This is a genomic window from Exobacillus caeni (assembly GCF_005747095.1).
GTDB classification, from domain to species: domain Bacteria; phylum Bacillota; class Bacilli; order Bacillales; family Guptibacillaceae; genus Exobacillus; species Exobacillus caeni.
Genome location: NZ_SWLG01000002.1, coordinates 57,672 through 115,342 on the forward strand (window position 1 = coordinate 57,672; position 57,671 = coordinate 115,342).

Here is a 57,671-nt window from a genome sequence, read left to right on the forward strand (position 1 = left end):
TTAAAAGACGATGAGGTACGCGATTTGCGGAAGGATTTCCAAATGGTCTTCCAGGATCCGTACGCTTCGTTGAACCCCCGGATGAAAGTAAAGGATATCGTTGCAGAACCGCTCATCATCCATGGGGAAAAGGACAAGGGCGTTATACAAAATCGAGTGGATGAACTGATGAAGACCGTGGGATTGAACGCCTTTCAAGCCGACAGGTACCCCCATGAGTTTAGCGGTGGGCAGAGGCAAAGGATAGGGATCGCCCGTGCACTGGCTGTGAAGCCGAAGCTGATCATCGCCGATGAACCTGTTTCGGCACTGGATGTATCGATCCAGTCCCAGATCCTTAACCTGCTGCAAGACCTTCAGGAAGAAATGGGTTTGACCTACCTGTTTATCGCCCATGATTTGAGTGTGGTGGAACATATTAGCGACAGAATCGGTGTCATGTATCTCGGCCGCCTTGTTGAGGTAGCGGATAAAGACTCCTTATACGATGAGCCACTCCATCCTTATACACAGGCCCTAATCTCAGCTGTGCCTGTTCCAAATCCACGCTTAAAGCGGGAGAGAATCATTTTAAAAGGAGACATTCCGAGCCCTGCGAACCCTCCGACGGGTTGCCCGTTCCATACACGGTGTCCAAAAGCGATGGACATTTGCAAAACGAAAGTCCCTGTCATGAGAGAGGCAAGAGAAGGGCACTATACTGCTTGTCATTTATATGAAAGCTAAGAGGCTGATGGTGATGGAAAGAAAACTAGTAGTAATCGCGATCCAGGAAGAATACTTAGCTATTATCTCCAAGCAGATCAAAGAAATAGTCGGAGACATGATAAAAGTAAAATCCATTACAGTAAAAGACATAACAAAGGAATCTGTCAGCCCAAACGATGTCGTATTGTTGTCTGGTATCTTTATAAAAGAACTGATACTGCCTTTTATACCTGTTGATGCAAGATGCGTGATAGCAAAAAGAGCAATTAATATCGTTAACTTGAGAGACTTGATCGACTTGCCAAAGGGACAGAACATCCTGATTGTGAACGACAACCGGATCAACACGAAGGAAACCCTTGAAATGCTGACTCAAATTTTATTTGAGCATCACTATCTGGCATATGATCCGGAGCATCCTTTTCCGGAGAAGATCGATTATGTCGTAACACCAGGGGAGAAGCACCTTGTCCCAAAAGCATTTGCGAAGGTGATCGACATTGGACCGAGGGTGCTGGACCTTGAGACGCTGCTTGAATTGTTCGAAGCGTTCGGTCTGCAAGAACAAAGTTCTGTTTTTGTAAAAAGGTATATCAAATCACTCGTATCGGTCACGAAGGTTTCCTATGGAAACGATCCGAAAGCTTTTTTAACAGAGTCAGTAAAGACAGCGGCATCAAGGAGTTTTGAAGATATTGTAGCATCCAGCTTGAAAATGAAAGAGCTCGTACATATCGCACAAAAAGTTGCTAAAACCCACTATCCGGTCTTGATAACGGGAGAAAAAGGAACAGGCAAAACGATGCTGGCAGAGGCGATCCATAATCATTCTGCTGTCTCCGATCATCCTTTTGTAACCGTGAACTGTTCGATGAAAAACAATGAACTGCTGGAGGAAGAGTTATTCGGGGTAGATGATAATCCTGGTTTAGTAGAGTTGGCCCACGGCGGGACACTATTTATCAAGGAAATAGACCATCTCCCACACTCTATCCAGAAACGTGTCGTTCAGTACCTGGAGAACAACCATCTTTTCCGGATTGGCAAAAAAAACGCCATCCCGATCAATGTAAGGCTGATTGCAACAAGCAATAGCGATTTAAATTCCCTGGTCCAGAGCGAAGCCGTGGTGACAGATCTTTATTATTACCTGGCTCCTTTTAGTATGAACGTTCCATCATTCAATAGTCGGAAGGAAGACCTGGAACCTCTGATCGATGCCTTCTTGAAGCAGTTCTCACAAAGCGATGTGCATTTTTCAATAGAGGTATTGGAAGCGTTCCATCACTATCACTGGCCGGGAAACGTCCGGGAACTGTATAACGTCATCTCTTATTGCGTTTGCCTGGAAGAGAAAACAATCACAAAGGCAAACCTGCCATTATTCTTCAACGGGGAAGTAAAGGAGAAAGAACAGGACATAGGGCTGGAAACCAAATCCATTATCGAAAGTATCGAAAAACATGGATTTTTAGACGAAAGCATCGCGATATTGACTGTTTTTGAAAATGGCAAGAAAATGCAAAAGTCCTTCGGAAGAATAAAAGTCCGCAAGCAACTAGAAGAGAAGGGCATCACCCTGACAGACCAACAGCTGCGCAGCAGAATGGAAGTACTCGGCGACCTTGGACTGCTGCTCGTCAGACAGGGAAGAGCTGGATCGACCATCTCCAGGGAAGGCAGCTTCTTCCTGCATGCGATGTCTGCTACGAATAAAAAGTAAGCGAACATACCCCTTAATCAAATGTTTGATTAAGGGGTATGTTCACTTAAAATTTGATTCAATTCAAGTGTCATAAAACTAAAAACAACTATGGTCACGATCATTACAGTCTCTTCTTAAAAAAGAAAAAACCTCTTTTTCTTTTTTCCCTTTGTCTGCAGTTCCTTCTTGACCATTTCCGCTTCTTGCAGCGTCATGTCTTTTATGGGACATAGGGACGTTTTCCCAGCCACAGTTATTAGTATAGTTGTTGTTACAGAACTTTTAACATTCCATACATTATTATAAATAAGGTGAAAAATAGGACGAAAATATGAACACCCCCTTTAATCAAGCGTTTGATTAAAGGGGGTGTTCGAAGTGGGTGCAAAAGAGATAAGGACCGTGTTCTCTTTAATACTATAGAACAAACTGAGAGCGCTTATTTTTTAATTAGAAAATAGTTACGCTAAAAATCGCATTTAGCAATAGGACTTATCTATTCCCTATCCAAATTCCTTCGCTACTTTTGGCCCAATATCGTCAATTCTAAGCAGTTCTTTCGTAGACCAGGATTATATTCAAAATAATTCAAATTAACTGTCGAAAATTGGAAGGTATGGTGTTAGTATATGGAAAAGAGCTTTTAGTAGGTGGGAAATTTGAGTTATAAAACAATCTTAATCATAGCTTATGAAAAAAACGCTTTAAACTCCATGGTATCTCAATTATTAGATATTGGAATAAGAGATTATTTTAACATTGAAGCCCGAATAGTTGAAGATATAGATCATTCCAGTATTGAAAATGACACCATGGTACTTCTATCAAGCCACATAGTTTACAAAATGGTAAAGCCGTTTTTAAATGATGATATTCCATATATAATTTCTAAGCGCATGATAAATTTTTCCAAAATAAGACACATTCTTGAAATTCCGAAAGGAGAACGTGTGCTTCTTGTTTCGAACTTAAAAGGAACAGCGAAAGAGACGATAGATATCTTTCAGGAAATTGGGGTTCAGCTTGAATTGGAACCTTACTATCCTGGTGCAAGTTTCTCAACAGATATAAGTACAGCCATAACCCCGGGTGAGGTTCAACTTGTTCCCGGTTCGATTAAGAAGACAATTGATATAGGATCTCGAATAATCGACATTTCTACCATTTTTGAAATTTTTAATAGATCAAACATCACTTCGTTTTCATATAATCATCTTTCTGCTCGATATATGCAGTCTCTCCTACAAATTACAGATGAGTTAAGCGATGAAATATTAAAATCAAAAGTATTGCAGACAAGTCTGGAGAGCATAATTAACAATATAGACGATGCGGTTATCGTATATTCTCAACATGAACGGATTAGAGCTGTTAATCAGAGGGCTTTAAATTTATTGAACCTGAATCATATAACAGTGATCAACAGAAAAATGAAAGAAATAGTATCTTCCACATTAGTAAACTTTATTAGAAAGCTTGAGGTCGACGAGGATCAATTTTTCGAAGTTAATAAGGAAGCCTTTTACGTGAGAAAAAAAGATTTACGAGTAGAAAATCAACCGTTTGGTTCCCTTATTATTTTTAGAGAGATAGATGAGATCCGCAAAATTGAACACGAGTTTCGAAATAAATCAAAAGAAAAAAACTTGGTAGCCAAATACTCATTTAAGGATATTAAAACGGAAAGCAATTCTATCCACCATATTAAAAACATTTCAAAGAAGCTGGCTAAGAGTGATTCAACCATTCTTTTGCTCGGGGAAACCGGCACAGGAAAAGAAGTGTTCGCCCAGGCAATTCATAATGCCTCGACAAGAAGCAATTATCCTTTTGTCGGCGTTAATTTCGCTGCGATCTCAGAGACTCTACTTGAAAGTGAACTTTTCGGTTACGAATCTGGTGCCTTTACAGGTGCAAAAAAGAACGGTCACATCGGGCTCTTTGAACAAGCCCATAAAGGGACTATCTTCCTCGATGAGATTGGAGATGCTTCTCCTTCTATACAAAACCGGCTGCTTAGAGTCCTGCAAGAAAAACAGATCATGAGATTAGGCGGTGATCAGGTTATTTCACTTGATGTGAGGATTATAGCAGCCACGAATAAAGATTTAAATCAATTAATTCAAGCGAATGAATTTAGAGAAGATCTCTATTATCGATTAAGTGTTTTACCAATAAATATTCCTCCTTTACGATTAAGAAAGAACGATATATTGCCTTTGTTTCATAACTTTGCTGAGGAATTTTATAGTTTATTAAAACGGCCGCCTTTTAAACTTTCCGACTCTGCCAAAAATGCCTTACTAACCTATGACTGGCCTGGAAATATTCGAGAGCTTCGGAATGTAGCAGAGTATGTCGCGCATATTTGCGAGGAAGTTGTTTATGAAAAGCATCTTCCTTTTTCACTCTCGCAACATCATGTTTTAATAGACACAGAAGAATCGGATTCATTGGAGGAGCTGATACAGGAATTCGAACAAAAAGAATTCTTACACGAGCTTGTTCTAATTCTTCACTTTTTAAAAACAGATGGGGCTCCTTCTTCTGGAAGACACGCCATTCTAAACTATCTAAAAGAAAACAATGTGGATTTGACAGACCAACAACTAAGATACAGGCAGAAGTTACTAAATGAAAAAGAGTTAATCTTAATTCAGAGGGGGAGAAAAGGAAGCAAAATTACTTGTCTGGGTGAAAAATTCTTAGAAAAAGTGAAAGGCTGAATATAATTGTCTGGCCATCTTTGTTAACACAATATCTAGATAAACATTGCTGCAAATGTTATCTAGATATTGTGTTGGAGATGTCTGATACTTTGCTTTTTATTCCCTTTCTTCCATATTCGCCAATCCGTAAATGGCTCTTGCGTATATTGCAGTCGCTTTTAACAAATCTTCCATCTCAATGTACTCGTTTGCTTGATGTGCTGTCATTTTCTTTCCTGGAAAAACGGCGCCAAAAGCAACTCCTCTTTTAATAAAACGTGCATACGTTGCACCTCCTGTCGATAGTAGGGAAGGCTCCAATCCAGTTTCATCCTGATATGCCTCTTGAAGGACTTTTATCAACGGTTCATTACTATTCACAAAGTGTGGTTTCTTCTCTCTTACACTCTCAAGCGAAAAAAAGTAATCTTTTATTTTTTCCTCTATAATTTCGATCGTACGAAAGTAAGGGGTGTTTACCGGACAGCGAATGTTAAGTTGAAGAGACCCTTCGTTATTCTCCAATTCCATCACCCCCGGGTTTACAGTCAATTTTCCTGAATAATCATCCTCAAAGTTTATTCCTAATTGCTCGCCGTCATGATCGTTATATAAAACTACTCCAAGGAATTCAAAATATGCTTTTTGATTCGTAGCCATTATTCCTTCTTTATGTAAAAAACTAGCTAAAGTTAAACCAGCGTTAATTCCTTCTGAAGGGTTCATTCCATGAGCCGACTTTCCATATAGGATAATTTCAACTTCCTCACCGTTTGTTGTTACTTTTCCATCAAGCTGTTTTCTTTTGCAAAATTCATCAAATTTCTTCTCAATATCTGTATCCGGGGCGAAAACGATTGCCATTGCCTTTTCTGGTACCATATTTCCTTTGTTCCCTGAAACAAATTTCACTACTTTATTGAGACCAGTGTTTTTTTTAGTTTTAGATTCCTTAAATGTCAATTTAGCATTGATCTGACCTTTTTCAGCATGAATGATCGGAAAAACGGCATCAGGGGCAAAGCCTATTTCAGGCATCGGTTCTGTTTGGTTGTAATACTTCATACATCTCATTCCACTTTCTTCGTCTGTGCCAAAAATGATCCGAATATTACGCTTGATAGGAAGGTCTAATTCCTTGAGAATTTTTAAAGCATAGTAGACAGCAATGGTTGGACCTTTGTCATCAATTGCACCTCGCCCAAAAATCCTGTCATTTTTAATAACCGGGGAAAAAGGGTCCGACTCCCATTCTCCTGTGGCGGGAACAACATCTAAATGGCATAGAATACCAGCATACAGATCTTCGTTGTTTTGCTTATTCCCAAGCTCCGCATACCCAGCATAACCATCGATGTTTTTTACTGTAAAACCATCTCTTTCAGCTAGAGATAACATATAATCTAAAGCTTCTGCGATGCCTTCTCCCATCGGTTTTTGTTTAGAACTGCTTTTAAGATCTTTGATACTCTTGATTTTCATTAAACCAAATAAGTCCTTAATTATATTCTCTTTCACTTTTAATACTTCTTTATACCAGTCCATCTGATCCCCCCTATTAGTAACTATCTAACATGCAATTATTATGCCAGCTAACTAATGTAACTAACATCCTTATTCGCATTAAAAATGGTGGTAAAAATGATAGCCAATTCTTTCTTTTTTGACAGAAATGGTCAACCCAATTTTCCTATCTTAAATTATATAAAACGACAGTTGGTTTCTGAAAATTGTCTACTTTTAGATAATTGTGGAGGGTTAGTAAAAGTTGGTATGAAATTTGCATATTACTCTAGCGAATCAAAATTTTTTAAGGGGGATTAAAATGAATAAAAGATTTGTAAAGAGTTTAACGCTGCTTCTTGTTCTTGGTTTGTTTTTAACAGGGTGCAATTTCTCAGGGAATTCATCCGAGAAAACGGAAGGAAATGCAACCGACGCTTCATCAGAAAAATCTGGAGATAAAACGATCAGTTTAAGTGTTGAAAATGACATTCCCGATCTTAATCAGGTCACCACAACCGACTCTATATCTTTTTCCATTTTAAACAACGTTATGGAAGGGCTCTATCGATTAGATAAAGACAACAAACCAGAGCCAGCGATGGCAAAGGATGTAGATATTTCAGAGGATAAACTTACTTATACTTTCACTTTAAGAGACGGGATCAAATGGAGTAATGGGGATCCTGTAACAGCAGAAGATTTTAAATACTCATGGTTGAGAGCAATGCATCCTGACACTGCAGGTGCTTACTATAATATTCTATCTGACTACATTAAGGGTGCAGCCGCATTTGCAGACGGTACTGGAAAAGCGGAAGATGTTGCCATTGAGGTTAAAGATGATAAAACACTGGTAGTTGAGCTAGAAAAACCAACCCCATATTTCCTTGGTCTAACAGCATTTGTAACCTATTTTCCACTAAATAAAAAGTTTGTCGAGGAACAGGGAGACAATTTTGGTCTGGCTAAAGATGCTATTTTGTATAACGGCCCATATGTTCTTACTGATTATGACCAGGCGAAAGGTGTAACGTTTGAAAAGAACAAAGAATATTGGGATAACGATAACGTAGATGTCGAAAAAATTGATTTGAAAGTAATTAAAGAACAGGGGACTGCTTTAAATTTATATGAAGCAGGAGAATTAGATCGTGTAAACCTTGCTTCCTCTGACGTGAATGAATACAAAGACTCACCTGAATTTGGAACAAACGTTAATTTCCGTTCTTACTATATCCAGTTTAATTTAGGCAATGAATCGATCAACAATGACAACATTAGAAAAGCGCTACAGCTAGCTTATGATCCCAAAGTTTTAGAAGAAGTTATTTTGAATAATGGCTCAGAGGCGGCCTACGGTCTGATCGCTCCAGGTATGACCGGTCCGAATGATCAAAGTTTCCGTGAAGCGCAAGGGCCAGTTATCAAACCTGATGCAGCCAAAGCGAAAGAGCTGTGGGAAAAAGGAGTCGAAGAGCTGGGGAAAGCACCGGAACTCGAATTATTAACAGCCGATGACAGTGTTTCTAAGGATACAGGAACATTCTTACAAAGTGAATATAAGAAAAACCTTGGCATTGAAATCTCATTAGTCACTAAACCATACAGTGGGCGCCTTCAGGCGATGAGAGATGATAAATTCCAAATGGTAGTTTCGGCATGGGGTGCAGATTACAATGACCCAATGACTTACATGAACCTATGGGTAACCCCTGAAAGAGCGTTCCGCGGACATTATGCGAGCGATAAGTATGATGCGCTTGTAAATGGTGCGCGTGATGAAGCGGATGAAACTAAACGTATGGAAATGTTCATGGAAGCAGAGAGAGTAATGCTTGAGGAAGATGCTATTCTAGGGCCGCTGTATTACCAGGGTATGGCTTATCTTCAAAAAGAAAACGTGAAGAATCTTGTCTTCCATCCGTACGGAGCTTCATGGGATTATAAATACGCTACGGTTGAATAAAAATGGTGAATGGAGAGGGAATCATCTCTCTCCTCTCCTGATATTGGAGTGTTTTCATTGAAAAAATATGTAAGCATAAGACTGTTTAACATTATTGTGACGTTATTGATCATCGCCACTGCTACTTTCTTTTTAATGAAACAGCTGCCGGGGTCTCCGTTTAATGAAGAGAAACTTGCAGATCTATCAGAAGAGGCGAGACAGGAGTTTTATGCCAAATATGGCCTGGATGAGCCTTTGCTGACTCAATATGGTATTTATCTTCAAAAATTGATGACCGGTGATTTAGGAGAATCATTTTATTATAAAGGACAGTCTGTTAACGGCATCATCTCTGATCGAATCGGGCCTTCAGCCCTGTTGGGGACCCAGGCGGTGTTACTTGGATTAACGATTGGACTAATCCTGGGAGTTATAGCGGCTTTTCGGCATAACAGTATATGGGATTTTACGACCATGCTTGTGGCTGTTCTGGGCGTATCGATTCCAAATTTTGTTTTTGCAGCACTATTGCAATATTTCGTTGGGTTAAAATGGGGGATTCTTCCTGTAGCTTTTTGGGAGAGCTATCAAAGTTCTATTCTTCCGACCATCTCCCTTTCCTTAATCGTAATTGCTTTAATTGCGCGATTTGCCCGTAATGAGATGCTCGAAGTTCTCCAACAGGATTATATGGTCACTGCCAGAGCAAAAGGGTTGAGCACCACTTCGATCATATTTAAGCATGCACTACGAAACGCATTGATTCCGATCGTAACCATCTTAGGTCCGATAGCGGTCAGTTTGCTAACAGGATCTCTAGTAATTGAAAACATTTTCGGTGTGCCTGGCATAGGAAGTTTATTCGTTGATTCGATAAAAGTAAATGACTATAGCACTATTATGGGAATCACGATTTTTTATAGCGCTTTTTTTGTCCTCACCATGCTGGTTGTCGATCTATTGTACGGTGTAATCGATCCAAGAATTCGTTTGGCAGATGAGAAGAGGTGATTGGTCATGAAAACTGCTGAAATACCGGATAGAAAATATCATCCTGATTCTTCGCAAGCATTGGACGAAGCCATGTTTGATCCCGTTCATGTAAACGAGGAGGATCAAGAAAAAATATCTTCCCCGCCGCTCACGGCATTTCAGGATAGTTGGCTCCGGCTTAAGAAGAATAAAGGTGCTCTCATTAGCCTTTTTGCCTTGATCGCGATCCTCCTTCTTGCAGTGTTCGGGCCCTATATGAACGAATATACGTATGAACAGACTAACTATGACGCAGCTTACCAGGGACCGAGTTCGGAACATTGGCTCGGAACGGATAAGTTCGGTCGCGACCAGTGGACTAGAATCTGGCAGGGGACGAGAATATCTTTATATATAGCTTTTCTTGCTGCTTTTCTTGACCTCTTGATCGGTGTAACTTACGGAATGATCTCCGCGTTATTCGGCGGAAAAGTGGATAATGTTATGCAAAGGATTATTGAGATTCTAATAGGGATACCTAATCTAATAATTGTCATCCTGCTAATCATGCTGTTGAAACCGGGGATCTTTACCATTACAGTTGCCATGGTTATTACCGGCTGGGTTAACATGGCCAGGCTTGTTCGCGCCCAGATATTCAAGCTGAAAGGGCAGGAATTCATCCTTTCTTCGTTAACACTCGGCGCTTCAAAATTCCGTTTGATCACAAGACATTTACTGCCGAACACGCTCGGCTTAATTATTATCACGATGATGTTTACCATTCCGAGCGCGATATTTACGGAAGCCTTCCTGAGCTTTATTGGTCTTGGGCTTCAGGAACCACACGCTTCGTTAGGTGTATTGATTAACGATGGCTACCAGGCGATGAAAAACCAGCCATATTTGCTGATTTATCCTGCGATCGTAATCATCGCGATCATGGTTAGCTTTAACATGCTTGCAGATGGACTAAGAGACGCGATCGATCCGAGAATGAGGAAATAAATGTTAAGGAAATTAAATAGTAAGGTGTGATGTGTATGACTTATTCAGTAGAAATATACCGAGGAAATCATTTGGAAAGCACTCATCAAGCACATATCGCTGTAGTTAACTATAAAGGAGAACTTCTCTACTCCCATGGAGACCCATACCGGCTAACATTTCCCAGATCTTCCATGAAACCTTTTCAAGCAATCCCACTTATTGAAACAGGTACTGCCGATTTTTTTAACTATCACAATGCAGATATTTCAGTAAGTTGTGCATCTCATAGCGGAGAACCCTTTCATCGTTCCAGAGTAAGCGATATTCTAGCTCGTATTGGACTTCAGGAAAACGACCTTCAATGTGGGACTCATATTCCAAGAGATCATGATAGTTATATTAAACTTATTAAGAGCGGGAAAGAACTAACCCCTCTTTACAGCAATTGTTCTGGGAAACACTCAGGGATGCTTGCAACTGCTGTTAAGATGGGAGAAGACTATGAATCTTATAGAGAGCCCAACCATCCAGTCCAACGAAGAATTATGAAAGCAATATCTGAAACATGTAATATACCGGAGGAAAAAATTCAAATAAGCGTGGATGGTTGCGGAGTTCCAGTACACCGTCTTCCACTCTACAATGCAGCCCTGGGATTTTCCAGATTAGCTGCACATACTACTATCGATGATTCCAGAAGACAAGAAACACTAAAAAGGATCAAAGAGGCAATGACAGAATATCCAGAGATGGTTGCCGGCACAGACAGGTTTGACACTGATCTAATGAGAACATTTAAAGGGAAAATCGTTGCGAAAGCAGGAGCAGAAGGCGTGCAATGCCTTGGAGTTAGTGAAGAAGGAATCGGCATCGCAATAAAAATGGAAGATGGAAACGCGAGGGCATGTAGCGCTGTGACGTTAGAAGTACTTAAACAACTTGGTATCGGTGACAAGCTAATCATGCAATCATTGGAGAATTATATTAATCCGCCTGTGCTTAACATGAGAAAAGATAAAATCGGAGTTATTAAACCTGTGTTTAAGCTTAATGGTGGTACAAAGGGACAGGTTCCTTGTCCCAGTTACTAGGAAGATAGAGGGGAGAGACAAGGAGACGGGGGACAGGTTCGGCGTTCCGCTTGTTCTCTAAGTAAACAAAAACAGGCATTAATCAAACATTTGATTAATGCCTGTTTTTGTGTAAAGAAATCAATTCTTACAAGCGAAAAAAAAGAAGGGAAGGGACCATTCCTGTTTCCCAATGATCTAGTAATCCGATGACAAAAAATAGTAAGCTCTTAAGGTATCCCCGAGTAGAAGGCTTTTGTTTTTAGTTAATTATATAATAATTAATAATATTCAGAAAAATACTTTACTGTACAGAATATTTAGAATATAATAACCTATATGACAGGTGGATAGCCAAATAGGTTAAAAAAGAATTTTAGTAAAGGAGGACAAATGAGTACAATTAAGCGGATGCTGGTTCATGAAATCGTTGCAGAAGAAATTGAACAATATATTAAAAACAAAGACATGAAGAGAGGAGATAAGCTACCTTCAGCCAGTGATCTGGCTGAAATGTATGGAGTGAGCCGTTCTTCTTTACGAGAAGCTCTTCGATATTTAGAAGCAAATGACATTATTGAAGTTTTAAATGGTAAAGGAATCTATGTAAAGGATGGCAGTGCGTTTCGGATTCAGGCAAGTTTTGAAATTCAGAATGAAAAGAAGTTTTTATTACAGATGTTAGATGTGAGAAGGGCACTGGAAGGAAAAGCGGTTGAATTAGCTGTGAAAAATGCCACAGAGCAGCAAATACAACAAATGCAAACTTATCTGGCGGAATATGAGCAATTGAGGGACAAAGGTAAGGATACCTCGAAAGCGGACTTGAATTTTCACCAGACTATTTATCATGCGTCTCATAATCCAGTGTTAGAAACAGTAATTGAGTCAATATCTGATAGTTTGATTAAGTTTTGGTTAAAGCCTTTTGGAATCGATAACATTTTCGATGATACTTTTTCGTTACATGTAGAGCTTTTGAATTCCATTAAGGAGCGTAATTCTATCCAGGCGCAAGAGATTTTCAAAAAACTTATGGACTGTGTTGAAGAAGAAATTAACATGGTTCCAGAATAAGAGGTGTAGATTTGAAAGATAAACATCTATCCCCGGAATACATAGTGACCCACCAGGGCGATGAGTATGAGCGTTTTCATGGGGCAGTTGTAACTCCTATTTATGAAAATTCTTTATTTGTATTTAAAGATTTTACTTCCTTTACTGAAGCGATGAGAGATGAAACAGAAAACTATATCTATTGGAGGGGAAACAATCCTACGGTTGAAGTAGCCGAAAAAAAGCTGGCAGCTCTGGAAGGAGGAGACGCATGCAAGCTATTTTCTTCCGGAATGGCGGCTATTACTTCAGCGATTCTATCTTGTGTCCAGGCTGGTGATCACGTCTTATGCGTAAGTAACATTTATGGACCAGCAAAAAAGCTATTAACTTACCTTGAAAAATTCCACATCGAAACAACCACAATATTTTCCACAGAAACCAACGAGATTGAAAGATCTATAAAGTCTAATACAAGAGTAATTTATCTCGAAAGTCCCACAACCATGACATTCAAATTAGTAGATTTACCTGCAGTTTCAAAAATGGCAAAGCAAAAGGGAATCTCCACAATAATTGATAATACCTGGGCAACACCACTCTATCAAAAACCGCTCAAAATGGGTATCGATATTGTCGTACATTCAGCTTCTAAATACCTTGGAGGACACAGTGATTTAGTAGGAGGGGTGCTGGTAACAAATGAAGCAAGAATGAAAGAGTTGTTTGTACAAGAATTTCAACTGTTAGGTGGGGTAATGCCGCCTTTTGAAGCATGGATGCTGACCAGAGGGTTAAGAACACTTCCGATTAGAATGAAGCAACATCAAGAAAGCACGCGTAAGATCTCAACGTTTTTAGAAAATCACCATGCTGTTAAACAAGTAAACTATCCTGGCCTACCAACTAATCCATATTTTGAATTAGGAAGATCCATGCTCGAAGGCTATAGCGGATTGCTAAGTTTCGAATTAAAAGAAAACAACTATCATGCTGTGAAAAAGGTTATTGATTCTCTGGCTATTTTTCAAATCGGAGTTTCATGGGGCGGTTTTGAAAGCCTCGTTTTGTCACCGAACTACGGAAATAACGAACAACAGCTTAAAGAGCAAAATCTAGATCCAGGATTAATAAGATTATCCATCGGATTGGAAAATACAGAGGAGTTGTTAGAAGACCTGGAAAAATCACTGCATCATGTTGTGACAACAAAAAATAAAAGGGAGGATATTAAATGAACGCTTTAAGGAAATGGTGTGTTCCATTGGTAATGATCGCTATGGTCGTAGGATTGTTGGCAGGATGTTCATCGAGTGAAGAATCCGATGCTGGCAGTGAAGGTGATACGGTCACATTAAAAATGATCGAAAGTTTAACTAGTCCAAACAGAACAAAACTGCTAAAAGAGATGATTTCAGATTTTGAAGAAAAAAACCCAAATATTAAGGTAGAACTCATATCTCCGCCGTTGCAAAGTGCGGATGAGAAAATCGCACAAATGATGATGGCTAAAGAAGACATCGATGTGCTTGAAGTAAGGGACCAGACTGTAAAACAATTCTCTGGCAATGACTTTATTGAAGATCTTTCTCCGTATGTTGATAAATGGGAAAATTGGGATACTGTGAATGAAAACGCAAAAGGCAATGCACTCTTTATTGATGATACACCTTATTTTATACCGTACGGATTGTATCAAAAGACACTGTTTTATAGGAAAGATTGGTTTGAAGAAGCGGGGTTAGAGGTGCCAAAGACCTGGGATGACCTATACGATGCAGCTGTAAAACTAACCGATCCGAAGAAAAACAGATACGGGTATAGCTTCCGAGGAGGAGCCGGATCCTCTGATTACGTCGAATTTACTACCTGGGCTTATGTGGGAGAAGATATCGACCCGGAAGATGGATACTTTTTAAAAGGATCTGATAAAAATATGTTCGCAACCCCTGAGGCAAAAGATGCAATGAATATGTTTGTGAAGCTCTATGAAGATGCTTCCCCACCCGACTCTGTCAGCTGGAGTTATCCTGAGATGGTTCAAGGATTTACATCCGGTGTGACGGCGATGTTAATCCAGGATCCTGAGGTCATCGTGACAGCAGATGAAAAAATGGAAGAGGGAACCTGGGATACAGCACCACTTCCACTGGGTCCTTCGGGAATAGCGCAACAGGCTGTGGGAGCAGCTGGATGGGGGATGACATCTTACTCAAAGCATAAGGATGAAGCCTGGAAGCTGATCGAGTATTTATCAAATCCAGAACAAAATCTATACTTTGCCAAAAACAATTCGCTTATTCCGATTCATACAACAGCTGCTGACGATCCGTTTTTCAAGGAAGGTTATTTTGAGTCCTATATCAAGATGAATGAAAACACAGAGCAGTACCGTGCTGTGAACCGTCCTGTTGATTATCAGGGATGGGGTGAATTCCGTGGGGATGCAGAAAAAGATATCCAGGCGTTATTACTCGAAAAGACTACTGTTGAAGATGTCCTGGAAAAATGGTCAGCATTCTGGAATGAACAAAAAGCCAATAAATAAGAAACAGAGGGCAGCTCAGTGCTGCCCTTTGGTGTAATAGGAGGAAATTATGGTAGACCCACAACCTCAACGAAAGCAAAACGTTGTTTCCCATAAACCATTTTTTACTTTTTCTAAAGAAGGTAAGTTCATTTTCTTATGCTTATTTCCAGCAATGTTACTTGTCAGTGTGTTCATTTATTATCCTCTGTTTAAAGGGGTGCTCATGGCGTTTCAGAATTATACGCTGTTCGATCTGAGCAATCGCGCTTTTATTGGGTTAGAGAACTTTAGGGCAGTTATATCAACTGCCGAGTTTTCCACTGTTGCATGGAACAGTGTCCTCTGGGTGTTCGTCTCCCTTTTCTTCCAGTTAACTCTAGGTTTTATACTCGCGCTTTTGTTGCGCAGGGCATTTAAAGGAAGGGGAATCTATCAGGCGTTTGTCTTTTTTCCATGGGCAATGTCTGGCTTTTTGATCGGCTTGATCTGGCGCTGGATGTTTAACGGGCAGAACGGAGTGATCAATGATCTGTTGTTAAGGACCGGGATTATCGAACAGCAGATACCTTTTTTATCAGATCCGAACTGGGCGATGATCTCGGTGATCATAGCGAACATCTGGTACGGTACGACCTTTTTTGCCATTATGATCTTAGCTGCCCTGCAATCTATCCCAGGGGAGTTATATGAGGCGGCCGATATGGATGGGGCGAATAAAATCCAGCAACTTACAAGTATTACGATTCCATTTATATTGCCTACCTTATTGGCAACAACCCTTCTTCGGGTCATATGGATCTTGAATTTTCCAGACTTGATTTACTCCATGACCAATGGCGGTCCAGCGGGTTCGACCCACATTATAACGACTTATATGATAGAGAAAATTATGTATGACCAAAACTATGGGGAAGCTTCTGCTATTGGAGTCATTATTATCTTATCGTTGTTATTGTTTGCGGTTTTCTTTTTACTTGTAACAAATTACAAGAAGGCGGGTGATTTTTAATGGGGCATGTTTTATGGGTCAGTATGAAACGAACCTTCCTTTTTCTTTTTCTAGTCACTACTTTGTTTCCTTTGTACTGGATATTCATCACATCACTTAAGCCACAAAAAGATATATTCACCTTTCCACTGCAATACTGGCCTGAAAATATTACTTTTGAACACTATGTTAATATGTTTAGCTTTTCGAACTTTCATTTGTACATAATGAATAGTTTAATAGTAGCAGTTGTTGCGGGTATTTTTGCTGTTATAATCTCTATGTTTAGCGGATATGTGCTTGCAAGGTATCAGTTTAAAGGCAAAAACCAGATTGTGCTGGCATTTTTTGTTACCCAAATGATTCCGCTGTTTATTGCACTTGCGCCACTCTACCTTTTAATGTCCAAGCTTAATCTATTAAACAAGTTGTCTGCTTTGCTTTTGATATATACCGTCATGATGATTCCTTTCTGTACTATCATTATGAGAGGTTTCTTTGAAAGGATACCAGCGAGTTTAGAGGAAGCGGCAATGATTGATGGGTGTACCCGAACACAGGCATTATTCAGGGTGATTTTTCCAGTAATGCTGCCTGGGATCACAGCTACGTTTATCTTTGCCTTTGTACAATGCTGGAACGAACTCTTCCTTGCAATTATGTTTATTGATGACGAATCTTCAAAAACAATACCGGTCGCTATGAATTCCTTTATTACAAAGTTTGATATAGATTGGGGAGCTATGTCAGCTGCCACCGTTCTTTCCGTTATACCGACACTGATCCTTTTCGCCTTTTTCCAAAAATATATTGTGGAAGGAGCTACTCAAGGGGCTGTTAAGGGATAAGAGGAAGGACAGGTGGAGAGGGACAAAGGGACAGGTTCCTAGTCCCATTTTAAGTGATGGATAATATAAAAGTATTGTTTCTACACAAACGCCGGGCATAAGTGAACTTTGACAATGCCTGGCGTTTTATTGATAGAGTTTTTTTAGTTGTATACTACTTTTAAAAGAATTTCAAAAATATTTTCTCTACGGAGTTACAAAGAAGCTTTCGTCAAAATGTTTTTGAGGAAGCTTTTGACTTTTGATGTTATTTATAGGTGTCTTCACGAGGTCTAATATCTATTATGATAATAATGTTTGCTTTTTAATTTAGGAGGGAGTTTATGGAGATATTTAGCAGCAGGATTTCTTAGTTTTATCATAAACTTATTCATTTAAGGTCTTCACGATCGTCTTTTAAATATCGATTTTAGCTTTTTTGTTGTAGGAATTTATTCCCTTTTATTGAATTAATAAGTAACCCTCTTTTACCCTTCTGTAAAACACATTTTAACCCCAAAATCTCATAACCCGTTTAAAGAAAGTCTTTCATTTTACTCCATATAAGTATTTTTAAACTCCTTTACTATCCAATTACATTTAAAACTCTAATAATCTCATTTCTTTTCAACAAATAAAGAGGTGATTCAGGCTTGCCTAGAAAGGCCAGGAGAAAGAGCAGTACTGGAATCTATCATGTCATTTTAAGAGGAATTAATAAACAAACAATTTTTGAGGAGGATGAAGACAAGCGCAAGTTTTTAGAGACGTTGAAGAAATATAAGAGAATCAGTCAATTTGAGCTATATAGCTACTGTTTGATGGATAACCATGTCCATTTATTAATTAAGGAGTCAGAAGAAACGGTTTCGAAAGCTTTGAAGCGAATCAGTTCCAGCTATGTGTACTGGTACAACATGAAGTATGAACGGATTGGCCATTTGTTTCAGGAGCGGTTTAAGAGTGAGACTGTTGAAACTCGGGCATATTTTCTTACATTAGGAGTTACAAGTAACAGTGTGTTACAGCGGATGGACAGGGAAGAAAGGGATAAAGTTTTAGCAAGGCTTAAGGAACTAAATGGTGTAAGCATAAGGCAGATATCCAGGATAACAGGGATTTCTAAAAGTGTTATTCATCGAACTGAATAGCTGGGACTGAGTGTGGGACTGAGGGACAGGTTCCTTGTCCCGAGTTTTTGGAAGGAAAGAGGACAGGTGCTTAGTTCCATTTACATCCCTATTTCGAACATAAGTCTAAATCAAACGTATGGTTAAGAGCTTGTTCCTTCTTCTTACGCTAATAGAGGGACAATCAGCCTGTTTCCTGCGCTTTCCTAGACGGTTATCTAAAGGTATGGAAAAAAGAATAAAAGGAGTAGCGGTTTATAAACTTACAGGAAGCAAAGTCTGGATAGGTCTTCCTCTCTCATTTGGAAGCTCATATGGATACGATGGAAAGAATCAACGGCCTGGAGGATCATCCAAATAGCTGGTAAAGCACCCGGCTTCATTAGAGAAGAGGATCATAACATTTCTTTATAAGCGTGTTATAATTTAAAATAGGAAACGGAGTGATTTAAGTGGAAGAAACTTTGAATCAGATACTTGGGGAACTTCAAAAACTTAATACTCAATTTGATAGTTTAGAGAAGGGTCAGCAAGAATTAAAAACAGATGTAACCGATCTTAAAATAGATATAACTGGTCTTAAAACCGATGTAACCGATCTTAAAACCGATGTAACCGGTCTTAAAACAGATGTAACCGATCTTAAAACCGATGTAACTGATCTTAAAACAGATGTAACCGATCTTAAAACCGATGTAACTGGTCTTAAAACCGATGTAACTGATCTTAAAACCGATGTAACTGACCTTAAATCAGGACAAGATCAGTTAAAACATAACCTAATTAATGGACTTGGACCATACTTTGAGCAAATTGAGAAACACATCGATACCAAAACTGATGAACTTAAAGATACATTAGAAGGCCAACAAAGAGTGATTGATACTTTAGCTGCTCGTTCTATTAAGCATGAGAGTGACATAAAAGATTTTAGACGCATAATGAAAAATCAATAAGAGGGATAAGTTATGGCGTCTGACCGAACAGAAGAAGAACAATCCGGTATTTGTTCTTGTGATGTTGATGGTGGAGGAAACGGGTATTTGTTAAAGAGAGCACTCGGGATGAAGCAGCTTTCAACGGTGTACTGTCTCAAAATGGTAGCGTGAAGCCTGTTGATGAAGAGAAAGTATTTGTTGGTTATAACAAAACCAGCAATGTCCCAGTTTTGAATATCCCTGAAAGAAAGAGAAGAGGAAAACCACCTTCTAGAAGCTGATATAGAGGATAGAGGGACAAGGGGAACCTGTCCCTGTGTCCAATTCACATGTTAAAAGGCCAGCCTCTTACCAAAAGAGACCGGCCTTTCATTTTACTTACTTAATAGATACATCATTAATCATCAACGTACCAGCAGGGTGCATCCAGAATCCTTTTACATTGTTTCCAAGTGCTACCAGGTCTTCATCGTTTCTAATAAAGATCATCGGAGCATCTTCCATTTCGATTTTCTGTGCTTTTGCATAAATTTCTTTACGCTTTTCAGGGTCAGATTCTCTACGCCCTGCATCGATTAGTTTATCAACTTCAGGGTTGCTGTAGAATGTACGGTTACCAGGATTTCCGATCGCTTCAGAATGGAACAAGAAATACTGGTTGTAGTCCGCATCACCTGTCATGTTAGACCATCCAAGGATGAACATATCGTGTTCGCCGTTGGCAGTTGCTTCAAGGTAAGCTCCCCATTCAAGTACTTTCACTTCAGCTTCGATTCCTACGCCTTTTAGCTGGGATTGAAGAACTTCAGCAAGGTCGACGCGTGCTTTGTTGTCGTTCGTCCAGATCGTTGTTTTGAAGCCATCTTTATAGCCTGCTTCAGCAAGTAATTCTTTCGCCTTGTTTACATCATATCCATAGCCTTCAAGGTTCGGGTTATGTCCCCATACTCCAGGTCCCATCGGTGCAGTTGCTTTTGTACCTACGTTATTATAAACGCCTTCTAAAATAACGTCAGTGTCAGTCGCAAGGTTGATCGCCTGTCTTACTCGAACATCGTCAAAAGGTTTCTTTTGGACGTTAAAGCCAACATAGTCGATTCCTAACCCTTCACTGCGGTTTAGCTTCATGGAAGAGCTTCCTTCGATTCGTTGTACATCTGTTACTGGTACAGGTTCAGCGATATGGGCTTCACCAGTTTCCACCATCGCGATACGAGTTGCGTCTTCTGGAATTACTTTAAATACTACTTGATCTACTTTAGCTTTTTTGCCCCAGTAGTCATCGTTTTTCACAAGGTTGATTTCCTGGCCAGGAGTCCATGAATCAAACTTGAAAGGACCAGTTCCGACCGGGTGTTGTCCAAGTGTGTCACCATATTTCTCGATTGCTGCCGGGCTGATGATGCCACCAGAGTAGTGAGCAAGATTAGCAAGCAGCGGTGCAAATGGATATTCCGTAATAAGCTGTACAGTGTAGTCATCCACTACTTTTACTTCTTTAATCATTTCAAAGAGTTTTGCACGAGGAGATGCGATCTCCGGGTCAAGAATTCGTTCGATCGTTTTCTTAACTGCATCTGCTTTAAATTCAGTGCCATCATGGAATTTAACTCCTTCACGAAGCTTGAATTCCCATGTTAAATCGTCGATCTTTTTCCATTCCGTAGCAAGAGCTGGTTGAATTTCCATGTCTTTATCTTGCTTAACAAGTCCTTCATAAATTTTTCCGTGGTAAACGTTAGCAGAAGGAATATCAGTTCCTTTATGTGGGTCAAGCTGTGTCGCATCTGATAATTCCGCGATGACTAATTTGCCACCATTTTTACCGCTCGCGCCGTCGGAACTTTTACCGCTGCTAGCTTCATTTGAACCCGTACATCCAGTCAAGACTGTTCCGATTATAAATAGAGCTGCAAGTAACAAAGACAAAGCTTTCTTTGATTGCATAGATGTGGCTCCCCTTTCTATTTTAAACAGGTAAGATTTGAAGTTCTTTTGTAGATTTTGTTAGGTTTTCATATCCGTCTTCGGTTATCACAAGCAAGTCTTCGATCCGAACACCTCCGAACCCAGGTATATAGATACCAGGCTCCACAGTAATAACCATTCCGGGCTGCAGAGCTGTTTGATCCATAGCTCGCATTACCGGCATTTCATGCACCGCAAGACCAATAGAATGTCCAAGGCTATGGCCAAAGTTGTCCCCATATCCTGCTTCACGGATAATCGACCTTCCGACCTCATCAAGCTCTGAACAAATCTTGCCTGGACCAATTGCTTTAAGCGAAGCCTCCTGGGCCTTCCTGACAATGTGATAGATTTCTAGCTGTTTGGGAGAAGGTTCACCGAGCACGACCGTTCTTGTGAAGTCAGAATAATAGCCGTTTACTCTTGCCCCGATATCCATCTTTACAAAATCGCCTTTTTTCACAATGCGTTCCGTAGCCTGTCCATGTGGAAGGCTCGCTCGTTCGCCTGATGCGATGACATGGTTCGCTTTAATTCCTTCCGCACCGGCTTTTCTCATATAAAACTCAAGCTCAAGCCCAATCTCTTTTTCGGACATACCCGGTTTAATAAAACCAAGAATATGGTCAAAGGCCTTATCACAGAGCGAGACGCCTTTTCGTAAGTAACAGATCTCTTCTTCATCCTTAATCATCCGAATATCATTTGCGATCGGTTCAATCGGAGTAAATGTATATGAAGGAAGAGCATTTGAAATTTCGGTATAGATATCGACGGGCATACTTCCGGATTCGATTCCTACGTTTGATCCTGGCAATGAGGATAACGCATTACTGATCTTTTCGTACATATTGCGTTGATGTTGAATAATCTCAAAATCCTTAGCTTCCTCTTCTGCCTGGTCTGTATAGCGAAAATCTGTATATAGATAACAGTTTTCTAAAGTTATAAGCAGCGCGCCGCTTGAACCCCTAAACCCTGAAAAGTAATATCGGTTTTCAGGAGAAGAAAGAATCACTGCTTCTATATTGCCCTCTGTCATTTTAGAACGAAGCTTTTCAATTCGCTTCACTTTTGTATTTACTGTTGTTTCCACCATTTGTTCCACCACCTTTCTGTTAGTTTCCCACCCGCAGTTGAATGGCTTAGACCAATTATAAGAAAATTTAGAATAAAATATTTACGTTTTCATTACTCAAATTTACAAAATGATTACTAAAAATTAAAAATACAACAAAAATTTATTATTTTCTGATAGTTTTACATTACAGACATACGAGGAGGGAGACATATGAGTAATCAAGCGGTCAAGATGGACAACCAACCATCACTGCAAGCACCGAAAAAGATTAAACCATCGCATCCCAAAGTGGAAAGATGGAAAGCGTTCTATAAACAGCTCAAAAAAAATAAAATGGCCATGGCCGGGGGAGCGATCATTCTTTTCTATTTAATACTTGCTGTCGCAGCGCCGGTTATCGCTCCGTATGACCCATTGGCAATCGACCTTGGAAATAAGCTCGCCACTCCATCATGGGAGCACTGGATGGGAACGGATGATAAAGGAAGAGATATTTTGAGCCGGATTTTATACGGTGCCCAGTTGTCACTTGGAGTCGGGGTTGTATCCGTTTCGATCGGGGCGTTCTTCGGAATTATCCTGGGTCTCTTTGCCGGATATTACGGAAAGTGGATCGATACATTCATTAGTAGATTTATAGATGTATTGCTGGCGTTTCCTGGTATTTTACTTGCATTAGCGATTATTTCCGCTCTTGGACCAAGCATGATCAATGTCATGATCGCAGTCGGAATTTTCTCTATCCCTACATTTGCAAGGATTGTCAGAGGTTCAACCTTATCAGTCAAAAAGATGGAATATGTCGATGCGATCCGTTCACTCGGTGCAAACGACTTTAAGATCATTTTTGTTCATATTTTGCCTAACATACTTTCTCCAGTCATCGTTCAGGGAACGTTAAGGCTTGCGACAGCTATATTGACAGCCGCGGGACTTTCTTTCTTAGGAATGGGAGCACAACCGCCAACGCCGGAGTGGGGTGCAATGTTGAGTTCAGGCCGAAACTTCTTATGGCAGGCTCCTCATTTAGCAACATTCCCTGGACTTGCGATCGCAACGATCGTACTTGGCTTTAACCTGTTTGGAGACGGACTCCGTGATGCATTAGACCCTAGATTGAAACAGTAGAGGAGGAAGAAGTAATGTTTGTTTTTATTGCACGACGAATCTTTCAGATGATTCCCGTATTGCTCGGGGTTACATTAGTGGTTTTTCTTATTATGCAGATGGTACCTGGTGACCCAGCTGTTCTATTGGCCGGGGAGAGTGCTTCAGATGAACAGGTACAACAGATCAGGAGCCAGCTTGGACTGGATGAACCTGTTGTTACCCAATACTTCACCTATGTGAAAAACGTCGCACAGGGGGATCTTGGTACATCAATCAGAACAAACCGCCCTGTGATCGATGAAATTCTTACACGTTTGCCAATCACGATTGAACTGGCATTCTGGAGCATCCTGGTAACGATTGTTCTGGGTTTGCTGGCTGGTATTATTTCAGCGACAAAACAGTATTCTTTTTCTGATATATCCTTGATGGTCGTAGCGTTATTGGGGGTATCGTTGCCGAACTTCTGGTTAGGTTTGATGCTCATTCTTTATTTCTCGGTTAAAATACAAATCTTTCCGGTTTCAGGCTGGGGGACGTTCATGCATGTTATCCTTCCGGCGCTTACGCTTGGAACAGGCGGTGCAGCGATTGTAGCCCGTATGACACGATCAAGCATGCTGGAGGTTATTCGACAGGATTACATTAGAACAGCAAAAGCAAAAGGGGTAAAAGAACGGATCATCGTTTATAAACATGCTCTTAAAAACGCCCTGATCCCTGTTATTACAGTAGTTGGTTTGCAGTTTGGAGCTTTGCTTGGCGGAACCGTGTTAACCGAAACAGTATTTGCGATCAACGGTATCGGAAGACTCATTATCGATGCGATCCGGATGAGGGATATGCCTGTCGTACAGGGAACGATCCTAGTAGTGTCGATTATTTTCGTGCTCGTTAATATGATAGTCGACATATCTTACCGATTCCTGAATAAACGGATAGATCTCAACTAAAGGAGGGACACCATGAATAAACAAGATCAAGATGTGCTGGTGGTTAAAAATTTAAAGACCCATTTCTTTACGGAAGATAAAGTAACAAAAGCAGTAGACGGAGTGGATTTTAAAGTGAAGCGCGGAGAAACGCTGGGGATTGTCGGAGAGTCCGGCTGCGGAAAAAGTATGACTTCTTTATCGATCATGCGCCTTGTCCCTTCTCCGCCTGGAAAAATTGTTGATGGTGAAATTTTGTTTAAAGGTGAAAACCTGCTGGATAAATCGGAAGAAGAGATGAGAAAAGTTCGAGGAAATGAAATTTCGATGATTTTTCAGGAGCCGATGACATCGCTCAATCCGGTTTATACAGTGGGAGAGCAGATCGCAGAGGCGATTCGCATCCACCAGAATGCAGGCAAAAAAGAAGCATGGAATAAAGCTGTCGATATGCTGAAGTTGGTCGGCATGCCGTCGCCGGAAAAGCGTGCAAAGCAAGAGCCGCATGAGTTGAGTGGTGGAATGAGACAGCGGGTTATGATCGCGATCGCATTAGCGTGTAACCCGGAGCTCCTAATCGCGGATGAGCCAACGACAGCACTGGATGTAACGATCCAGGCACAGATCCTCGATTTATTGAAAAAACTCCAAAACGAGCTTGGGACAGCGATCGTAATGATCACCCACGATCTGGGAGTGGTAGCGGAGACGTGTGACAAGGTAGCGGTTATGTATGCCGGAAAAGTCGTAGAGTATACAGATGTAGATTCGCTGTTCGAAAATCCAAAGCACCCTTATACAGAAGGGCTCCTCAACTCGATTCCAAAGCTTGATGAGGACGTGGAGGAGCTGCAGGCGATAAGAGGAAGTGTACCGAGTCCGAGCGATCTGCCGAAGGGCTGCCTGTTTGCACCGAGATGTCCATATGCCAGAGAGCTTTGCCACCAATCACTGCCTGATTTGACGGAAATGGATGGAGAAATAAAGGTAAGATGCTGGATGCATACTGAAGAATGGAAGCGAGAAGATACTCCTATCACCAACGATAAGGACCAGACTGACTCAGATAAGGGGGTAACGTTATATGCAGCTGGAAACAGTTAAGAAAGTAAAGAAGCCGTTATTACAAGTGAATGATTTGAAACAATACTTCCCGATAAAAGGGGGATTGTTCGGTAGGACCGTGAACCATGTGAAAGCAGTAGACGGCGTGAGCTTTGATATTTATGAAGGCGAAACGGTTAGTATCGTTGGAGAGTCAGGCTGCGGGAAGTCTACGACCGGCAGGGCCATCCTTCGCCTTGAAGAACCGACAGATGGAAAGGTTACGTTTCAAGATAAGGACTTGCTCGGTTTAAGTAAACGGAAGATGAGAAACATGAGGAAAGACCTCCAGGTTATTTTTCAGGATCCATACGCTTCCTTAAATCCACGGCAAACGGTAGGGAGAATTTTGGAAGAAGCGTTAGAAATTTTAAACGTTGTCCCTAAAAAGGAACGTCCACAGCGAGTAAAAGAGCTTTTAGAACAAGTAGGCCTTCAGGCTGAATTTGCGGATCGTTTCCCACATGAATTTAGCGGAGGCCAGCGTCAGAGAATCGGAATCGCCCGTGCATTAGCGGTGGAGCCTAAGCTAATCATATGTGATGAGGCAGTTTCTGCGCTTGATGTTTCCGTACAGGCACAAATCTTAAATTTATTGAAAAAGCTGCAAAGGCAATATAACCTCACCTATCTCTTTATCTCCCACGATCTGGGTGTTGTTCGTCATATTTCGGACCGGGTAATCGTGATGTACCTCGGCAGGGTAGTAGAGATCGCGGATAAAAAATCGTTGTTCGAGAATCCGCAGCATCCTTACACGAAGGCGTTGTTATCAGCGATTCCAGAGGCGTCCCGCAAACGAAAGAAGGAGCGGATGATCTTAAAAGGAGATGTGCCATCACCGATCGACCCTCCGACAGGATGCCGGTTCCATACGAGATGCCCGCTTGCGACGGAGCAATGTAAGGTGAAGACACCAGAAGTGAGACAGGTTGGACCAGAGCATTTTGTAGCATGTGATGTGATCTAGCTGGAATGAAATGTTCCTATTATCTGTTTGCTGTGCTTCCTGATGTTATTTTAGGTATGCTATACTATTAAAAAAATTTAGGCATGTGATCCGAGATGATAACCTTCAATGCTTTTACAACTTTAGTTATTTTTTCCATCTTAGCTCCGATTGCCGGGGCTGTATCTCTTTTATTCATGCTCGCGTTTGAAAGGGAAATCAACTTTTTAAAAAGCGAAAATACGAAAGTCAGGCTTGAAAAGGATTTGCAGCAAAGTGAATACATGCAGTTAAATCAACAGATTCAGCCGCACTTTCTGTTTAACAGCATGAACCTGCTGCTCGGTCTGGCAAGGCTAAAGAAAATGCCGGAACTTATCGAGGTGCTTGAACACTTATCGATTTTCTTACGGTTTAAGTACCGGGTGAAGGAACAATTGATTCCCCTTTCAATGGAATTGGAGCACACGGAACATTACCTTGGGATTCAAACAATCCGGTTTGGTGAGCGGCTCAAGGTCACCATGGACATTAGAAATGAAGATGTGAAACGTGGCCTCATCCCTCCTTACATGCTTCAGACCCTGGTTGAAAACGCCTTTAAACATGGTTTGGAGAAGAAGATGGGAGAAGCTCACGTTACGGTCATCCTTTCTCTGGCAGATGACAATAATATCGTTTTAACCGTGAAGGACAATGGGGTCGGCATACAAAATGGCCATGAAAAGCTGAGTGATGGACATGGGTTGACTAATGTTAGAAGAAGGTTGGGTTATCTCTTTGGAAGCGGGGCTTCTATCGCACTTTCCAACAATCCTGATGGAGGTGCTATGGTGGTGGCATCCTGGCCTTTTAAAACAGAATTACAGCAGGTGATAAAATGAACGTTTTGTTAGTGGATGATGAACCGTTTGTCTCAGAACAGTTAGAAATGATGATCAAACCGATCTGCCCTTTCTGGAATCTCTATAAAGCTTACGACAGCAGCCAGGCTCTAAAACTAAGCCAGGATATCCAGTTTCAGCTTGCATTTTTGGATATCGAGATGCCGGGAAAGTCAGGACTGGAACTGGCTAAAGAATTAAAGGAACAATTTCAGGGTTTAAACATTGTTATTTTAACAGCTTACCAGGATTTTGATTATGCACAGCAATCAATTAAAATCGGGGTATCTGATTATTTGACGAAACCAATAATTGAAAGTGAACTTAAAGAGGTTATCAAACGGTATGCCAATGAGGTTGATTATACATCTTATTCCAAATTGATCAAAGATACGCTGCAAATCGTACATGAACGGTATGGAGAAAAGCTTAACCTCTCCATTATTGCAGGGGATGTTCACGCTAACTCTTCCTATTTAAGCAGAAAGTTTAGCGATGAAGTCGATATGCCTTTTTCCGACTACTTAACAAACTACAGAATTGAAATGGCGAAGTCCCTGCTTGAGAACAGCAGCCTCAGTGTTTCTGAAATCGCTGTGCGAACAGGATTCAGCAGCCTCCATTACTTCAGTACGATGTTTAAGAAAAAGGTTGGAATAACTCCTAAAAAGTATCGAGAAGAAGGAACGTAAATTGAAAGATGTTCAGAACCAGGGTCCGGTGATGTCAGGGATCGCACTGAGTGCTATTTATTTAATCGCCAGGTGGGTTACAGGATACGTTCTGCTGATTGGGCCTGAAGCGATGATAACCGTTGGATTGTATGCCGGAGTAGGAGTAGCCCTGTTTGGTACGCTTTCCTTTATCCTATTTTCTCCAATCGCAAAGCAAGTACGAACCCAATATTCGGATTATGGAAATTTGCGAGAATTTCTTAGTGACAATATGAGTGAGCACGGGAGCAAGGTTATGAGAATGATTATTTTTGGAATCGGATTCACCGGGCTTGTTCTTCAGGCGATTGCTGGCGGAACCGTCTTGTTTGCGATTTTTAACATTCCTGTTTCTCTGGCTACACTTATATACTTACTTGTTAGTTATTTGTATTCCATCATTGTCGGCGGCGAACGGCTTCGAAAATACAGGCCTTATAACGTAGGATTTTTATATTTTTTACTCATTATTTTATTGATCTATTTTTTTATCCTGGATGGAATTGAAACTGCCTTTGCTGGTATTAGGCTCTACCACCCTTATCTGCTTATTTTGAATTGGCCGGAAATGCTTGTGTTTATTGGAGCGGGTGCTCTGGTTATGCTTGGCCAGCTCATTGTCGATCCGGTGACATGGCGGCAGGTCTTCCAAACTGAAAAGGAGAAGGCAGGTAAGACGTTTCTTTTTACAAGTGCTATTTGGGGCACGATACCGCTTGCTTTTTCGATTATGTTTGTAACGGTCATTTCTACAGGCGGATTCACAAATATGTATGGCGTTCTTGATCAGTTTTTTGCTCATATAAAACTGCCTGCCCTATTTGTTTTGTTTTCCTTATTATTGCTGTTAATTTTGTTCTCGACGTTTAATTCTGTGCTGCTTGAAGTTTCAAAAACCCTTAAACCCAAACAGACCCGTGGCTCTGTCGTAAAGCAGTATTTTTGGTTAGTGATTCCGGTCGCAGTTGTTTGTATTGCCCTTTTAGAATTTCGAGAGGAAGGGTTGTTAGAGCTTTTTTATGAGTTTGGAATTTTTTATGCGGCAGCAATAAGCCCTATATCGATAATGGTATATAAAAAGGAAAAAGGAGATTTGAAGGTCCCTGTATGCATTTTATCAGGGGCTGTAATCGGTTATTTTTCTTTATTATTTCTGAATGTATATGGATCCATTTTTATAAGCGCTTTATTTTCGCTTCTTATTTCATTAGCTTTAATGAACAGGGATATTAGGCAGCAAATTTAAAAATAAAAAATTGGGAGTGGAGACGATGCAACAAGATCATCTATTTTATCCTTATAATTCACAGCGAAACACAACAATAGCAAAAAAAGGTATGGTCGCAACCTCACAGCCGCTCGCAGCTCAGGCAGGTCTGGATATTATAAAAAAGGGCGGGAATGCGATCGATGCAGCGATTGCTACTGCGGCATGTTTAACGGTAGTGGAACCAACTTCTAATGGAATAGGCGGGGACGCATTTGCGCTGGTATGGACGAAAGGAAAGCTTCACGGCTTGAATGCAAGTGGACCTTCTCCAAAGAACATTTCGATCGACGCTGTTAAAGAACGAGGATACGAAGAGATTCCAAAGCACGGCTGGATCCCTGTAACTGTTCCTGGAGCACCGGGAGCATGGGCAGAGCTATCAAAGCGCTTTGGGAAGCTTCCTTTAACGGAGGTGTTAGCACCAGCAATCGATTATGCTGAGAATGGCTATCCGATTTCACCCATTCTCGGAAAGTACTGGAAAAGCGCAGTGAACAAATTCAAAGAGATCTTATCAGGTGCGGAATTCGACAGTTGGTTTGAGACGTTTGCTCCTGATGGAAAAGCTCCTGAGATCGGTGGGATTTGGAAGTCTCCAGGCCATGCTGTAACATTGAGGTCTATTGCAGAAAGCAATGCTGAATCGTTTTATCAAGGTGAGCTGGCAGAAAAAATAGAACAGTTCTCCAAAGAATACAATGGTTTTATTACAAAAGAAGACCTTGCTTCATTCAAACCAGAATGGGTAGATCCTATTAAAGTGAATTATCGAGGCTATGATGTGTGGGAAATTCCTCCGAATGGCCAGGGGCTAATTGCTTTAATGGCGCTAAACATCCTTAAAGAATATGAGTTTGACCAAAAAGAATCTGTCGACACGTACCATAAGCAGATGGAAGCTATGAAACTAGCATTTATGGACGGCCAAAAATACATCACAGAAGAAAGTGAAATGTCTGTGAAGGTAGAGCAGTTGTTGTCTGAACAATACGGAGAAGAGCGCAGGTCTCTGATTGGGGAAGAGGCACTTACTCCAGAACCGGGAACGCCGCCTAAGGGAGGAACAGTTTATCTCGCAACTGCGGATGAAGAAGGCAATATGGTTTCGTTTATCCAGAGTAACTACATGGGATTCGGTTCAGGACTTGTGGTGCCAGGCACCGGGATCGCACTCCAAAACCGCGGTCACAACTTCTCACTAGATCCAGAACATGATAATCGGTTGGAGCCCAGCAAGAAAACGTACCATACGATTATCCCGGGATTTATCACAAAAGGCGACCAGCCGGTGGGATCGTTCGGAGTGATGGGCGGATTTATGCAGCCGCAGGGGCATGTTCAGGTAGCGATGAATACGATCGATTTCCACCTCAATCCGCAGGCCGCGTTAGATGCACCAAGATGGCAATGGCTTGAAGGGAAGAAGATTGCAGTTGAAAATAATTTCCCTACCCATATTGCACAGGCGTTAGCTAGAAAAGGACATGACATTCAAGTAGCTCTTGATTCCGGTTTGTTTGGCAGGGGACAGATTATCTGGAGAAACCCGGACAGCGGAGTCCTGTTTGGCGGAACAGAATCAAGAACAGATGGAAGTGTCGCGGCGTGGTAATGGAAAGCAGAAAGGAAGCCCTGGAACCGACAATTAAGAATCGATCCCCGAAGTTGTCCCTTCCCCAAAAACAGGGCCAGTTGTTCTGGGCATTCTTTAAAGTAGGAATGCTCGGCTACGGGGGAGGCCCATCTTCTATACCTCTTGTTCATAAAGAGGTTGTTGAGAACTATAAATGGATGAACGATGATGAATTTGGGGATACGTTGGCACTCGCAAACACCCTGCCAGGACCAATCGCTACCAAGATGGCAGGTTACATTGGATATAAAGTAGGCGGGATAACTGGTTTGATCAATGCTGTTGCAGCAACGATCATTCCGACAATCTTTTTGATGGTTATCCTTTTAACCTCATTGTCCACGTTTAAAGACCAGCAGTGGGTAGCAGGAATGGCGCAGGCAGTCGTTCCCGTCGTAGGAGTAATGCTCGCGGTGCTTACCTGGCAGTTTTTTAGTAAAGCTAAAGGTGGTCTTGGTTGGACTGGCAGTATAATACTTGTACTGGCAAGTATTATGGCAATCGAGTTCTTAGGCATTCATCCGGGTGTTGTTATCTTCGTATTATTAGTCGCGGCTTTTATCAAAAAGGACAAAGAGGCTGGAAATGAAAAGAGTGGTGAAACGTCATGATCTATTGGCAGATTTTCCTGGCATTTTTCATTCCCGGAATATTGGGGTACGGAGGCGGACCGGCTTCGATTCCTCTTGTAGAAAATGAAGTTGTTGACCGCTTTGGATGGATGAACGTCAACGAGTTTAGTGAAGTGCTTGCGATGGGGAATGCACTTCCCGGTCCGATCGCCACTAAAATGGCAGGATACATCGGATTTGAACAGGGCGGTGTGCTTGGAGCAATCGTCGGAGTATTCGCTACAGTAGCACCATCGCTTATCTTGATGGTCGTTCTGTTGGGCATACTTTATAAATTCAAAGATTCGCCAAAAGTGAAAAGGATGACATTATTTATCCGCCCGACGATTGCAGTATTACTTGGCGTGATGGCTTATGAATTTTTTAAAAGCTCTTACGAAGGAGCTGGTTTGCTGCAAACAGCTTTTCTAATAGTCGCAAGCTACCTTCTTCTAGAGAGGTTTAAAGTCCATCCTGCGTTTGTAATCATGGGAGCGTTAGGTTATGGAGCGGTTTTCCTGGGAGGTATAATATAAGAACACACCCCTTGATCAGAGGGGGACAAAGGGACAGGTACCTTGTCCCAGGGCTGGTTAGCATGTTCAGGTGAGTAATGTTGATGAACCAAACAATAAAGATTTTTTCGAACAGAGGCCTCAATCAAACATTTGATTGAGGCCTGTGTTCGTTTTAAATAAATTATTTTTTTCCTTCAACTAAGGGACAAGGAACCTGTCCCTATGTCCCAAGAACACTAAAAAGACGATCAACAGCTTCAGCTATCTTTTCCTCCTGAATGTTAGCAAACCCGATAATTAAATCGATCTTATTATTACTTTCGTATTCTTTCTCTAGTAAAAACCGTTTCATTGTATAGATTTCTAGTTTTTGTTCCTTGGCCCTTGTTTCAATTTCTTCATAGCTTTTTGTGGTTTTAAAGTGGGCTAGTAGATGGAGGCCGGCTGGTATGTCATCGATTTCCACATTGCTTTTAAAACGATCCTGAAGCTCTTTTATTAACATTTTTCTTTTCGTTTCGTAAAGATGGTTCATTCTTTTTACGTGTCTGCTGTACTCTCCGTTTTCTATAAAATAGTGTAAGGTGAAAAGGTTTAAGGAGTTGCTGGATTGGATTAAATCGGTATGGTATCGACGGAACTCTCTTAATAAATCAGGCGGCAGTACCATGTAGCTAATGCGTAAGCCGGGCAACATCGTTTTAGAAAAAGAGCCGGTATAAATAACCCGCTGATTGCGGTCTAAGCTTTGTAAGGCAGGAATACTGTCTGTTTTATATTTAAATTCACTATCATAATCATCTTCTACAATATACCGATCGCCAGAAGAAGCAGCCCAGTTTAAAAGCTCGATCCGTCTGGATATAGGCATTATTTTACCGGTAGGAAACTGGTGGGACGGAGTGACGAACGTGAAATCTGCTGTTAAAGAGTCAACTTCCTCTATCTTAATCCCCCTGTCATCGAGACCGACAGGATTAACGTTAAACCCCATTTTCTTTAATAAAGAATATAATCGAAAGTACCCGGGGTCTTCTAACGCAACAACTGCGTTATTATTTTGTGTTACCATTAATTGTTGTATCAATGACATGGTACCAGAGCCGAGCACCACTTGTTCCGGTTCACAGATAACTCCTCTTGTTAGAGCTATCAAACGGCAAATGGTTCTCCTCACAATATAAGGACCCTGGGGATTAGGGATTTCAGAGAGTTCCCTTTTGTGCAGGCTTAGAGCTTTTTGCTGGCACTTTAACCATTCTTTGAATGGAAATAGTGAAATATCTGCCGTCATATGGGAAAGTGACAGCCATCCTTCGTGATTCTTACTCTTCTCTTTAAGGTCTTGAGGCAACGGTTTTTTTATAGAGTTCTCATTGTGTAAAAAACGAGTGATGCTTTCTACATAATATCCTTTTCTCTCAGAAGTATAGATATAGCCTTCAGCAAGCAGTTGTTCATAGGCATTCATCACGGAATTCACACTAACATTTAATTGGTCTGCGAGATTTCTTTTAGATGGAAGTTTTTCGTCTGGCTTCATTCTCCCTTCTAAAATATTTACCTTGATTCCCTCGTAAATCTGCTGATAGATGTAGTTTTGATTCGATTGTTTATCTATCTTTACATAGATCATAATTATCCCTCTTCAACTGGTACCTTATTTTTTTCATAATTGGTACTTTTCATTATACCAAATCACTGTCATCATGAAAGTAAGAATAGAATGATGAAGGAGGATTACCATGACCAATACGACTTTAACGACGAAAGAGTTGCAGGAAAAGAGAAAGAAGTATGTTCCAAAAGGTGTGAGTAACGGCAATTTGAATTTTGCAGACCATGCTTCAGGAGCAACGATCACTGATATCGAAGGGAACGACTGGATCGACTTCGCGGGGGCGATCGGCACATTGAACGTTGGCCACAGCCATGCTAAGATCACCGAGGCTGTAAAAAAACAGGTGGATAAATTCTTGCATCCCGGATTCAATGTGATGATGTACGAAGGATACATTACGCTTGCTGAGAAATTGTGCCAGCTTACACCCGGGGATTTTGATAAGCAGGCTATTTTCTTCAATTCAGGAGCAGAAGCTGTTGAGAATGCTATAAAAGTTTCCCGTCGGTATACAGGAAGACAGGCTGTCGTTTCTTTTGTTCGCGGTTATCATGGAAGAACAAATCTAACGATGGGCATGACCAGTAAAGTAAAACCATACAAGTTTGGTTTTGGACCATTCGCACCTGAGATTTACCAGGCACCGTTCCCTTATTTGTATCATGAACAAAAGGAAATGACAGAAGAAGCATATATCGATCTAAAGATTGAAGAGTTTAAAGACTTCTTTATTACTACAGTCGCTCCAGAGACCGTTGCGTGTGTGGTGATGGAACCGGTTCAGGGTGAAGGCGGGTTTATTATTCCTCCGAAAAAATTTGTTCAGGCTGTTAGTGAATTCTGTAAAGAACACGGTATTGTCTTTATCGCCGATGAAATTCAAACCGGATTCGGCCGGACAGGAAAACTTTTTGCAGTTGAACATTTTGATATAATCCCTGACTTGATCACTGTATCCAAGTCTTTAGCAGCAGGGTTGCCTTTAAGTGGCGTTGTTGGAAAAGAGGAGATTCTAAACGTTGCCGACCCGGGTGAATTAGGTGGAACCTACGCTGGGAATCCTGTGGCCTGTGCTGCTGCACTCGCTGTCATCGAAGTGATAGAAGAAGAAAATTTGCTTGAAAAAGCAGAAAACATTGGGAAGAAGATCGAATACAAGCTAAAGGAACTAGAGGAACAGCATGACTTCGTTGGCGAGATCCGGCGCCTCGGTGCGATGGTTGCTGTTGAAATCATCGAAGACCGTACCACTCAAAAACCGGACAAAGCAAAAACAGCAGAGATTGTGAAGTTTGCGAATGCAAATGGCCTCTTACTTCTATCTGCCGGAACAAAAGGTAATGTCATACGTTTTCTTGCACCGTTAGTCATCACAGAGGATGAATTAGCGAAAGGGTTATCGATCTTAGAGAAAGCATTTCAATCATAATGACAGAGAAGCGGGGTACGTCCAGATGACAAAGTCTTTCAAGGTAAAGAATCCGGCCACAGGCGAGCTGGTTTCGGAAGTGAATATCAACTCAAAAGAAGAGATAGAACAAGCATTGGAGAATGGGCACCTAAGCTTTAAAAAGTGGTCCAAAATTAACGCTCATACACGATCAGGCTATTTAAAAGATTGGTCCAACAAAATTCAGGAGAATAAAGAAGAACTAGCAAAGTTAATGACCTTAGAAAATGGCAAGCCACTAAAAGAATCCCTTGGCGAGGTTGACTATGCAACTAGCTATATCGATTGGTATGCAGAAGAAGCCAAACGAATATACGGACGAACCATTCCGGCTGCTGCTGAAACGAAGCGCATTATCGTTAGTAAGCAAGCGATCGGACTAGTCGCTGCAATTACACCATGGAATTTTCCGGCAGCTATGATGACCAGAAAAGCGGCCCCTGCGTTAGCGGCAGGGTGTACATTCATTGTTAAACCAGCAGAAGATACACCACTCACTACAATTAGATTAATCGAACTGGCCCACGAAGTTGGAATTCCGACTGATGTCATCCAGTATGTGATTGGTGATGGAAAAGAAGTCGGCGAAATGTTCACGAGCAGCGAATATGTACGGAAGATTACATTTACCGGTTCCACACCTGTAGGGAAGTCCCTGATCAAAAATAGTGCGGATACGATCAAACATGTCACAATGGAGCTTGGGGGACATGCGCCTCTTATCGTAGCGCAAGATGCTGATCTAGACTTTGCCGTGAGTCAAACAATCGCTTCGAAGTTCCGTAATGCCGGTCAAACGTGTGTATGTGCTAACCGAATCATCGTACATGAAGAGGTAGTAGAGGCGTTCTCAGAAAAACTGGCAGAAGAAGTTAAAAAATTAAAAGTCGGTAATGGACTGGAAGAAGATGTCCAAATAGGGCCTATCATTAATGAAAAAGGATACGAAAAAGTCGTTTCGCAAATCGAGGAAGCGATTGAAAAGGGCGCAGAAGTTCTTACTGGAAATGAGTACAACGTGGATAAAGAACAAGGTTGTTTTTTCGTATATCCAACAGTGCTGAAAAACGTTGATTCAACGATGAAAATCATGCAAGAAGAAACGTTTGGACCGGTAGCTCCAATCATCAGTTATAAAGATTTAGAAGAAGCGGTTACGATTGCGAATAATACTCCGTATGGACTTGCAGCCTATTTCTTCACAAATGATTATAAAACAGGAACGTACTTACATGATCACTTAGACTTCGGCATTGTAGGGTGGAACGATGGTGCCCCATCTGCTGCCCATGTTCCATTCGGTGGAATGAAAGAAAGCGGACTTGGACGTGAAGGCGGTATCGAAGGGATCGAGCCATATTTAGAAACGAAATATTTATCGATTGGAAATCTATAAACCTAGGGACATAGGGACAGGTTCCTTGTCCCAGCAAATCTCCAGTACTAAAAATCATTTAAACGAAAGCTGAGAACACACGCCTTGATCAAACGAATGATTAAGGCGTGTGTTCGTTTAAATATTTCATTTCTCAGTAAAAACGCAAAATAATCCTGTATGCCTTTTTGATTCTAATCCATCTCCACTGCAACCGCTCTAACTGGCGATCCGTCAAGTCCCTGTAATTTTAAAGGTAGAGCTATGATAAGCGGATCAGGAAAATCGATTTTATCAAAGTTACAGAAATTCTCTCCGATGATTCCGTTTACCCCTGTGATTGCATCGTGTACAGGGAAAGCCGATCCGTCTGGTGGATCCACGTTTAATGCGTCGATGAAGAAAGTCCTTACTCCTTTTTCTAGCAGGTGAGTGATGATTTCAACAGAGAGATAAGGATGGTTAAAGTATGTTTCGGTACCAATAAATTGCGACCATCCTGTTTGGAAGAGAACGATGTTTTCTGACCTTATATTTTCCAGCTGTTCGGCAACATCTGCAAATGTAATCTCCTCACCTGGCTTTTTTCCTCTCACATCGAGTACAACGCCACGTCCCATGAATTTCACCAGATCTGATTCGTCGATCCGATCGCCTTCCTGCTGAAAGTGGTAGGGAGCATCTACATGTGTTCCGGTATGCGACCCGATATTCAAGGAAGTGACCTGGTAGCCGTCTTTTGCCAGTTCTGCAGCAGGGGTGATGTTCGGCACGGGGTCTCCGGGATAAACAGGGGTTTCAGTTGTTATTGGAATAGATAGATCGATAATTTTTTTGAACAAATTGTTTCCTCCTTATCAAAGGATGAGGGACAAGGGACCTGTCCCTCTGTCCCTCCTACGTCTCATATACGTCGGTTCTTCGTTCTTCCAGCATTGTGAAGAAGCTTTCCTTGATTTCTTTTCGCCATTCTTCATCCAGGGTTGCTGTAATGAGTGTGTCTTCGTATTTAGCTGCAGTCTTAATCGTTTGCCCGTCCGGTCCGTATATGGCTGATTTTCCAAAAAAGGTTAATTCCCCGGATTCGCCTACATGGTTGCAAGCTGCGACATAGACGGTGTTATCGATTGCTCTGGCCGCACCGAACTGGGTGAAAGGAGCATCGTACGGATCTTCCCAGGCGCTCGGTGCAATCAGAATGTCAGCGCCCTTAAGGGCAAGGGCACGTGAAAGTTCAGGGAAGGCCAGGTCCCAGCAAATCATAAGCCCGATTTTTCCGATATCGGTCTGAACCGTTACAAGTTCTGATCCGGCAGTGAAAATTCCTCTTTCTAAGGGAGTAAGATGTATTTTGCGATAGTTAGCTTCAGCATTTCCGTCGGGACCCACCAGTTGGATTGCATTATAAATTTTTCCTTCCGTATCTTTTTCTACATATCCGTAAACGATGTTTACCTCATATTGTTGAGCTGCTTTCCGCATTCTTTGAGAGATGGGTCCGTCTTGTGTTTGTGCAAGTTCTTTTATTTCTGAAGTAAGAAAATAGCCAGTGGCAGCGAGCTCCGGAAAAATGATCAAGCGTGTCTCCGGGTGAGCAATTTTACATTGGTTGACCATGTCTTCCATTTTTTTTATGTTGGAAGCAATGTCACCATTTTGAAAAGCTGCCTGTGCCACAGTAATTTGTTGCGTTTTCATGTTCTATGCCTCCAGCTTATTTGGGATTTCTGGCTCGCTCTTTTTATGGCTAGAAAGTTGCCCGGATGCAGCCATTATTCCGTAGTAAAGACCTCCTGACAGAAGGAAAGTAAGGATTGTAGCTCCGATGCTAAGAGGTTGTACATACGTAAAATAATAAGCGAAAACTGCACCGAGAATGTAAGTGACATAAGCAGCTATATTGATTCCTTTTTGATAGCGGTAAAGCCCTTTGTTGTCATAGGCTATATCCTCTGCATCATAGTGGCCTTTTTTCACTAAGAAAAAGTCCGCTAACACAATAGAAAAAACCGGGATAAACAATGTTGCGATCAATAAGATAAAGTTGAAGAAGTTAGCCATCAGCGTCTCTTTTAAAAGTGCACCAAGCGTACACATGATACCTAAAATAAGCGCTGGTTTCCAGAAACCTGTTTTTGGAAGCACGTTCATGATCGACATTGTCGCACTGTATAGCGCCATCACATTCGTTGAAAGTACTGAGAAGAAGACGACAATTGAAGCGACGAGCCCAAACCCGTATGCAGAAAGAAGAACGGTAGGATCATAGGTTTGTTCCATGTTCGACAGGATACTGAATCCGCTTACAACTGCTCCCAGACCCATTGCGATGAGAGAAGCTAGCAGGTATCCGGAATAAGTAGCCCACATGCCGGTTTTTACAGATTTGCAATAGCGATTAAAGTCACAAACGCTGGACATCCATGAGAACGCAGTTGCGACTACGATATCGAATGCAATGATACCAGAAACTGCAGGATTTTCGCTTACTTCCATTTGAACGAGGGAAGCGACATTATAGGTTGTGAATAGCTTTGCAAACACTACTGCAGATAAAATCAGCATTGCAACGGAAACCCATTTTTCTATGCTCTCAACGCCTCTGTGGCCGTAAATTGTGATCCCTACAACTAGAATCTCTGTCAGGACAACAAACAGGTTAATGTTACTGTAACCTGTAGTATATTCGATGGCATAGTTTAAGCTCAATCCTGCCATATAGGCCTGGATCCAGCTCCATCCAATAAGGACGATGGTGTTAACGATGGCCGGGAGTACTGCGCCCTTTTGTCCGAAAGAAGCTCTCGTCATAACCATCGTCGGCAATCCGGTCCTTGTTCCGATGCTCCCTGTTAAGGCGAGTGGAATTGCGCCGATCGCAGAACCGATTAAAATCGCCAGCATAGCATTTGTAAAAGAAATATCTGGAACAAACATCATCCCTGTCATAACGGATGTGATGACCACGTTGGCAGCCAGCCATAGCGCGAATGTGGAAAAGAAGTTCATACTCCGTTCACTTTTTGATGTCGGACTAATACTGTCATGACCAAATCGTTCGGTAAATTGACTCATATTATTTCCCCCTGGTAATTTAGTTTTAATATTCTGAACATTACGGTTGTGAAAATGAAGCAGGTTCCGTGTTCCCTTATACACGGAACCGTTACTTTTAAAAGTTATACCAGTCAGCTCTTTGCAAGATTCCGGAAGTATTGATATGTTTTACCTCTCTAAATCCGGCAAGGCCATGTGGACCAAGCTCCCGACCGATACCGCTCTGTTTATATCCGCCCCATGGTGCATCAACATACGGCGTATGGTAGCTATTGATCCATATTGTTCCTGCTTTAAGCTTTGATGCTATTTCTTCGGCTTTTCTTACATCCGCAGAAAGTATTCCGGCAGCGAGACCGTATTTTGTACCGTTAGCGAGTTTGACCGCTTCCTCATCGCTTTCAAAACTTTGAACGGTAACCACTGGACCGAAGATTTCTTCCTGTACGATTCGCATCGACTGGTTTACGTTAGTGAAAACAGCAGGAGAAAGGTAGAATCCTGATTCCGCCAGCCGTCTTCCGCCGGTTAATAATGTTGCTCCTTCTTGTTGTCCAACATCGATGTATTGTTCGATTTTATCTAAATGATCCTTGCTGATTACAGGACCCATTTCTGTCTCTTCTTGTAAAGGGTCTCCGATTTTTATGATTTCCAGCTTTTTAGTCAAACGTTCAATAAAAGAATCATAGATGTTTTGATGGATGAGGATTCTTGAAGAAGCAACACAGACCTCTCCTTGATTGAAGAAAGCGCCAAAGATTCCCCACTCAACAGCAGCATCTAAATCAGCATCTTCCCGAATGATGAGTGGTGACTTGCCACCAAGCTCTAAGGACACGCGCTTAAAAGTTCCTGCGCATAACTGGTTTATCGCCTGTCCCGTTTTTGATCCGCCTGTAAAAGATATCTTATCTGTTTCGGGATGTTTCACCAGTGTTTCCCCCACCGGAAGGCCTTCTCCTAAAACAAGATTAAAGACTCCCGGTGGAAAGCCGGATTGTTCAATGAGCTTTGTAAATTTGATTGCTGATAAAGCTGTTAGCTCAGACGGTTTAAAGACTACTGTGTTACCGGCAGCCAGTGCGGGAGCGATTTTCCACATACCAAGTAGAAGCGGGAAGTTCCATGGCACGATTAACGCACAAACTCCGATTGGCTCTTCGATTACTTTGCTTATCGTATCGTCTGGATTTTTCTTTTCTGAACCGGTTTCTTCTCTAACCAGGTCTGCGTAATAGCGAAGGCAAGCTGCAGAATCACTAATGTCGAGCCTTGATTCCCTTATCGGCTTTCCGGTATTCGTTGTCTCTGCAACGGCAAATTCCTCGCTGTTTTCTTCTAATAGATCGGCAAGTCTGTGGATTAACGATATTCGTTTCTCCTTGTTGATTGCCCAATCTGTTTCATCAAACGCTCTCCGTGCAGCAAGAACAGCCTGTGAAGCCTGTTCTTCTGTTGCTTCTTTTATTTCTAAAATTCTTTCTTCGTTGTAAGGATTAATCAACGTTCTGCTTTTTCCATCTCCTGATTGCCAGTTTCCTTCTATAAACAAATACTTGGTGTCGTTCATGTAGTCACTCCTTCGATGCTTTTACAGGTGTATCTCCAATCTGATTAAGAAGCTGATTCCTCTTTTTTAATGCTGTAAGTGTAATCATTTCATACATGACAGAAGATGCGAGGGCAGCAGTTATTTCATTAGCGTCATAGGTTGGTAAAACTTCAACGAGGTCAAATCCAACCACATTCAATCCATCTAAGCCTCTAACATATTCCAATGCTTCATAGCTCGTTGGGCCGCCAACTTCCGGTGTACCAGTTCCAGGTGCAAATGCCGGGTCTACAAAGTCAATATCATAGGAAACGAATACGGGCTTATCACCTGCACGATTATGGATACGCTTCATGACTTCTTCAAAACCCATCTTACGGACATCTTTCATTGGAATAACTTCAAATCCAAGCTCTCTTGCATCCTCGATATCATCAGGGCCATAAAGAGGACCCCTCATTCCAACCTGGATAGAATGATCCATATCGAGCAGGCCTTCTTCAGCTGCTCTTCTAAAAGGAGTGCCGTGCATGTACTTTTCGCCATAATAGTTATCCCAGGTGTCTCCGTGGGAGTCGAAGTGCACAAGCGCGACAGGACCATACTTTTTATGGAATGCTCTTAAGTTCCCAAGTGTGATGGAGTGGTCCCCTCCCATAATGATTGGTGTAACATTCTCTTCAAGAAGAGGAGTTAACTCTTCGACCATATTGTCGTAAGTTCGATGGATGTTACCCGGGATCACATCGATATCTCCGTAATCAACGCCGGAACAATAGTCAAAAATATCGATGTCCATGTCAGGGTTATACGGCCGAAGTAAAGTAGAAAAATTTCTAATGTGGTTTGGGCCTAACCGCTGGCCGGTTCTGTTGGATGCTGCTGTGTCAAAAGGAACGCCAAGAACTGCAAAATCTACGTTCTTTGTTGTCTTGATTTGCTCAAGTCTCATAAATGTACGGACGCCGCAAAAACGTGGCGACTTGGAAGAATCTTTTGGTTGATACATGATGAACCTCCTAGTTAAAGTGTTTATTCTAATAAGATGCAAGTTCCATGCCAACTTTATTGGAGAGAAATGTCCAACATGTGTCAGTGATTTGATTCGTTTTTGAATTAATTTGAATGAGTTCGATTCATTTATGGGTTTTAATTCATTTTTGCATTAATATTGTATTTTTTTAGCTTGCGAACGACGGTTGACTGGCTAAGTCCAAGGTTTTCAGCAATTTCATAGGTGGTCTTATATTGCTTGTATGCACGCTTAAGCCATCGGATTTCTACTTCTTCAAGTGCGTCCTGCAGTGTCTTATGGTTTTCTTCAATCCGGTCGATCGCCCAATTGTTTTCAGAGGCCGGCTTGTCGTTTTGCAGAAAAAAAGGAAGTGTGTCAGGGTATATTGTTCTTGATTCAGCGGTGATAACAAGTCTTTCTACCATATTTTGAAGCTCCCGTACGTTTCCCGGCCAGGAATAGGAAGTGAGTTCTTCAATCGTCGAAGCGTGAAAAAATTTGTTCGTACCATACTTTTTATTTAACTTTTGAAGAAAATAATGGGCCAGCATCAAAATATCCTCATTTCTTTCGCGAAGGGGAGGGATTGTTATCGGTATCACGTTTAGCCTGTAATAGAGGTCCTCCCGAAAGATACCTTCCTTAACCATTTCTTTTAAGTCTTTATTAGTAGAGGCGATCAACCGAAAATCGATATTTTTAGCCTTCATACCGCCGACCCTGGTGATTGTCTTTTCCTGGATGACTTTTAAGAGTTTGGCCTGGACAGCCATTGGAAGCTCCCCGATTTCATCTAAGAAGAGAGTGCCCTTATCAGCCAGCTCAATTAAACCAGCTTTCCCTTTTTTGTTCGCGCCGGTAAAAGACCCAGCCTCATAACCAAACATTTCTGATTCAAATAAAGATTCAGGAATGGCACCACAGTTCACCTCGATAAAACTTTCTTCTTTACGTTCGCTTCCATGGTGAAGGGCACGGGCAAAAACATTTTTTCCTACCCCTGATTCTCCAAGGAACACTACAGTGGCATCCGATTTCGCAACACGCTGGACAAGCTGCCAGATCTGCTGAGTCGCTTTACTTTTCATGACGACATCCTCAAGCTCGTAATCTTTTTCCCTGAGTTCCTGGATTTCCGTTTGATACCGTTGCATCTTTGCTCTTAATTCCTCATAATCTTCTTTTAAACTTTGAATCTCTGTTAAGTCATAGGAAAAGCTGATAACACGGAGTATGCTGCCGTCATCATCAAAGACCGGGAGTCCTGTCGCCATAACATACCGATCTGTTTGAGTTTGTTGAAGAACCTGCATTTCTTTTCTTTCTTTTAAAACCATTTTAGTTATTGATGGCGAAAAAATAGATTCTAATTCAAGGTCATTTACATTCTTTCCTATTAAATAAGAAGGGTCTTTTCCGTATACAGATTTACAGTTTGGGCTGGCTCGTAAAACCGTTCCTTTGCCGTCTGTAATCACTATATTATCTTTTGAAGCCTTTAAAATCGCTTTTAACTCGATTCCTAACAAATCACGTTCGGTGCTCATTGAAAAACCTCCACCTTATTGTCAAATTATTATAATTTTACCATAGGGACATAGGGACAGGTTCCTTGTCCCAAAATTTGATGTGAGAGAGGACAGTTTGTTTAAAATAGCTTGTAATTCTTTCAACAGGTCTTAATCAAACGTTTGATTAAGGTCTAAGAGGGGCGCGAGGAGCCAGGTCCCCTGTTCTTTCCTGGACGGTTGTATATTGTGTATGAAAAAATAGGTTTTAGAACTATTAAAGGGACATAAGAGAATAAGTGAATGGAGGATTATTATGCTGGCAGCGACACATATTCTTGGAGGTGCAGCGGTTTATAAACTTACGGGAAGCAAAGGCTGGATCGGCCTTCCTCTCGCATTTGCCTCCCACTTAGTTCTTGACCGGATTCCTCACTATGATCTAAACATAACATGGAACTTATTTTTAGGTCTGCCCATCATTCTCTTCGTTCTATTCCTGGCGTGGAAGCAGAATGATGCTCTACTTCCTGTGGCAGGGTTCCTTGGTGCTTTACCAGATATTCTGATGATCCTCCAGGTCGGTGGTTTCTTCCATCGTATCCATATGAGCTTCCATTTCGAAGTCTATTACCCTCTTCCAGTTTATTTGTTTTTTATAGAAGGGGGAATTGCTGTTTCATTGCTTTATTATATAAGCAGGGAGAGGGGGAAATAGTGTGGGGACACAGGGACAGGTTCCTTGTCCCAGCGAATCACCAAACACTCTTGATGACAAGCCGGGTTCTTAGGTGATTTATGAGTGGGCATAAACGAGTACAGAACTAACTAAAAACATTTGAATTAAAACGCTAAATAACTCCTGGGTATGATGTTCGGTGTAGGCCTTCGGAATAAACAAGGATTGCAGCTGTGATTGGAATGGATAGATCGATTATTTTTTTTGAAAAATTGTTACCTCCTTATCAAAGAATGAGGGACAAGGAACCTGTCCCTCTGTCCCTTTTTTTTTATGCTGTTTGATGGTAAAATAACAACTAAATGATTTTAATTAATCATTTGATTAATTAATTGGGTATTTCGACTTATGACTGAAGGGAGGGATTATATTGAGTGATGGCAGGTTGAAAAATAACCGTGGAAGGCCTCTAAAGGAGAAAGAGATAGCCAGGTCTGCTCTTATTCAGTCAGCAACCAGGCTTTTTTCAACAAAAGGATTCAAGGAGACAAGTCTCAGGGAGATTGCCTCGGATGCAAACGTGAACATGGCTCTCATCAAGTATCATTTTGGGTCGAAAGCAGCATTGTGGGAAGAAGTGATATCCAACCTTTCATGGACCGTGCTGCAAATAAATGATTTTGAGCTGGATAATGTGGAAGATGCTTTTGAAATGAAGAGACTGCTGGAGAATTTATTCGATCGGTTGGTCGACATGAGTTTTGAACATCGGGAATTCAGTTTGTTCATTATTAATGAAACGGTTCAGCAAGGAGAACGATTTGACCACTTGTTCACTGAGTTGATTCAGCCGTTCCATGATCAAACCTATCCTTTTATTATTAAAGGAATTGAAATGGGCGTGCTGGCCGATCAGCATCCAGAGGAATTGATTGTTATGTTAATGTCGTCTGTCGCTTATCAACAAGCAACCCCTCATGTGATAGGAAAGTTCACTTCAGTCATTAAAGACGAGGCCCGATGGAAGGAAATCACAAAAGAGAGTTTAAAAGTGAATTTTATAAAAGATCCTGATGGTCTCGATTCGTAAAGGTCTATTCAAATTTTTTATCTTGTGAAAGGGTGTTCTTCTTGGAAAAGTTTAACGAAATTCCGCAACCGAAAACATATGGCCCGCTTGGTAATCTTCCACTGGTGGATAAAGACAAACCGATTTTATCCCTAATGGATATAGCAGAAGAACAAGGACCGATTTTCAGAATACAGATGCCGGTCAACAGTACCATCGTTGTGTCTGGTCACGAACTGGTAAGAGAAGTATGTGATCAATCACGTTTCGATAAGAGTATTGAAGGTGCACTTGAAAAAGTCCGCCCTTTTGCTGGAGACGGTTTATTTACAAGCTGGACACATGAGCCCAACTGGCAAAAAGCACACAACATCCTTCTTCCGACTTTCAGCCAGCGTGCAATGAAGGGATATCATGACATGATGGTGGATATCGCTCTTCAACTTGTTCAAAAATGGGGCCGCCTCAATCCCCATGAAGAAGTGGATGTTCCAGAGGATATGACCCGCCTCACGTTGGATACGATTGGATTATGCGGCTTTAACTATCGATTCAACAGCTTTTATCGAGAGACGAACCATCCGTTTATTGTCAGTATGATCCGTGCACTGAATGAATCAATGCATCAAATACAGCGCCTTGATATTCAGGAGAAACTGATGATCAGAACCAAACGCCAATTTCAGCATGATATTCAAAGGATGTTCTCTTTAGTGGATAGCATTATTGCAGAGCGCAAGGAAGAGGAAGGAAATGAAGAGAACGACCTGCTATCCCGCATGTTGAATGTGAAAGATCCCGAAACTGGTGAAATGCTGGATGATGAAAACATCCGTTACCAGATTATAACCTTCCTGATAGCGGGTCATGAAACGACCAGCGGTTTATTATCCTTTGCCATCTATTTTTTATTAAGTAATCCAGAAAAGCTGAAAAAGGCATACGAAGAAGTCGACGAAGTCTTAACAGATGACATCCCTTCCTATAAGCAAGTTCTTCAATTGAAATATGTCCGAATGATCCTCAATGAGTCATTGCGTTTATGGCCGACTGCTCCGGCATTCAGCCTATATGCAAAGGAAGATACCGTGATCGGTGGGAAATACCCCATTAAGAAAGAAGAAGAACGGGTTATGGTCCTGATTCCCCAATTGCACCGGGATAAAGAAGCGTGGGGAGAGGATGCAGATGAGTTTAAACCTGAAAGATTCGCGGATGCAGAAAAAGTACCGAACCATGCCTATAAACCATTTGGAAACGGGCAGCGTGCCTGTATCGGCATGCAGTTTGCCCTGCATGAAGCTACCCTGGTGTTAGGAATGCTCCTTAAGCATTTTGAATTTATCGATCATACGAATTATGAGATGGAAGTAAAACAAACCCTGACACTGAAGCCGAATGATTTTAAGATCAGGGTTAAAACCCGTGAAAACAGCGCCATCCAGCCTTATTTCCAAAAAACAACCGGGGATACAGGGGGTGGAGCAAATGAAAAACAAGAAGATCTTAAGCCTGCTTCCATTAGCGGTGTGAATGATCGCCCATTACTCGTTTTATACGGATCAGACACCGGTACAGCAGAAGGAGTTGCAAGGGAGCTGGCGGATACTGCCACGATGCTTGGAATCCGAACGGAAATCACCTCCCTCAACGATGGGATCGGGAATCTTCCAAAAGAAGGGGCAGTGTTAATTGTTACCTCCTCTTATAACGGAAACCCGCCGAACAATGCCGGTCAATTCGTACAATGGCTGGAAGAATCTGCTCCTGGAGAGTTAGCTGGTGTAAAATATGCTGTCTTTGGCTGCGGCGACCACAACTGGGCAAGTACTTATCAAAATGTTCCCAGGCTCATAGATGAAGAGCTGGAAAAGAGGGGCGCAGAACGTTTCTCCGGCAGAGGAGAAGGTGATGTCAGCGGGGATTTTGAAGAGCAGCTGGATGAATGGAAAAAGAGAATGTGGGACGATGCAAAGGACACATTTGGCCTTAAGCAGCATGAACAATTTAAAAAGGATCGAAGTACTCTGAGCCTTGAATTTGTCAGCGGATTCAGAGGTTCCCCGCTTGCCAGGACGTATGAAGCTGTCAACGCGGATATACTGGAAAATAAGGAGCTTCAATCAGCAAAAAGTGAAAGAAGCACACGCCATATCGAAATAGCCCTCCCTAAGGGATTATCTTACAAGGAGGGAGATCATCTGGGAGTGCTTCCGAAAAACAGCACTGAAAATGTGAACCGGATTCTTAGAAGATTTGGATTGAATGGAAATGATCAGGTTGTCCTTACTGCCAGCGGGCGAAGTGCGGCCCATCTACCGTTGGACCGTCCGGTTGCCATAAACGAGCTCATCAGGAACAGCGTGGATGTACAGGAAGCGGCAACTCGCGAACAAATTCGCGAACTTGCAGCATCTACTGTATGCCCGCCGCATAAGAAGGAACTTGAGCAGTTGACAGAAGAGGGCATCTATCAAGAGACAATTTTGAAAACACGGGTTTCCATGCTGGATCTCCTGGAAAAATACGAAGCATGTGAACTATCGTTCGAGCGGTTCTTAGAACTTTTACCTCCGCTGAAACCGAGATATTATTCCATTTCCAGCTCTCCACAAGTAGCAGAAGACCATCTCAGTATTACGGTTGGAGTGGTGAATGCGCCTGCCTGGAGTGGAAACGGGGAATATAAAGGAGTCGCAAGTAATTATTTGGCTAAGCAGCAGATTGGTGAGGATATCTTATGTTTTACACGAAGTCCTCAATCAGGCTTTCAGCCGCCAAAGGATCCTGAAACACCTGTTATCATGGTCGGACCTGGAACAGGGATCGCTCCTTTCAGAGGATTCCTTCAAGCCCGCAGCATACAAAAGCAGAAGGGACTAGAAGTAGGAGAGGCCATCCTTTACTATGGCTGCAGAAATCCAGAACTTGATTTTCTCTATCGTTCTGAACTGGAAGAGGCAGAGAAACAAGGGATCGTCTCGTTGAGGATTGCCTATTCCCGTTTGGAGAACCATCCCAAAACCTATGTACAGGACATCATGAAACAGGATGCAAACAAACTTATTTCATTATTGGATGAAGGTGCCCATCTCTATATCTGCGGTGATGGAAGCAAAATGGCACCTGAGGTGGAAACAACACTAATGGATGCCTATCAGGAACATCACGGTGTGGGTGAACAAGAGTCGAAAAAATGGCTTGCAAGCTTACAAGAAGAAGGGCGCTACGCAAAAGACGTATGGGCTGGAGTATAATTCAAATAACTAATGGTGCCAGGCACCGCTCGTGGACAGTTGTCCATTTGCGGTGCCTGGCACCTGTTCTTATAGAACGCCAAATTGTTCGTTGGATAGATCGGTTATGAACATGTGCCCGGGTGAGTGTGTAATCATAATTTCTGGCTTTACGTGCATTGCGACAGCTTGTGGTGTTACGCCGCAGGCCCAGAAGACAGGTACTTCATCATCTTTGATAGTGACCTTATCGCCAAAGTCAGGATTGTTAATATCGTTGATCCCAATACTCTGTGGGTTGCCAATGTGAACAGGTGCGCCATGTACAGCAGGGAACCTGCTGGTTACCTGTACCGCTCTGACAACATCCTTCTCTTTCATAGGACGCATACTTACTACCATTGGTCCTTCAAAAGGTCCAGCCTTCACAGATTGGATATTCGTCTTATACATTGGTACATTGCATTGTTCTTCATTATGCCTCATCGGAATGCCGTTTTTAATAAGCGCTTCTTCAAAAGTAAAACTGCAGCCGATCAGGAAACCAACCATATTTTCGTCCCAGATGTCAAGAAGATCTGTCTTTTCCTCTGTTAGAATCCCTTTTTTATATAGCCGATACTTAGGGATATCAGTTCTTAAATCAGCATCAGGTGCCGATAAAGCTGGAACACCGGATCCTGGTTCTGTGACATCGATGATCGGGCAAGATTTTGGGTTCCTCTGGCAGAATAACAGGAATTCAAATGCCAGGTCTTTCGGCAGTACTGCCAGGTTAGCCTGGACATAGCCATTGGCCATACCGGATGTAGGTTTTACCCATTCCTTATTTCGAATCTTTCTACGGGCATCAAAAGAGCTAAGATTACCTATTTCGCTCATGCTTCCTCCTCCTTACATAGTGTATTAAAATATAAAAAAAGCAGTGGAGACACCAGGACTCCACCAGTAAGATATATTTTATTTAAACAACTGCGGGATACCATTGATAAGTGAATATCCACCCATATAAGCCATTGCAATAACAATGATAACACCGAAAATGGTCATCCAAAGAGGATGCTTATAATCCCCGACGATTTTTGCTTTATTTGCTGCTATGAGCATCACACCTAGAGCGATCGGTAAAATCAATCCGTTTAATGAACCTACCAATATTAAAATTTTAACCGGCTTACCAACTAAGGCGAACACTAATGTCGATAAGGCGATAAACCCGACGATGAACCACTTGTGGTATTTATCAACAAAACTACTTAACGTACGGATAAACGAAACAGAAGTATACGCTGCTCCAACTACGGAAGTAACCGCAGCGGACCACATAACGACCCCAAAGATCTTGTAACCAACATTCCCAGCTGCCAATTGGAATACTGAAGCGGGGGGATTAGACGGGTCTAACTTTAGTCCTTGAGCCACCACTCCCAGTGTAGCAAGGAATAGGAAAATACGCATGATAGAGGCGATACCGATTGCGGATACAGAGCTTCTAGTAACTTCTGGAAGAGCTTCTTTTCCCTTTAGCCCTGCGTCGATTAAACGGTGTCCACCGGCAAAGGTAATATATCCACCAACTGTTCCACCTACTAATGTGATGATTGCAAAAATGTCGATAGTATCAGGTGCAAAGGTTTTTGTAACTGCTTCGCCAACAGGGGGCTGTGCAGTAAACATTACATAAATGGTTAAAGCAATCATGATGAACCCAAGAATTTGCGCAAAACGGTCCATTACTTTTCCGGCTTCTTTAACTAAAAATATTCCGATTGCAACTATCCCGCTTAAAAGAGCTCCTACTTGAGGAGAAACTCCGAAAAGGACATTGGTTCCTAATCCTGCTCCAGCAATATTACCGATGTTAAAAGCAAGACCTCCAGCTACGATCAGCGCTGCGAGGAAGTATCCGAGACCAGGTAAAACATCATTCGCAATGTCCTGCGCGCGCTTTTCGGAAACTGCGATAATTCGCCAGATGTTTAATTGTGCACCGATATCAATGATAATTGAAATCAAGATGACAAAACCGAAGCTTGCAGCCAATGTTTCTGTAAAGGTTGTTGTTTGTGTTAAGAATCCAGGTCCGATGGCTGAAGTTGCCATCAAGAATGCTGCCCCTAAAAGTAAACTAGCTTTTGATTCATTTGATTGTTTCATTCGTTAACCCCCTTAGTATTAATTGATTACGTTAGAAAACCGCCAATTTTTGCAATGGTAATATCGGCTTCTGTTAAGGCTTTAGAGATATATTTTGCAAAGTCTAAAGCGCTTGGTCCATCACCATGGATACAAATCGTATTGGCTTTTATAGATACATCGCCTCCCTGTACAGATTTAACTTTGCCTTCTTTGACCATCCGTATAACCTGGTTAACCGCTACTTCATGATCCTTGATCAAGGCATTCTCTTCACGCCTTGACGTTAAGGAACCATCTTCCTGGTATGTGCGGTCCGAAAAAACTTCACTTGCTGAACGGAGCCCGATTTTTTTCCCTGCCTTTACAAGCTCTCCACCAGCTAACCCGAATAAAACTAACTCGGGATCCACTTTGTAGATTGCTTCTGCGATGGCTTCTGATAGTGCGGCGTCTTTGGCAGCCATGTTGAACAATGCGCCGTGGGGCTTCACATGCTGCAGTTTTCCGCCTTCTGATTTTACGAACCCATACAAAGCGCCGATCTGATAAACAACCAGGTCATATGCCTCCTGCGGGGATATATCCATGTTCCTTCTTCCAAAACCAGCAAGATCCTGAAGCCCCGGGTGTACACCGATGCCAACATTTTTCTCAAGAGCTAACCTAACAGTTTTGCGCATGGTAGATGGGTCTCCTGCATGGAAACCGCAGGCGATGTTGGCAGAAGTGATATAGTCGAGAATCTCTTCGTCTCTTCCCATTCTATAGGCTCCAAAGCTTTCTCCCATATCACAGTTCAAATCGACAATATACATTAGTATTCCTCCTCAGCGTAATTTTAATGAAATCCCTTGATATAGTTGCTGTAGCTTTTGTTCTCTTTCTATATAAAGAAGCTGTGCTTCCCCATGTGAAATTTCTTCAAATGTGATGGTATCGCTCGGTTTTAATTGGGCTATAATCGGCAGATCGACAGTAGCGATTTGACCTATTTTTGGGTAACCTCCTGTTGTTTGCCGGTCTGCTAAAAGAACGATTGGATTTCCCTCAGAAGGAACCTGGATGCTGCCAAAGTTCACAGCCTCGGAAATCATTTCTGCAGGTGTTTCTAATTCAAGGTGAGGGCCTGTCAGCCGGTAGCCCATACGGTCAGATTGTGTAGTGACTGTAAATGGTTCGGAATAAAATCTTGATCTGCTTTCCTCAGAGAATAAATCATATTGTCTGCCCCTTATTACTCGAACAGTAGCGGGGGATTCGAAGTTCGGCACTAAATCAGTGGCAACAGACCAATCCATTTCCACAAAACTTTCCCCTTTATCCTCGAAAGATAGATGCTTTAAGATGCTGCGGGAAATGTCGTTAAGGGCCCCGGTAGATACCTGGTCACCAGCTTTAAGGGCTCTGCCTTGAAAACCGCCGATCTCAGCCCTTAGATAGGTAGAACTACTTTCCATAACAGTTGGAACATTTATTCCTCCTGCGACGGCTAGATAAGCTCGGCAACCATTTTTAGATTGCCCAAATCGTAATTGGCTGCCTTTTTTAACTAAAACCGCTCGCCACGTTCTTATAGGATTACCGTCGATTGTTGGTGACAGGTCGCCTCCACACAGGGAAATCAATGCATCCTCCTGGAACTCAATGACCGGACCTAACAATGTAATTTCAATTGTGGGCTCATTGTCGGGATTACCTACTAATAGGTTAGCGACTCGATGAGCGAGTTGATCCATGACCCCACTGGCGATAACACCATATTTTTGGTAGCCGTATCTTCCTAAATCCTGCACGCTTGTAAGGAGGCCTGGCTTAGTTATTAAGATCATCCTTCCGCCTCCAATTCTTTGAACTTTTCAAATGAAATAGGTTTAAACCGAATTTTGTCTCCAGCTTTTAACAGGCTTGGAGTATCATCAAGTGGACGGAACAGCTTTAAAGGAGTTTTCCCTATCAACTGCCAGCCTCCGGGAGTTTCGATCGGATAAACACCTGTTTGTTTTCCTGCGATACCTACAGAACCAGCAGGGATCTTAAGGCGGGGAGACTTCCGTCTTGGAGTAGCTATCCGTTCAGACATACCCCCTATGTATGGAAAGCCGGGTGCGAATCCAATCATGTAAACCAAATAATCGCCTTCAGAATGGAACTTAATGACTTCTTCAGCAGAAATTTCGTTGTGTTCAGCTATATGGTCCAGGTCTGGACCAAAATCGCCTCCATAGCAGACTGGTATTTCAACTACTCTGGGTTCCAGTGTTTCCTCAATTGTTAGTTTCGTTAAAACAATTCCAATTTTCTGACAAATTATTTCGTATGGAATACGATTATTTTGCTTGTTTAGGTGGAGGACCTCCATCGGATCATAAAAGATGGATACCGTTGTAAACGCAGGAACATATTCAATCATCCATGGAAAAGGGTTATCATCCAAAAACCTTGTAAACGTCTTCACTTTTTGTTGTGTTTTTATGTCTATGTCTTCGCCAAATTCGACAATTACTGCATTGTCACCCAATGGCGATAAATTGAAATTCAAAATAGTGTGCCCCCTTAGTGTGCATCTATGTTCGCAAGCCCTTATTAAAATTTTTTAAACTGTTTGACGTTTATTATAGTATAAACCTCTGTTTATTCAAATTGCTTTTGTGATAAAACCTACTGGAAATCAACCCCGTTTTTGACAAAATGCGACTATATTTAGTTTATTGCAGGAAGGGACAAAATCTTCCATTCCCGTAAGAGGGACATGGGGACAGGTACCTTGTCCCATAAATAAAAAGAATTGAAAAACGAACACAACCCTTAATCAAGCGTTTGATTAAGGGCTGTGTTCTGTAGTTTCTTTTAAATTTTTGCTCTCATTCGGAATTAATAATGGGGATCATTCTTTTCTAAACATAGCTGGCTCATTTGCCAGCTATGTTTATTTAGTTGTTTTACAAGTTTTGCAAACAGAGTAGTGTACAGACACCTTATTACCTGGAATATATGAATCTGTTTTATCACACTTTTGGCACACGATGATTTGCATAACATAGCCCTCCTAATATTGTTGATTTCTTCGTAATGCTCTTATTCTGTAAGGGTTTTTCAGTTCCTCCGGGGACTTTTCTCGACAAAGAGGACATTTTTCGTCCCTGTTAGAAGATGCTTGATACAGCAAGTGTCCCACCTGTTTTTTTGCAAAAAAATTTTTTTGAAAAAAGTTCGGAACTGGAAAAGTGAAAGTTGTTTCTTAGCGATCTTCCCTCTATGGAAAAGGGACAATGAACCTGTCCCTCTGTCCCTATTTTTAGAAAATATAAAAAATTCGGTGTTTACATTTATTATTTTCTCGCCTATAATTTACTTTATACAAATCGTTTAATATATATTAAACAAAATGAACAGAAGGAAAGGAGGCAATAGAAATGGCCTGATCCATGTAAAAAACTAAATAACATTCATATTTTAAGGAATCTACCTATTAAAAACGCAAACATACATACCTCATAGATTTAAAATTCTACAGCAGTTCATCGTACAGGAACACACCAGGAGATCATCTTTCACCTTAGAAAATCCCAATACAATTTTGAAAATGATAGTTACTTAGCCCTCAGAAAGTACACGCCGAATCAAAAATGCTGTTTCTGCCACTTGTTACGGAGAGACATGAAAAAAATGATAGGAGTTGTAACTTAATGAAAAAGAGTCGTTTGTTTTTAACAGTTTGTACACTTGTTTTTGCCCTTTTACTGTCAGCATGCGGAAGTAATGAAACCGGAGGAGACAATGGAAATGGAGCCCAAAAGAAGGAAACCTTTATATTTGCCCGTGGCGGTGACGCGGTTTCTTTAGATCCTTCCGAAGTTACCGATAGTGAATCGGAGAATGTGTCCCAAAGTATTTTAGAAACACTGGTTACGTTTGCGGAAGGCGAAACGAAAGTGGAACCTTTGCTTGCAAAAGAATGGAAAGAGTCTGAAGACGGTTTAACATATACGTTTAAACTTCGAGAAGGCGTTAAGTTCCATGATGGCACTGATTTTAATGCCGAGGCTGTTGTTTATAACTTTGAGCGCTGGATGGAACCACAGGATAAAGAAAGATTTTATATGTATGGGGCTGTTTTTGGCGGGTTTAAAGGGGATGAAGGACATGCTATTAAATCGGTCGAAGCGGTTGATGATTATACCGTTAAGTTCACACTGAACAATGTCCAGCCGACCTTTTTGAAAGGGCTTGCTTTAACGCCTTTCTCTATTTCAAGTCCAGCTGCGATTGAAAAATATGGGGAAGATTATGGAAGTAACCCGGTAGGAACAGGCCCGTTTACTTTTAAAGAATGGAGAAGAAATGACCGTGTTGTACTAAATAAAAACAAAGACTACTGGCTTGATGGCTATCCAAAAGTAGATCAGGTGATTTTCCGAACAATACCGGAGAATTCAGCTCGCTTGAATGCCTTACTCAGTGGAGAAGTGGATATGGTCGATGGGCTTGACCCTGTTAATATTCCTCAAGTGGAAAAAAATCCTGATTTACAAATACTTCGAAGACCGTCCCTTAATCTCGGTTACTTAGGTTTCAATGTGACAAGAGAACCGTTTGACAACAAGTTAGTACGCCAGGCGTTGAATCATGCCGTAGATAAAGAAAAGATGATCGATGCATTCTTTGGTGGACAGGCTGATCCTGCCAAGAACCCGATTCCTCCTTCAGTTGAGGGTTATAACGATGACATCGAAGCCTATCCGTATGACCTTGAAAAAGCAAAAGCGCTTTTAGAAGAAGCGGGTTATGGAGATGGCTTTGAAATGGAACTATGGGCGATGCCTGTCGCGCGTCCTTACATGCCGAATGCTAACAAGGTCGCTGAATACCTGCAATCCAGTTTCGCTGAGATCGGTGTGAAAGCCAAGATTGTGAGTTATGAATGGGCAACATATTTAGACAAAGTAAAGCAGGGGGAAGCCGACTCCTTTCTTCTTGGCTGGACCGGTACGAACGGGGATGCAGATGATTTTATCTACACATTGTGGCATGAGGATAACATCGGAAGCATGAATTCAACTTTCTATGCGAATGAAGAGCTAAACGGAATATTGGAAGAAGCAAGAAGCATTTCTGATCAGGAGAAACGTAGTGAACTGTACAAGCGTGCTCAAGAGATCATGCATGAAGATCCGCCGATTATTCCGTTAGTCCATTCAACACCGGTACTTGCAGCAAGATCTGACATCAAAGGATTTGACCCACATCCAACAGGAAGAGTGATCACCACGAAAATTGCTTTCGAATAAGCAGATTTTTAGGGAAGTGATCACACTTCCCTTTTGTTTTGGTAATCGTTTATAAGATAGAGGATTCAAAGAAATGGAGAGGAGCATTACACGATGTTAGAAAAGCTATATGAACAACTAGAAAATGTATACGATGAGATGGTCGAAATTCGAAGGGATTTACATATGAATCCTGAGCTGTCGTTCCAGGAAAAAAGGACTCCTGCGTTTATCGCAAACTACCTGAGAGATTTAGGAATAGAAGTGAAAACAAAAGTAGGCGGTAACGGTGTTGTTGGTTATTTAAAAGGAGGAAAGCCGGGCAAGACGATCGCGCTTCGGGCCGACTTTGACGCTTTGCCGATCGAAGACGAAAAAGATGTACCTTATAAATCGAAGGTTCCGGGCGTCATGCATGCCTGCGGCCATGATATCCATACTGCGGCATTGCTTGGAACGGCTAAAGTTTTGAGCGGGATAAAAGATGAACTAAAGGGAAACGTCGTCTTTCTTCACCAGCATGCTGAAGAGCTGTATCCGGGCGGAGCGAAAGGAATGGTGGAAGATGGCTGCCTGGAGGGCGTCGATGAAGTATATGGCGCTCATGTTGAAGTGAATTTTCCGATAGGCCAGGTTGCGGTTAATGATGGTTACGTGCAGGCGGCCTCAGATACATTCGACATTACGATCCATGGAAAAGGCGGGCACGGGGCAGAACCGCACCGATCGGTCGACCCGCTTGTTATCGGCAGCCATCTGGTCGTCGACCTGCAGAATATTGTAAGCAGAAGGGTTGATCCGTTAAAGCCGGCACTTGTAACGGTAGGAGCATTTCATAGCGGAAAAGCACATAATGTCATCCCGGATAAAGCACACTTAAAAGGAACAGTTCGCACTTATGATCCAGATGTAAGAGAGCAGGTCGAGAAAGAATTAAAGCTGATCGCGGAAAAAACTGGAGAAAAACATGGTGCAAAGATCGACGTCGAATATGTAAATGGGTATATTTCGTTATATAACCATCCTAAAGAAACAGCATATATCAAAAAGCTGTCAACGGATATCGTCGGGGAAGATAACGTTGTCGTAAAACCGCCTGATATGGGAGGCGAAGACTTCGCTTATTTTGTCGATGCAGTTCCGGGAACCTTTTTCTGGGTAGGAGGAGGGAACCCGGAGATCGATGCTGTATATCCACATCATCATCCAAAATTTGACGTGGATGAAAAATCGATGCTTTTAACCGCAAAAGTTTTTGTTTCGGCTGTCTTGAATCAATAGTGTTATAATAGTTAGAACATTACGTATTCATGAAGGGGGAATTCGGTTGAACCCTAAATTTAAAGAGGCGAGAGAACGGATTATCGACCAGAACTCTGAAAGCCAGACACTGTTCAGTTTGCAGCCGACCGTGAAAAGGTTGATGTCGGTGATGTATTATTACGAAAAACCGATGACATTAGATGATATGAAAGACATCCTTGGAATGAGTAAAGCCAGCATGAGCAACGCGGTTAGAGAACTGGATGATATCGGACTGGTGGAAAAGGTATGGAAAAAGGGAGAACGGAAAGACCTATATAAAGTAGAAGAAGATAACTATGAAAGCTTCATCAAATACTTTTGTTACCACTGGCGAAAAATAATAGTCCCTAAAACCCATTCCTTGAAAAAATCCATCAATGAACTAAATGAATTAAAGCTGGATGATGAGATGGACGAAGAAACAAAGGAACTGATCGATAAAGACCTGGAAAAACTGCACGAAGGATTGGAATACCTCGAGTGGGTCGGCAACCTTGTAGAGCTGTTCGAATCCCACAAAATATTTGATCACATACCGAAGAAGCC

The 57,671-nt window shown here is 41.7% G+C and carries 49 protein-coding genes (2 of these 49 cut by a window edge); 33 read left to right on the forward strand and 16 right to left on the reverse strand.

All coding sequences use genetic code 11. From position 1 onward, the window contains the following. The 3 genes from FCL54_RS03760 to FCL54_RS24550 all read left to right on the forward strand — a co-directional run. Window positions 1-726 carry the 3' portion of an ABC transporter ATP-binding protein gene (locus tag FCL54_RS03760; protein WP_138123367.1) on the forward strand. Its footprint begins 246 nt before the window's first position, so only the last 726 of its 972 coding nucleotides appear in the window; its start codon lies beyond the left edge, outside the window; its stop codon occupies window positions 724-726. Between the two features lie 13 nt (window positions 727-739). Further along, window positions 740-2,431: a sigma 54-interacting transcriptional regulator gene (locus FCL54_RS03765; RefSeq protein WP_171016671.1), complete on the forward strand. Its 1,692-nt coding sequence runs from the start codon at window positions 740-742 to the stop codon at window positions 2,429-2,431. A gap of 641 nt (window positions 2,432-3,072) precedes the next feature. Continuing rightward, window positions 3,073-5,139, forward strand: a complete 2,067-nt coding sequence (locus FCL54_RS24550; protein WP_138123371.1) for a sigma-54 interaction domain-containing protein — start codon at window positions 3,073-3,075, stop codon at window positions 5,137-5,139. Between the two features lie 99 nt (window positions 5,140-5,238). On the opposite strand, the gene pepV is transcribed toward FCL54_RS24550, so the two are convergent. After that, on the reverse strand, window positions 5,239-6,666 hold the full coding sequence (gene pepV / locus FCL54_RS03775) for a dipeptidase PepV (RefSeq protein ID WP_138123373.1): 1,428 nt from the start codon (window positions 6,664-6,666) through the stop codon (window positions 5,239-5,241). Window positions 6,667-6,946: 280 nt separating this feature from the next. Here pepV and FCL54_RS03780 point away from each other — a divergent pair, with 280 nt between their 5' ends. The 12 genes from FCL54_RS03780 to FCL54_RS23810 all read left to right on the forward strand — a co-directional run bounded on the left by FCL54_RS03780 (window position 6,947) and on the right by FCL54_RS23810 (window position 19,247). After that, window positions 6,947-8,593 carry a peptide ABC transporter substrate-binding protein gene (locus FCL54_RS03780; RefSeq protein ID WP_138123375.1) on the forward strand — a complete coding sequence of 549 codons (1,647 nt, stop codon included), beginning with the start codon at window positions 6,947-6,949 and terminating at the stop codon, window positions 8,591-8,593. A gap of 57 nt (window positions 8,594-8,650) precedes the next feature. After that, a complete protein-coding gene (locus tag FCL54_RS03785; protein WP_138123377.1) occupies window positions 8,651-9,586 on the forward strand; it encodes an ABC transporter permease in 936 nt (311 codons plus the stop codon). Window positions 9,587-9,592: 6 nt separating this feature from the next. Continuing rightward, window positions 9,593-10,555 (forward strand): ABC transporter permease, encoded by a 963-nt coding sequence (locus FCL54_RS03790; RefSeq protein WP_138123379.1) that lies wholly within the window; start codon window positions 9,593-9,595, stop codon window positions 10,553-10,555. Between the two features lie 35 nt (window positions 10,556-10,590). Further along, window positions 10,591-11,628, forward strand: coding sequence for an asparaginase (locus FCL54_RS03795; RefSeq protein ID WP_138123381.1), 1,038 nt, complete (start codon window positions 10,591-10,593; stop codon window positions 11,626-11,628). A 372-nt stretch (window positions 11,629-12,000) separates the two neighbouring features. Continuing rightward, window positions 12,001-12,684 carry a FadR/GntR family transcriptional regulator gene (locus FCL54_RS03800; protein ID WP_138123383.1) on the forward strand — a complete coding sequence of 228 codons (684 nt, stop codon included), beginning with the start codon at window positions 12,001-12,003 and terminating at the stop codon, window positions 12,682-12,684. 11 nt (window positions 12,685-12,695) lie between these two features. Beyond that, window positions 12,696-13,901: a trans-sulfuration enzyme family protein gene (locus FCL54_RS03805; RefSeq protein ID WP_138123385.1), complete on the forward strand. Its 1,206-nt coding sequence runs from the start codon at window positions 12,696-12,698 to the stop codon at window positions 13,899-13,901. Next, entirely contained in the window at window positions 13,898-15,211 is a 1,314-nt protein-coding gene (locus FCL54_RS03810) for an ABC transporter substrate-binding protein (protein WP_138123387.1), read from the forward strand. The genes FCL54_RS03805 and FCL54_RS03810 overlap by 4 nt, the downstream gene beginning before the upstream one ends. Window positions 15,212-15,260: 49 nt before the next feature. Then, window positions 15,261-16,202, forward strand: a complete 942-nt coding sequence (locus tag FCL54_RS03815; protein WP_138123389.1) for a carbohydrate ABC transporter permease — start codon at window positions 15,261-15,263, stop codon at window positions 16,200-16,202. Then, a complete protein-coding gene (locus FCL54_RS03820) occupies window positions 16,202-17,029 on the forward strand; it encodes a carbohydrate ABC transporter permease (protein ID WP_138123391.1) in 828 nt (275 codons plus the stop codon). The genes FCL54_RS03815 and FCL54_RS03820 overlap by 1 nt, the downstream gene beginning before the upstream one ends. A gap of 632 nt (window positions 17,030-17,661) precedes the next feature. Beyond that, entirely contained in the window at window positions 17,662-18,159 is a 498-nt protein-coding gene (locus tag FCL54_RS03825) for a transposase (RefSeq protein WP_138123393.1), read from the forward strand. A 431-nt stretch (window positions 18,160-18,590) separates the two neighbouring features. Beyond that, window positions 18,591-19,094 (forward strand): coiled-coil domain-containing protein, encoded by a 504-nt coding sequence (locus FCL54_RS03830; protein ID WP_138123395.1) that lies wholly within the window; start codon window positions 18,591-18,593, stop codon window positions 19,092-19,094. Window positions 19,095-19,106: 12 nt separating this feature from the next. After that, a complete protein-coding gene (locus FCL54_RS23810; protein ID WP_171016672.1) occupies window positions 19,107-19,247 on the forward strand; it encodes a hypothetical protein in 141 nt (46 codons plus the stop codon). A gap of 207 nt (window positions 19,248-19,454) precedes the next feature. Here the strand turns inward: FCL54_RS23810 and FCL54_RS03835 are convergent, their stop codons facing one another. Next, a complete protein-coding gene (locus tag FCL54_RS03835; protein ID WP_138123397.1) occupies window positions 19,455-21,023 on the reverse strand; it encodes a glutathione ABC transporter substrate-binding protein in 1,569 nt (522 codons plus the stop codon). Window positions 21,024-21,045: 22 nt separating this feature from the next. After that, window positions 21,046-22,143, reverse strand: a complete 1,098-nt coding sequence (locus FCL54_RS03840; RefSeq protein WP_138123399.1) for a M24 family metallopeptidase — start codon at window positions 22,141-22,143, stop codon at window positions 21,046-21,048. 192 nt (window positions 22,144-22,335) lie between these two features. On the opposite strand from FCL54_RS03840, the gene nikC reads away from it, so the two are divergent. From nikC to FCL54_RS03890, 10 genes are all read left to right on the forward strand, one after another. Further along, on the forward strand, window positions 22,336-23,253 hold the full coding sequence (nikC, locus tag FCL54_RS03845; protein ID WP_138123401.1) for a nickel transporter permease: 918 nt from the start codon (window positions 22,336-22,338) through the stop codon (window positions 23,251-23,253). A 14-nt stretch (window positions 23,254-23,267) separates the two neighbouring features. Then, complete coding sequence (gene nikB, locus FCL54_RS03850; RefSeq protein WP_138123403.1) at window positions 23,268-24,188, forward strand: nickel ABC transporter permease; 921 nt, start codon at window positions 23,268-23,270, stop codon at window positions 24,186-24,188. A gap of 12 nt (window positions 24,189-24,200) precedes the next feature. Continuing rightward, entirely contained in the window at window positions 24,201-25,271 is a 1,071-nt protein-coding gene (locus tag FCL54_RS03855; protein WP_138123405.1) for an ABC transporter ATP-binding protein, read from the forward strand. Beyond that, window positions 25,252-26,241, forward strand: a complete 990-nt coding sequence (locus FCL54_RS03860; protein WP_138123407.1) for an ABC transporter ATP-binding protein — start codon at window positions 25,252-25,254, stop codon at window positions 26,239-26,241. Before FCL54_RS03855 ends, FCL54_RS03860 begins: the two co-directional genes overlap by 20 nt. Window positions 26,242-26,336: 95 nt before the next feature. Further along, entirely contained in the window at window positions 26,337-27,104 is a 768-nt protein-coding gene (locus tag FCL54_RS03865) for a sensor histidine kinase (protein WP_138123409.1), read from the forward strand. Then, the gene (locus FCL54_RS03870; RefSeq protein ID WP_138123411.1) at window positions 27,101-27,796 is read left to right on the forward strand and encodes a response regulator transcription factor; all 696 of its coding nucleotides are present in this window, start codon (window positions 27,101-27,103) and stop codon (window positions 27,794-27,796) included. The genes FCL54_RS03865 and FCL54_RS03870 overlap by 4 nt, the downstream gene beginning before the upstream one ends. 1 nt (window position 27,797) lies before the next feature. After that, complete coding sequence (locus tag FCL54_RS03875; RefSeq protein ID WP_138123413.1) at window positions 27,798-29,063, forward strand: hypothetical protein; 1,266 nt, start codon at window positions 27,798-27,800, stop codon at window positions 29,061-29,063. 25 nt (window positions 29,064-29,088) lie between these two features. Then, complete coding sequence (locus FCL54_RS03880; RefSeq protein ID WP_138123415.1) at window positions 29,089-30,699, forward strand: gamma-glutamyltransferase family protein; 1,611 nt, start codon at window positions 29,089-29,091, stop codon at window positions 30,697-30,699. Further along, window positions 30,699-31,331, forward strand: coding sequence for a chromate transporter (locus tag FCL54_RS03885; RefSeq protein ID WP_138123417.1), 633 nt, complete (start codon window positions 30,699-30,701; stop codon window positions 31,329-31,331). The genes FCL54_RS03880 and FCL54_RS03885 overlap by 1 nt, the downstream gene beginning before the upstream one ends. Then, window positions 31,328-31,867 (forward strand): chromate transporter, encoded by a 540-nt coding sequence (locus FCL54_RS03890; RefSeq protein WP_138123419.1) that lies wholly within the window; start codon window positions 31,328-31,330, stop codon window positions 31,865-31,867. Before FCL54_RS03885 ends, FCL54_RS03890 begins: the two co-directional genes overlap by 4 nt. A gap of 202 nt (window positions 31,868-32,069) precedes the next feature. Here FCL54_RS03890 and gabR read toward each other — a convergent pair whose 3' ends face one another. Then, the gene (gene gabR, locus FCL54_RS03895) at window positions 32,070-33,485 is read right to left on the reverse strand and encodes a MocR-like transcriptional regulator GabR (protein ID WP_138123422.1); all 1,416 of its coding nucleotides are present in this window, start codon (window positions 33,483-33,485) and stop codon (window positions 32,070-32,072) included. 109 nt (window positions 33,486-33,594) lie between these two features. Between gabR and gabT the strand changes: the two genes are divergently transcribed. Together gabT and FCL54_RS03905 are read left to right on the forward strand one after the other, a co-directional pair. Then, window positions 33,595-34,899, forward strand: a complete 1,305-nt coding sequence (gabT, locus tag FCL54_RS03900; protein WP_138123424.1) for a 4-aminobutyrate--2-oxoglutarate transaminase — start codon at window positions 33,595-33,597, stop codon at window positions 34,897-34,899. Window positions 34,900-34,924: 25 nt separating this feature from the next. Then, window positions 34,925-36,316, forward strand: coding sequence for an NAD-dependent succinate-semialdehyde dehydrogenase (locus tag FCL54_RS03905; protein ID WP_138123426.1), 1,392 nt, complete (start codon window positions 34,925-34,927; stop codon window positions 36,314-36,316). A 173-nt stretch (window positions 36,317-36,489) separates the two neighbouring features. On the opposite strand, the gene FCL54_RS03910 is transcribed toward FCL54_RS03905, so the two are convergent. The 6 genes from FCL54_RS03910 to FCL54_RS03935 form a co-directional block, all read right to left on the reverse strand. Further along, window positions 36,490-37,137 carry a cyclase family protein gene (locus FCL54_RS03910; protein WP_246055127.1) on the reverse strand — a complete coding sequence of 216 codons (648 nt, stop codon included), beginning with the start codon at window positions 37,135-37,137 and terminating at the stop codon, window positions 36,490-36,492. 55 nt (window positions 37,138-37,192) lie between these two features. Further along, complete coding sequence (locus FCL54_RS03915) at window positions 37,193-37,993, reverse strand: carbon-nitrogen hydrolase family protein (RefSeq protein WP_138123428.1); 801 nt, start codon at window positions 37,991-37,993, stop codon at window positions 37,193-37,195. 3 nt (window positions 37,994-37,996) lie between these two features. Next, window positions 37,997-39,370 (reverse strand): purine-cytosine permease family protein, encoded by a 1,374-nt coding sequence (locus FCL54_RS03920; RefSeq protein WP_138123430.1) that lies wholly within the window; start codon window positions 39,368-39,370, stop codon window positions 37,997-37,999. Window positions 39,371-39,467: 97 nt separating this feature from the next. Then, a complete protein-coding gene (locus tag FCL54_RS03925) occupies window positions 39,468-40,925 on the reverse strand; it encodes an aldehyde dehydrogenase family protein (protein ID WP_138123432.1) in 1,458 nt (485 codons plus the stop codon). A 4-nt stretch (window positions 40,926-40,929) separates the two neighbouring features. Continuing rightward, entirely contained in the window at window positions 40,930-41,916 is a 987-nt protein-coding gene (speB, locus tag FCL54_RS03930; protein WP_138123434.1) for an agmatinase, read from the reverse strand. A 140-nt stretch (window positions 41,917-42,056) separates the two neighbouring features. After that, window positions 42,057-43,469 carry a sigma-54 interaction domain-containing protein gene (locus FCL54_RS03935; protein ID WP_138123436.1) on the reverse strand — a complete coding sequence of 471 codons (1,413 nt, stop codon included), beginning with the start codon at window positions 43,467-43,469 and terminating at the stop codon, window positions 42,057-42,059. Window positions 43,470-43,746: 277 nt separating this feature from the next. Here FCL54_RS03935 and FCL54_RS03940 point away from each other — a divergent pair, with 277 nt between their 5' ends. The 3 genes from FCL54_RS03940 to FCL54_RS03950 all read left to right on the forward strand — a co-directional run bounded on the left by FCL54_RS03940 (window position 43,747) and on the right by FCL54_RS03950 (window position 48,435). After that, a complete protein-coding gene (locus FCL54_RS03940) occupies window positions 43,747-44,148 on the forward strand; it encodes a hypothetical protein (protein ID WP_138123438.1) in 402 nt (133 codons plus the stop codon). Window positions 44,149-44,539: 391 nt separating this feature from the next. Further along, window positions 44,540-45,199, forward strand: coding sequence for a TetR/AcrR family transcriptional regulator (locus FCL54_RS03945; protein WP_171016673.1), 660 nt, complete (start codon window positions 44,540-44,542; stop codon window positions 45,197-45,199). 41 nt (window positions 45,200-45,240) lie between these two features. Next, window positions 45,241-48,435: a bifunctional cytochrome P450/NADPH--P450 reductase gene (locus tag FCL54_RS03950; RefSeq protein ID WP_138123442.1), complete on the forward strand. Its 3,195-nt coding sequence runs from the start codon at window positions 45,241-45,243 to the stop codon at window positions 48,433-48,435. A 69-nt stretch (window positions 48,436-48,504) separates the two neighbouring features. On the opposite strand, the gene FCL54_RS03955 is transcribed toward FCL54_RS03950, so the two are convergent. From FCL54_RS03955 to FCL54_RS03980, 6 genes are all read right to left on the reverse strand, one after another. Continuing rightward, window positions 48,505-49,296, reverse strand: coding sequence for a putative hydro-lyase (locus tag FCL54_RS03955; protein ID WP_138123444.1), 792 nt, complete (start codon window positions 49,294-49,296; stop codon window positions 48,505-48,507). 78 nt (window positions 49,297-49,374) lie between these two features. Further along, a complete protein-coding gene (locus tag FCL54_RS03960; RefSeq protein ID WP_138123446.1) occupies window positions 49,375-50,571 on the reverse strand; it encodes an NRAMP family divalent metal transporter in 1,197 nt (398 codons plus the stop codon). 26 nt (window positions 50,572-50,597) lie between these two features. Continuing rightward, entirely contained in the window at window positions 50,598-51,368 is a 771-nt protein-coding gene (locus tag FCL54_RS03965; protein WP_138123448.1) for a LamB/YcsF family protein, read from the reverse strand. Between the two features lie 12 nt (window positions 51,369-51,380). Further along, window positions 51,381-52,382, reverse strand: coding sequence for a 5-oxoprolinase subunit C family protein (locus FCL54_RS03970; protein ID WP_138123450.1), 1,002 nt, complete (start codon window positions 52,380-52,382; stop codon window positions 51,381-51,383). Beyond that, window positions 52,379-53,092, reverse strand: coding sequence for a 5-oxoprolinase subunit PxpB (gene pxpB, locus FCL54_RS03975; protein ID WP_138123452.1), 714 nt, complete (start codon window positions 53,090-53,092; stop codon window positions 52,379-52,381). Before pxpB ends, FCL54_RS03970 begins: the two co-directional genes overlap by 4 nt. Before the next feature lie 387 nt (window positions 53,093-53,479). Then, window positions 53,480-53,587 carry a GapA-binding peptide SR1P gene (locus tag FCL54_RS03980; RefSeq protein ID WP_138123455.1) on the reverse strand — a complete coding sequence of 36 codons (108 nt, stop codon included), beginning with the start codon at window positions 53,585-53,587 and terminating at the stop codon, window positions 53,480-53,482. Window positions 53,588-54,239: 652 nt separating this feature from the next. Here FCL54_RS03980 and FCL54_RS03985 point away from each other — a divergent pair. The 3 genes from FCL54_RS03985 to FCL54_RS03995 all read left to right on the forward strand — a co-directional run. Next, the gene (locus FCL54_RS03985) at window positions 54,240-55,841 is read left to right on the forward strand and encodes an ABC transporter substrate-binding protein (protein WP_138123457.1); all 1,602 of its coding nucleotides are present in this window, start codon (window positions 54,240-54,242) and stop codon (window positions 55,839-55,841) included. Window positions 55,842-55,934: 93 nt separating this feature from the next. Then, window positions 55,935-57,101: a M20 family metallopeptidase gene (locus FCL54_RS03990; RefSeq protein WP_138123459.1), complete on the forward strand. Its 1,167-nt coding sequence runs from the start codon at window positions 55,935-55,937 to the stop codon at window positions 57,099-57,101. 46 nt (window positions 57,102-57,147) lie between these two features. Then, window positions 57,148-57,671: the 5' portion of a GbsR/MarR family transcriptional regulator gene (locus tag FCL54_RS03995; RefSeq protein ID WP_138123461.1), read on the forward strand. It continues 19 nt past the right edge of the window; only the first 524 of its 543 coding nucleotides appear in the window; the start codon lies at window positions 57,148-57,150; its stop codon lies beyond the right edge, outside the window.

Coding starts and splice junctions, on each gene's coding strand:
- FCL54_RS03920 (WP_138123430.1), bottom strand. CDS start 39,370: ATGAGTCAATTTACCGAACGATTTGGTCATGACAGTATTAGTCCGACA.
- FCL54_RS03980 (WP_138123455.1), bottom strand. CDS start 53,587: ATGCAAATCATCGTGTGCCAAAAGTGTGATAAAACAGATTCATATATT.
- FCL54_RS03840 (WP_138123399.1), bottom strand. CDS start 22,143: ATGGTGGAAACAACAGTAAATACAAAAGTGAAGCGAATTGAAAAGCTT.
- FCL54_RS03765 (WP_171016671.1), top strand. CDS start 740: ATGGAAAGAAAACTAGTAGTAATCGCGATCCAGGAAGAATACTTAGCT.
- pepV (WP_138123373.1), bottom strand. CDS start 6,666: ATGGACTGGTATAAAGAAGTATTAAAAGTGAAAGAGAATATAATTAAG.
- FCL54_RS03960 (WP_138123446.1), bottom strand. CDS start 50,571: ATGAAACAATCAAATGAATCAAAAGCTAGTTTACTTTTAGGGGCAGCA.
- FCL54_RS03955 (WP_138123444.1), bottom strand. CDS start 49,296: ATGAGCGAAATAGGTAATCTTAGCTCTTTTGATGCCCGTAGAAAGATT.
- FCL54_RS03870 (WP_138123411.1), top strand. CDS start 27,101: ATGAACGTTTTGTTAGTGGATGATGAACCGTTTGTCTCAGAACAGTTA.
- speB (WP_138123434.1), bottom strand. CDS start 41,916: ATGTATCAACCAAAAGATTCTTCCAAGTCGCCACGTTTTTGCGGCGTC.
- nikC (WP_138123401.1), top strand. CDS start 22,336: ATGAGTAATCAAGCGGTCAAGATGGACAACCAACCATCACTGCAAGCA.
- FCL54_RS03915 (WP_138123428.1), bottom strand. CDS start 37,993: ATGAAAACGCAACAAATTACTGTGGCACAGGCAGCTTTTCAAAATGGT.
- FCL54_RS03880 (WP_138123415.1), top strand. CDS start 29,089: ATGCAACAAGATCATCTATTTTATCCTTATAATTCACAGCGAAACACA.
- FCL54_RS03790 (WP_138123379.1), top strand. CDS start 9,593: ATGAAAACTGCTGAAATACCGGATAGAAAATATCATCCTGATTCTTCG.
- FCL54_RS03890 (WP_138123419.1), top strand. CDS start 31,328: ATGATCTATTGGCAGATTTTCCTGGCATTTTTCATTCCCGGAATATTG.
- FCL54_RS03940 (WP_138123438.1), top strand. CDS start 43,747: ATGCTGGCAGCGACACATATTCTTGGAGGTGCAGCGGTTTATAAACTT.
- FCL54_RS03780 (WP_138123375.1), top strand. CDS start 6,947: ATGAATAAAAGATTTGTAAAGAGTTTAACGCTGCTTCTTGTTCTTGGT.
- FCL54_RS03925 (WP_138123432.1), bottom strand. CDS start 40,925: ATGAACGACACCAAGTATTTGTTTATAGAAGGAAACTGGCAATCAGGA.
- gabR (WP_138123422.1), bottom strand. CDS start 33,485: ATGATCTATGTAAAGATAGATAAACAATCGAATCAAAACTACATCTAT.
- FCL54_RS03820 (WP_138123391.1), top strand. CDS start 16,202: ATGGGGCATGTTTTATGGGTCAGTATGAAACGAACCTTCCTTTTTCTT.
- FCL54_RS03990 (WP_138123459.1), top strand. CDS start 55,935: ATGTTAGAAAAGCTATATGAACAACTAGAAAATGTATACGATGAGATG.
- FCL54_RS03860 (WP_138123407.1), top strand. CDS start 25,252: ATGCAGCTGGAAACAGTTAAGAAAGTAAAGAAGCCGTTATTACAAGTG.
- FCL54_RS03970 (WP_138123450.1), bottom strand. CDS start 52,382: ATGATCTTAATAACTAAGCCAGGCCTCCTTACAAGCGTGCAGGATTTA.
- FCL54_RS03795 (WP_138123381.1), top strand. CDS start 10,591: ATGACTTATTCAGTAGAAATATACCGAGGAAATCATTTGGAAAGCACT.
- FCL54_RS03800 (WP_138123383.1), top strand. CDS start 12,001: ATGAGTACAATTAAGCGGATGCTGGTTCATGAAATCGTTGCAGAAGAA.
- FCL54_RS23810 (WP_171016672.1), top strand. CDS start 19,107: ATGGCGTCTGACCGAACAGAAGAAGAACAATCCGGTATTTGTTCTTGT.
- nikB (WP_138123403.1), top strand. CDS start 23,268: ATGTTTGTTTTTATTGCACGACGAATCTTTCAGATGATTCCCGTATTG.
- FCL54_RS03835 (WP_138123397.1), bottom strand. CDS start 21,023: ATGCAATCAAAGAAAGCTTTGTCTTTGTTACTTGCAGCTCTATTTATA.
- FCL54_RS03935 (WP_138123436.1), bottom strand. CDS start 43,469: ATGAGCACCGAACGTGATTTGTTAGGAATCGAGTTAAAAGCGATTTTA.
- FCL54_RS03865 (WP_138123409.1), top strand. CDS start 26,337: ATGATAACCTTCAATGCTTTTACAACTTTAGTTATTTTTTCCATCTTA.
- FCL54_RS03885 (WP_138123417.1), top strand. CDS start 30,699: ATGGAAAGCAGAAAGGAAGCCCTGGAACCGACAATTAAGAATCGATCC.
- FCL54_RS03965 (WP_138123448.1), bottom strand. CDS start 51,368: ATGTATATTGTCGATTTGAACTGTGATATGGGAGAAAGCTTTGGAGCC.
- FCL54_RS03905 (WP_138123426.1), top strand. CDS start 34,925: ATGACAAAGTCTTTCAAGGTAAAGAATCCGGCCACAGGCGAGCTGGTT.
- gabT (WP_138123424.1), top strand. CDS start 33,595: ATGACCAATACGACTTTAACGACGAAAGAGTTGCAGGAAAAGAGAAAG.
- FCL54_RS03810 (WP_138123387.1), top strand. CDS start 13,898: ATGAACGCTTTAAGGAAATGGTGTGTTCCATTGGTAATGATCGCTATG.
- FCL54_RS03855 (WP_138123405.1), top strand. CDS start 24,201: ATGAATAAACAAGATCAAGATGTGCTGGTGGTTAAAAATTTAAAGACC.
- FCL54_RS03985 (WP_138123457.1), top strand. CDS start 54,240: ATGAAAAAGAGTCGTTTGTTTTTAACAGTTTGTACACTTGTTTTTGCC.
- FCL54_RS03815 (WP_138123389.1), top strand. CDS start 15,261: ATGGTAGACCCACAACCTCAACGAAAGCAAAACGTTGTTTCCCATAAA.